Source organism: Paraburkholderia podalyriae (assembly GCF_014397785.1).
GTDB lineage: Bacteria > Pseudomonadota > Gammaproteobacteria > Burkholderiales > Burkholderiaceae > Paraburkholderia > Paraburkholderia podalyriae.
On sequence record NZ_VZQQ01000007.1, the window covers coordinates 1 to 55774 of the forward strand.

Genomic DNA, 55774 nt, shown 5'->3' on the forward strand with positions numbered 1-55774 from the left:
AACAGGCCTCAAACTGTCGAAAAATAAGCTGGATTCACGTTGAAATTTCGTAATGCAGAAAATTGCGCGGCGGTAGCCGCGCAGAGCGATGGACGTTGCTTTTGGAGGGGTGTATTTCCGCAGCCTGTTAGGCAAGGGCTGCTGAAATGAAACCTACCACTGCCGGGCATCAATCGAACCGGCCCGCTTTGAGTGCGGACAAATCCAACCTGCGGGAAGCAACCGACGCGGTCGCGCGCTTCGTCGAGGAACTCCAGGCCGGCTGGGACCACCATGACGCTGACCTGTCGAACCGCCACTTTGCCACGGACATCATATGGGGTAGCCCGTTCGGTGCGTCTGTTGATGGCTACGCGGAGCTGCATCCCATCCATGCCCGTTTGAAGCGATCCGCAAGGGGCGGCAATGCTTCCCGCTTTGAAATCGTCAGTGTCCGCGCGCCGGCTCCCGGCGTGGCCGTCGCACAGGTCCGGCGCGTAGCGCTCGGCTCGGACGGACAAACGATAGAGCCGTCCCACGACCTTACGGCGTCGTTCTCCGAGATGGCACTTTACGTACTGATACGCCGGGACGGCGTCTGGTGGGTCGTGGCAGGGCAGAACACACCCATTCGACCTGCCTGATAGCGCGAGCACGCATGCGGAATTCCCACAAGCCAGTAGCTGCCGGGCTGCGCGGCGCACTCGGAACGCCGACGATCAGCGGCTCGTTGCTCGGGCTCGTGTTCTGGTGGCAGTCGCTGACGCCAACGCTGATTCCACGGTCGTGGGGAACGCAAACCGTGATCGGTGCGATCTGTGCGGCCACCGGCTATGGGATCGGCGCATTGGCCGGCTGTGGGGTGCATCGGCTGCTGGAGCGGTCCGGGCGTTTGCCCGGCAGCGAGACGCGCCGGCGTAGCTGGATCGTTCTGGCGGCCGCCTGGCTCATTGCGCTATTCATCGGCTCGAAGCTATGGCTTGGCTGGCAGAACGAGCAACGCGGTTTCATGGGGATGGCGTCCATCGTCTGGTTGGACGGCGCGCTGATGAGCGTGCTGTCGCCGTTCGCCGCCGTGCTGCTCGTGGTCGTCGGGCGGGTCATGGCCCGCGGGGTCGCCGCGGTGAAGCGGGTCATTCAGGGCCGCGTGGCGTCGATCGTGTCGGTGCCGGCAACAGCACTGCTCGTCATCGTGATTGGCATCGCGCTCGGTCGCGGAGTCGCGCTTCCCGCCCTCGCCGCGGCCGCCAACTTCGTCCACGGGCGGGCGAACGAGGACACGACTGAGGGAATCGCGGCGCCGGAGTCGTCGGCGGTGTCCGGCAGCAGCGGATCGTTCGTCGCATGGGACAGCTTGGGACGCATGGGGCGCGACTTCGCGGCAACAGCCACAAGCAGCAAGCAGCTCGCGATGTTCCATGGAACCGATGCGAGGCTCGTCGATCCGGTGAGGGTTTACGTCGGGGTGCGTTCCGCGGACTCCATCGAGCAGCGCGCGCAGCTCGCGGTCCGCGAACTGGAGCGCGCGGGCGGATTCGACCGGAAACTGCTGGTCGTGTGGGTGCCCACCGGCACGGGCTGGATAGTCCCCAAAGCCGCGACGTCCGTCGAGCAACTGCACCGTGGCGACACGGCGATCGTGGCGATCCAATACTCTTTCCTGCCAAGCCGGCTCGCCATCTTCATGGACGCCGGACTCGCCAACGAGGCGGGTATCGCCCTCTTCAACGCCGTCCGCGCCCGGTGGTCAAAGCTGCCGCCGCAACGGCGGCCGAAGCTTGTCCTGTTCGGCAAGAGCCTCGGCGCCGCGGGGGTGGAGGCGTCTTTCGTGGGGGCCGACGCATCTGCGTCAGTGGCCAACATGGTGGCCCGCACGGATGGCGTGCTGATCGCCGGCGCCAAACAAAGCAACCCTATTCATGCGCAACTGACTCGCGAGCGCGATCCCGGCTCGCCGTTCTGGCAACCGATCTTCAATGGGGGGCGCTCCGTCCGGTTCTTGAACCGTGATCCCAATCAAGTGAAACTGGACGCCAACTGGCCTGCCCCCCGAGTCGTGTACCTTCAGCATCCGGCCGATCCGGCCGTCTTCTGGAGCGTGAAGGCGTTCTGGTGGCCGCCAGAATGGATGGCTCGGCCGCGCGGCTTCGATGTGCCTGACGCCATGCATTGGTTTCCCATCGTCTCGGGTGTGCAGGCGGTGGCCGATCTGATTTTCCAGCTCGACGTGCCGCCGGGTTTTGGTCACAACTACTCGTCGTTGGACTACGTCAGGGGGTGGGCCAGCGTGATGCCTGCCGACGGTTGGACGGACGCCGACACCAGTCGACTGGCCCGCTTCATCGACCAGACCGCTGGCGACGAATCAGAACCGTGAGCGAACCGAACGCGACCAGAGCAGCACAAGACACGCAGCATGCGTCATCGCAAACTTCGAAGCGATGGCTGTCGCCACGTGACTATCGAGCCTTGCCCAGCGGGCGACGAAAACGCTTGAACGTATGACACATTGGGCATTCCGACCGGGCTGACCGGTCGGAAAGCACCGGATGCAAAAAAAAGGCCCACGGAGGAAGTGGGCCTGGGGATACATCAGTTCTCAGGGGTAGTTCGTACATGGGGCCGTCGCGAGCGCGTGGCCTGCAGCCCGCGCAACGCGGGTCCGTGTCTGAACTGACACGGCTCACTCGATCTGCCTGTACCGAGTGTCCCCGCGGACGAGCTGCAACTGTTTCGAAACGATAAGAAACTGTTCGTCACTAATCGTACACTCAAGTTCGCCTATCTCGTACACAGCGACCACCTTGATCTTATTTCCGTTTCGCTCCTCAAAGGTAATCTGATAGACCCCGCGCCACATTGGTTTGCCGTCCTCATATTTGCCAATCTTCTCGGACGCGAGTCGCGCCGCCCTGGTTTTCGTGGCGTCGAAATCCAACGAGAGGATGTCAGTTTTTCTTAGCGCCATCTGGGCCACATAGGCCGGAAACTCGTCGCCGCATGGCGGATATGGTCCGGGTTCCGCCAAACATAGCGCGGGAAGGGATAGCAGCAGGACTGCAAAAGCGTGTTTCATGGATTCAAGGGACCTCACTCAATCTGCTTGAACATTCTGTCGTTCTCGACTCTTGACAGCAAATGCTTCGAAACGACAAAGACCTCTACGGCACTCATCGAGCATTCAAATTCGCCAGCGTCGTTCACAGCAATCACCTTGACCTTGTTTCCGTTTTTTTCGTGGAAGGTGATGTGATAGACCTCACGCCACAACTGTTCGCCATCCTCAGCTTTTCCAATTTTCTCGGACGCCAGTTGCACAGCCTGGGTTTTCGTATAGTCGATGCTGCCAAGCATGCCTGCGCTTTTTAGGCTGTTTTCGGCGATGTTGGTCGGCCACCTGTCGCAGGGCGGGTTAGGTCTGCTTTGCGCCAGGCATAGCGCGGGAAGGGATAGCAGCAGGACTGCAAGAGCGTGTTTCATGGATTCAAAGGACCTCACTCTATCTGCTTGAACACTCTGTCGGTGTCGCGTGATGGCAAATGACCCGAAACAATAAAGACGTCAACCCCACCTATCGAGCATTCAAATTCGCCTGCTCCTTCGTTCACAGCAATCACCTTGACCTTGTTTCCGTTTTTTTCGTGGAAGGTGATGTGATAGACCTCACGCCACATTTGTTCGCCATCCTCATATTTTCCTATTTTTTCGGACGCCAGTTGCACGGCTTCGGTTTTCGTATAGTCGATACTGCCAAGGATGCCAGCGCTTTTTAGTCTTCCTTCTGCGATGTTGGTCGGCCACCTGTCGCATGGCGGGTTCGGTCTGCCTTGCGCCAAGCATAACGCGGGAAGGGATAGCAGCAGGACTGCAAGAGCGTGTTTCATGGATGTTCCACCCTAAGCATTCTGTCGCCACTGTTCAAGATTTGCTCCCGGAATGGCAAGCGCAGAACGATACACACATTTGACGCGTTGCCGGGTTCTCTCATGCTGTCGCCGTGGATCATGAAGCCGTCGCGCCCGCCCAGGCTCGTTCCCGCAACGGGGTTGAGCCGCATCGAATACCGTCCAGTTTTGGGGTGCGGAAACGGTGCCGTAATTTCATACCGGCCAACGGGGATCGGTCCTTTGTCGCGAATGTACTGGCTACTGTGTCTGTCCTTGTGCTCGCCCTTACCGGAATATCCGGTATCTGTGATGTATTCGTCGTCGTGGTACAACTTGTGACTTTCATGCCTGTAAATCCACACCATTGTTTTTTCTCATTTGTTGTACGAACCAACGATTACACCAAATCATCTGGCTGCATGCAATTTTCAGGATAAGCGCCGGTACCGCAGACGACGAATCGGAGCCGTGATCGAGCCGAAGGCGAACAGAGCAGCACAAGACGCGCGGAATGGCGTCATCGCAAAGTTCGAAGCGATGGCTGTCGCCACGTGACTATCGAACCTTGCTAAAAGCCCCGACGTGCACTAAAAAACAGCTACTTACTTCGCATGTCCGATGGCGGCCCGGCCAATGCAATGGGCGTCTTCACCCCAGCGAGCGCGACAGTCCATGAGTCTCCTTGAACTCAGAGGCGTTTCCCGACATTTCGGCGCGATTCAAGCCCTGACCGACGTGACGCTCAGTCTGGAGCCGGGCCAGGTGGTCGGGCTCATGGGCGATAACGGTGCCGGGAAATCGACCCTGGTGAAAGTCGTCGCTGGCAACTTTCCGCCTTCGCACGGCGAGATGCTGATAGATGGAAAGCCCGTGCATTTCAATAAGCCGGTCGATGCCCGCGCGCGCGGTATCGAGGTCGTCTATCAGGATCTCGCACTTTGCGACAACCTGACGGCAGCCGCCAATGTGTTCCTCGGCCGCGAACCGCGGATCGGGTTCGGGCCGATCCGCGTGCTCGATCACGCGACCATGTATCGGCGCGCCGGTGAACTGTTCAAGGCCCTCAAGTCCGAAACGCGCCCGCGCGATCTCGTCCGGCAAATGTCCGGGGGACAGCGGCAGGCCGTGGCCATAGCTCGCACGCGTCTGTCGGAAGCGCGGCTCGTCCTGATGGACGAGCCGACCGCCTCGATCAGTGTGCGCCAGGTCGCCGAGGTGCTCGATCTGATCAAACGCCTGTCCGAACACGGTATTGCGGTCATCCTGATCAGCCACCGCATGCCTGACGTATTCGCCGTCGCTCACCGCGTGGTCGTCATGCGGCGCGGGCGCAAGGTCGCCGACAAGAGCACCGAACAGTCCTCCCCGGAAGAAGTGACCGGTCTCATCACGGGAGCCATCGCCGCCGCGTGAACTTGCCTCGCACGGGAGACCCACCATTGAACGACGCGCCGCGAAGGCCCCCCTCCAATGCCGCCATTGCTCGATGATCCACAGTCCGCGAGGACGCATACCCGCTGGTCGGGGCTGCTCGCGAGCCAGGTGTTCTGGGTCGTGCTGGCAACGATCATCGCCTGCGTCGCGCTGTCTTTTGCGACCTCGACCTTCGCGACCTCCGAGAATCTGTTCAACGTCACGCGAAACTTCGCCTTCGTCGCCATCGTCGCGCTCGGCATGATGGCGGTGATCGTCACGGGCGGCATCGACATTTCGGTCGGCTCGACGATCGGCATCAGCGGCATCGTGCTTTCGGTCGTCATGAACGCGGGCTACCCTATCTGGGCCGGTATCGGCATGGGGCTCCTGACTTCCGGGCTCGTCGGCCTCGTCAACGGCGTGCTGATCGCGTATCTCGGCATGCAGCCTTTCGTCGTGACGCTCGCCATGCTCAGCGTCGGCCGCAGCCTCGCGCTCGTGATTTCCCGCAGCCGGACCATTTTCGAGTTCGGCCCCGACGGGAGCAAGCTCCTTGCTCTCGGCGGCGGCGCGACGCTCGGCGTCGCCAATCCAGTCTGGTTCCTGATCCTGCTCGGGCTGCTGTTCTGGTTCGCGTTCGGCTGGACCCGCTGGGGCCGCTACGTCTTCGCGATCGGCGGCAACCGCCATGCGGCGAATCTGACCGGCGTGCCTGTGCGCCGCATCGTCTGCTCCGTCTATGTGCTCTGCGGGCTCATGGCGGGCGTCGCGGCGATCCTCGAAGTCGGCTGGCTAGGCGCGGTGACGACAGGCCTCGGCACCGGCGACGAACTGCGCGTGATCGCTGCCACCGTGGTCGGCGGGACCAATCTGGCCGGCGGGGTCGGCAGCGCCTTCGGAACGATCGTCGGCGCGGCGCTCATCGAAGTGATCCGCAACAGCCTGATCCTGCTCGGCGTCGACGCGTTCTGGCAGGGGACCGTCGTCGGCAGCTTCATCATCGTCGCGGTGCTTTTCAACCGGCTCGGCGGCGAGCGGCAAGGAGATTGAAACGTCTTCGGATGCGCCGGCCGCTTCGCGGCAGGGCAGATATGGGCGCCGGGAAGCCGGTGCCGAACAGGAGGGAACGATGAAGAAACTGTGGATGTGGATTGCCGTGGCCGGGGGCTTCGCGATGCTGGCGTCTCCGGGCTTCGCGGCCGACAAGACCCTCGCGCTGGTGGTGAAGGGTCTCGACAACCCGTACTTCGATCTCATGCATCAAGGATGCGAACGGGCCAACAAGGAACTCAGCAAGCAAGGCTATAACTGCTACTACACCGGCCCCGCGACCGCCGCGGATGAGAGCGCGCAAGTGCAGATCATCGACGACCTGCTGACCAAGGGCGTCGCGAGCATGGCGATCTCGCCCGCGAACGCGCCGGCCGTGGCGGAGGTATTGCGCCGCCGCGGCGGATCGGTCCCGGTCATCACCGCGGATGCCGACTTGCTGCCCAAGGATGCCTCGCTGCGCAAGAGCTACGTCGGCACCGACAACTACGAACTGGGCGCCAAGCTCGGCGAGCAGTTGAAGATGCTGATGCCGAAGGGCGGCAATGTCTGCCTCGTGATGGGCAATCCGGCGGCGGAGAACATCAACCAGCGAGCCCAGGGCGCGCGCGACGTGCTGTCCGGCAAGAAAGGCATCGCGAAGCTTGCTGGCGAGAACGGCTGGCATGAGATCAGTGGCTGTCCGCTCTACGTGAACGACGACGCCGCCAAGGCGAACCAGATGATGCAGGACACGCTGACCGCCAACCCTACCGGTCTCGACGCCTTTCTGTTCGCGGGTGGCTGGCCGCTCTTTGCGCCGCAGGCTTTTTCGCAGGTTGTCGCGCCGATCATGGACAAGATCAAGAACGGCAAGTTCGTGATCGTCTCGGCGGATACGCTCGGGCCCGAACTGCAAGCGCTCAAGGACCGCAAGGTGAATGTGCTCGTCGGCCAGCGGCCCGAGGAAATGGGCTACCGTGCCGCGATGGTCATGCGTGACCTCGCGCAAGGGAAGTCGGTGCCGCCGGTCATTCACACCGGGCTCGACGTCTGCACGTGGAAGAACGCCGACACCTGCCTGAAGCATTGAAGCCCAGACGACCCACGTTATGACGATGACGTGGGAACCGCATTTTAAAAATCCCTTTCGCGAATATCACGGTTTCTTTACAAAACCTGTGCAATTCGCGTGATCTTCAATATTCGCCGATTTTATTTTGTCTAATAAATACGTGGTTTAACAATAATTAATCCCGATAGAACAATTCAATGCTTCGCCAACGTTTGCGCATTGGACGCAGGGGTTAACCAAGGCTCCAGTTCGTCAGCTTCGCCGCCGTAAACGCATATGCAGCGTGCATCAGTTTGCAGGGGGCGCGGGCGCATACCGTTGTGTGACTCGGACATCACGCGCGATTGCCCGCATTTGCGTGTCTCGCCGTTGAAAATGGAAGCGAAAGATGATTCTGAATAAACTGTCTGTGAAGGCAAAGCTCACGGTGGCTTTCGGGGCATTGGCCTTTATCGTGCTGATCGTCTCGGGACTATCGCTGTGGGAGCTGAACGACGCGAACGACCGTTTTTCCGGCTATATCAGTGGTATCGACGCGCGAGCCAAAGCGGCTGAAGCTGTTCGCAATGCTGTTGATGATCGCGCCATGGCGGTGCGCAATCTGGTGCTGGTTACCACTGCTGCCGACGTTGAGCTTGAAAAGGCTGCTGTCGAGGAAAGCGAACGCAAGGTGGAGACCCGACTGGAAAAGTTTAACGCGATGGTGGCTGGCGCTTCCGACATGAGCGACAAGGCACGGAGTCTCGCGGCCGAACTTCCGCGAATCGAAGCGCTTTACCGTCCCGTGGCGCTGGAAATCGACAAGCTGGCCGTCAACAATCAACGCGACGCAGCGATTGCGGAGATCGACACCCGCTGCAGGCCATTGCTTTCGGCCTTCATCAAGGCGTCCAACGAATATCAGGGCTTTACCCGTGAACGTGCGGCACGGATGGTCCAACAATCAACGGATCAATTTGCGAGCCAACGGAACCTGCTGATTGCGATCTGTGTGGCCGCGGTCGCGATGGCGGTCGTGGCTGGCGTCGTCATCACGCGGGACCTGCTGCGCGCGCTGGGCGCCGAGCCGGCGGCACTGGGCGAAGTGACTCAGCGCGTGGCCGGCGGCGATTTGAGTCCGGTGCCGGGGGCGAAGAATGCGCGGGCCGGAAGTGTGCTTGCCTCGATGGGCGAGATGCAGGCCAGCCTCGTTCGCCTGATCGGTCAGGTCCGTACTTCCGCCGACAGCATCGCCACCGGTTCAAGCCAGATCGCGTCGGGCAATGTGGATCTTTCGTCGCGCACGGAACAGCAGGCCGCATCGCTGCAGGAAACCGCCGCAAGCATGGAAGAGCTGACCGCTACCGTGAAGCAGAACGCCGAGAACGCACAGCAGGCGAGCTCGCTGTCGGCCAACGCATCCGAAGTGGCGGGGCGAGGCAATCAGGTCGTTGGCAAAGTGGTCGACACGATGGGCGAGATCAGCACGAGTTCCAGCAGGATTGCGGATATCACCGGGATCATCGAAGGGATCGCGTTCCAGACCAACATCCTCGCACTGAATGCGGCGGTGGAGGCTGCCCGTGCAGGCGAGCAGGGGCGCGGGTTCGCGGTGGTCGCGAGTGAAGTGCGCAGCCTCGCCCAGCGGTCGTCCAGTGCCGCGAAGGAGATCAAGGATCTGATCAACGCGTCCGTTCAGAAGATCCGGGATGGGTCGTCGCTTGCCAATGAGGCGGGAAAGACGATGGCCGAGGTCACTCAGGCAGTGACACGGGTGACCGACATCATGGGGGAAATCGCGGCCGCGTCGACCGAGCAGAGTCGCGGGATCGAGCAGGTCAATCAGGCGATCACGCAAATGGACGAAGTGACGCAGCAGAATGCCGCGCTGGTGGAGGAAGCGGCGGCCGCGTCGAAATCGCTCGAGGATCAGGGCCGGCAGCTGAACCAGGCGGTTTCGTTCTTTCGTCTGGATTCCCAGCCCGCCGCCCATGCAACGGGCGGATCTACTGCCCCGGCAAACGTCCTGGTATCCCGGGTGCGGACCGCGCCGCCAGCACGCCGGAATATGCTGCTCGACCGGTGAACACACTGACGCGATCTTCTCCCTGGCCAGCACCTTTTTGAAAATCAAAAAAGCCCGAAGGCCAGGCGATATCGCACACGGCTCATATATTTGCGGTAGGTGTCGTCTTTCGCTAACAAGCGTTCTTCCTGCATGATCCGTCCGATTTGCAGCGTCCACTGTATGAAAATCACGAGGACGTTCCAATGGCCAAAGTTTGCAAGCAGAAAGCCTGCATCGGTGACGAAATAGCCAAGGTACATCGGATGGCGGACGACGCGGTAGGGGCCGATGACGATCACTCCGCGATTGGCCGGCAACAGGCCAAATGAACGCCGAAGGGAGCACTTTGCGTAGACCTGGATGACGACGCCCAATAGTTGTATCGCCACGGCATAAAATTCCGGTACCAGCCGGATGCCTGGCTCGGTCCGGATCGCCAGATAATAGAAGGTGCCGAAAAGGGTGATCGCCAGGCTGACCGGATTCCAGTCGCGCTCGCGCGGCACGCGCGAGACGATCGCTAAACCCACGGTCAGCACGCCCGACAACGCGAAGAATATCAGCGTGATACGAGACGGATCCATCAGATACTGGCGGGCCGTCGAGACCACGAATAGGGAAAGCACCACAGCGGTAAGGGTTCGCACGACGATTTCTGTCGCGAGTTGCATGCGCGTCAATCGAGTTCGTTCCGCTGGGCGTGAAGGCGCTTGTGCACCGGCTGTGAAGCTGCTGGAATCGGCCGGCCGAGTTGCCAGAGCTGAGCTATCCAATTTCATTAGTGAGTCCCCCGAATAATGACTGTGCAATGGGTACGCCGCGTTCGCCGCGCGTCCTGCTGTCGTTGGTTTCAAGGCCTGAAGGCCGAATCTCTTGTAGCGCCGCCATGAGTTCCAGGCGAATGCCACCGGACGATGCCGGATCTCAGCTGCCCGAGCCGGACAGCGCCGGCAACAACGCACGATAGATCTGGATACATGCGGGACCGATCAGCACCGTAAGTAGCGCAGGAAAAATGCAGAAAATCAGCGGGAACATCAGCTTCAGCGCGATCTTCGCGGCGCGTTCCTCGGCGAGCATCTTGCGACGCGTGCGCAGCGTGTCGGACATGACCCGCAGCGACGCGCCGATGCTGGTGCCGAAGCGTTCCGCCTGAATCAGCATCGATGCGAACATATTGATGTCCTCGACACCGGTGCGCAGTGCGAGGTTGCGAAGCGCTTTTTCTTTTGAGAAGCCGGAGCGCATTTCAAGCAACATCAATTGCAGTTCGCTTGCCACCGCCGGGCTGCCGATCCCGATCTCGTCGGCGACGCGCATCAGCGCGGCGTCAATGCTCAGGCCCGCTTCGACGCACACCGTCAGCAAGTCGAGCGCATCCGGAAAGCCCTCGAAGATCGCGCGCTGACGCAGTGCCCGGCAGTGCGTTAGCACGACATTCGGCGTGTAATAGCCGATTGCTCCAAGCAGTGTCAGGAGCATCCACAGCACCGGCTGGTTGTCCACGAGCGTTGAGCCCAACAGCCACAGTGTCCCGAGCCCGAGTAGCGGCAGCAGCAGCGCGAGAATCGTCTTCGCCGTGAAATAGAGCGAAGCGGATGTCGGCGTGCGCCAGCCGGCGTTCATCAGACGCAGCCGTAACGGGGAGTCTTCCCAGCCCTCTTTCGGGATGGAGAGCCGCGAAATCGGACGTGAGATGTCCGCAATTTTTTCGGCCCACGCGACGCCAGTCGGCGAGGACGGTTCCACCGGCACGGACACGCCGCCCGCCTGCTCGATGCGGCGTTGCATGTCGCGCGGCGCCAGCCAGAAGATGAGGCCGGCGACTGCGCCGGATACCGCCACAAACAGGCTGCCTAACAGCAGCACGTGGGTGGAATTGAGGGTTTCCATCAGAGTTCTCCAGGTCTTTTTATGCGCGGTGGCCTGCCGTCACACACGGATGTTCACGATGCGCCGCATCCACATCACGCCGAATACCATCGAGGCAAGGATCACCTGGGTGACCTTCAATCCGGCCGGGTCCTGCCACAGCATCGCAAGAAACTTGGGGTTCATCGCCTGCATTACGCCGCCGGCGACGAACGGCAACAGCCCGAGAATCCACGCGGACAGACGCCCCTCCGCAGACAGCACGCGCACCTTGTCTGCCAGGTGCAGGCGCGCGCGAACCAGCGACGCAATGCTGTCCAGTATCTCGGCCAGGTTGCCGCCGGTTTCCCGCTGAATCAGCACCGCGATCACGAAATAGCGCAGATCGGGCACAGGGACGCGTGTGGCAAGATTCATCAGGGCTTCATTCAGCGCGACGCCGTAGTTGATCTCATCGAACACGATGCGAAATTCGCTGGCCATCGGCTCTGCAAACTCGCTGCCTAGCATGCCGATCGAGGTCGGGAAAGAATGCCCCGCGCGCAATGCCCGACTGATCATGTCGGCGGCGTCGGGCAACTGCTTCTCGAGCACGCGCAGGCGCTCGCGGCGCTTGTGCAGGACCCGCAGCGTCGGGAAAGCGAACGCGGCGAGGCCGGCCAGCATGATCATCGGCATCGGCACTGGGATCGGCGCGAAACTCGCAGCCCCCGCCACGATCGCGACGGCGAGCACGCTGTGCCCGGCGAGGCGTCCCACAGTGAGGCTCAACCCGGACTGCAGAATGATCCGGTCGAGCATCTGCACGCGCGGCACGTGCATCATCAGTGCGTCGAGTTGCTTTGACTCGCTGAGCATGTGCTGCTTCAGGATCGTCAGACGCTCTCCCTGCACTTGCGCGCCCGCCGACAGTGCCTGAATGCGCTGCTCGAGGCGGCGCGCGGCAGGACCGTGGCGGCCGTTCCACCATTGGTACAGGCCAGCGGTACCCAATACCACGGCGACGAACAGCAACACGACGAAGGCGTAGAAGATCGGATTCATGGATGTCTCCCAAAACAGAAGGTCAGCGCCGCCACCGTCCGGCGCGCCCGTTACGCGGTCTCGAAGTGTCGCGCTGGATCGTAAATCTGGTCGCGTAGCGTGATGCCGAACGCCTGCAACCGGTCCGCAAACCTGGGCCGCACGCCGGTCGCGCAAAAGTAGCCGCGTACCGCACCGCTCTGATCGACACCGGTTCGCTTGAACGTGAAGATCTCCTGCATGTTGACGGTATCGCCTTCCATGCCCGTCAGTTCCTGGATGCTGATGATTTTTCGGCGCCCGTCGGCCAGCCGGGCCGTCTGGACGACTACCGAGATCGCCGACGATATCTGCTGGCGCAGGTTCTTCGGCGGCACTGCGAGTCCGGCGAGGCTGATCATGTTTTCGAGGCGGGTCAGCGCGTCGCGCGGCGTGTTCGCGTGAATCGTCGCGAGCGATCCTTCGTGGCCGGTGTTCATCGCATTGAGCATGTCGAGTGCTTCCGCGCCGCGCACTTCCCCGAGGATGATGCGATCGGGGCGCATCCGCAGCGCGTTGCGAACGAGCGTGCGTTGGGTGATCTCGCCTCGTCCTTCGACGTTCGGCGGCCGCGTTTCCAGGCGCAGGACATGTCGCTGACGCAACTGAAGCTCGGCCGCATCCTCGATCGTCACGATGCGCTCGTCCTCCGGGATGAAGCCCGACAGGATGTTCAGCAGCGTGGTCTTGCCGCTGCCGGTCCCGCCCGATACGAGGGTGTTTATTTTTGCGCGCGACAGAGCGTCGAGCAGCTCGGCCATCGGCGGCGAAAGGCTTTGCGATGCGACCAGATCCGATACCTGCAGCGGGCTGACGGCGAAGCGCCGGATCGACACCAGTGGCCCGTCGATGGCCGATGGCGGGATGATCGCGTTGACCCGCGAGCCGTCGGGCAGGCGCGCGTCGACCATCGGGCTCGACTCGTCGATGCGGCGTCCGACTCGCGAGACGATCTTCTCGATGACCTTCATCAGGTGCGCGTCGTCGTAGAAGGTCACGTCGGTCAGTTCGAGTCGGCCACGGCGTTCGACGTAGGTCGTGTGGTGTGTGTTGACGAGTATGTCGGAGACGGTGGGGTCGCGCAGCAGCGCCTCGAGCGGGCCGAAGCCGAACATTTCGTCATGGATGTCGATCGCGAGCTGCTTGCGCTCCAGATCGTTGACCGGCGTCTTCTCCTCCTCGAGGATGCGCGTGATCAGCGCGTTGACCTCCTGACGGACCTGTTCGGCGGGCAAGCGCGACAGCCGTTCCAGTTCCACGCGATCGAGCACGATTCCGTGGACCCGTTGCTTCAGTTTCTGATATGCGACGCGCGCCAGACCGGGCGATGCCCCGTCGCCGGAATGGCGCGCTGGCAGCGCATGGATCATGCTGAACGATAGTTGTTCGCGTAATGACATGAAGCTCTCCTCGTCGAAGCGTTACGAGATCTTGGGCTGCCGCGGTGCGACGGAGCGCCTGAACAAATTCCCAAAAAGCGGTTCATTGCGCTTGTCGGCGGGCGCGACGCCCGAGGACTCGGTGGCGATGTTTTGCGCGAGCGTTTGCAGGCTCCGTGCGAGCGGGCTTTTGGGAGCCATCTTCAACACCGGCTCTCCCTGATTGACCGCCTCATATGCCACCTGTGGATCATCGGGAATCATGTGCGATGGCCGCTTGCCCAGCACCTGTTCGAGTGCACTCCTGGCGCGCTCGTCGCCGCGGCGGTGCCGGTTGAGCAGCACCCGGAGCCGGTCAGGCGGGTAAGCAAGCGACACGAGGATTTCCTGCAGGCGCAGCGCGGCCCGCACGTACGGCATGCTTGCCTGAAGCACCATATGCACCTGGGCGCTGCGGTCGAGCGCGACGATCGATAACGCATTGATGCTCTGGCCCAGATCGAACAGCACGACGTCGTAGCGTGGCGCTGCGACGCCGAGAATCCACTCGAGTTTTTCCTCGCGAATCTCGTGCGCCTTGAGCGGATCACCCGCGCCCGCGAGGACGTGAAAGCCGGGGCTCACGTGCGTGAGGGATTGATCGAGAAACGCGGCATCCATCCGGTCGATCTGCGCGCACATCTGTGGCAGCGTCGATGGCGGCGACTGGTCGCTGACAAGGAACGCCGCATCGCCGAACGACTGGTTCAGGTCGACCAGTAGCACCCGCTTGTCGTGCAATGCGGAGATCGCATAGCCGGCGTTTGCTGCGATGAAGCTGGTACCTGCGCCGCCTTTGCAAGAAATGAACGACGCGATATGCGTTTGGTGCCGTTGGTGTGCGGCATGCTGCGCATTCGCGCGCTTGAGCGCGTCGTCGAGGGCGCGCGGCTCCAGCGGCCAGTTGAGGACGTCGCGAATGCCTGCCCGCATCGCCGCGATCAGTGCGTCCGGCGACGCTTCGGACAACAACAGTATGCAGATCAGGCGCGCATAGCGGTGAACCAGTGTGTCCACGGCCGCCAGTTCGGCCCGTTCGAGCGACGGCGCGTCGATGATCAGCACATCGAAAGCGTCGAGGCTGTCGCCGCGCTCCAGCAACGTCGACGGCGCACCGTGCGTTCGTGTGGTGGTGTAGCTGCCGAAGTCCGAGACAAGGCGAACGATCTCGGACATCCGGGCAGCGTGTTCCGAACTGATGAGGATATTGAGCATGATGTGGTCACCAGGTGGACGCTTTAGTTGCACGTGGTGCCGCCGCTCGAGCTGGTCAGGCTCTCGCGCGGCAAGGTAGTGGTGAATGGCGGCATCGTCAGACTCTGCGGCACGAACGGAATGATGGTTTGCACAGTGACGCCAGTAATGCTGACCGTGACCGTGTTGCATGAGTTACGTGCCGTGGAGACGTCCGCGTCGCACCCGGCCGGCAAATAAGACACGTCCACGTTCGCGTTATTCAGCAACGGCAGCAGTGCTTGCATTCGCGTTTTGATCACGGCCGCGTTGGCATCGCATACCACGGCAGTGCGTGCTCCCAGCCGGACTGCCTCGCTCGCGGTGTTCCAGTCGAAGAGCACGCGGGAGAACTCGCAGATACCGATGAGCAGCATGCACAACATGCCTGAGACCAGTGCGAATTCGACTGCGGTTGCGCCGCGCTGGCCGCGCAGCGAAGTACCTCGCAATGTCGGTGTTTTCATGACACTTGCCTCATCACCGTCAGGATGTCGTTGAACGTCGTCGCGGTAGGGTTGAAAACCGGCAGGAGCGGCGCATAGGGAAAGCCCGTGATTTTCACTTCGACGAGGTTGATCGTGCCGACAGGCGTACCGGAGTTCACGCCGTTGTTCGAGTCGTACGTCGCGACGTTTGCGAACTGAGATGGATCCGACGGGCCTGTGCAAGGAGAAGCGCTGTCGCAGACCACCACGAGACTCGTCGTCAGACCCGGCACCAGGGACGACCCGGTGCAGCCCGTGTTTCCGTAAACCGCGAGACACAGCGCTTCGCTCTTATACGTTGGATAAGAGGTGTCGGACGGCAAGTATTCCGACAGGTAGCGGGCGGCGTTGCGCGTCGACTTCGTGAGTGCCTCATATTGGTAAATGGCGCGTCCGAATTCGGACACACCGGCGACGAGCAGCACGAGCGGGATCAGCACGAGCGCGAATTCGACGGCGGCGACGCCGCGCATGCGTTTCGGAGAAACAGGACGCCTTTTCATGACTGCTCCTATTGCACTAGCACCGGCACTTGCGGGCCGACCGCATTGACGTCGCCGGGCACGCCCTGGGTTGCGCAGGGGCTGCCGGGGTCAGTCGACCGGCCCCGGTATTCGAGGTGCACCGGGCCTGCACCGCCACCTTTTTCCATCGGGTCGAGCATCAGCACGCAGACCCAATCGAGGACGCTTGCCTGTTTCGCAGTGAGATACTGTGTGCAGTCCACCTCGGGAGCGAGCGCGAGCCTGCGGTCAGCCCCGCTGTAGTAATTGCTCTGCGTGGCGGTGCCGCCGGTGTTGAGCCCGGACTTCGGTGGTGACGGAGTGCCGTCACCCTGGTACGACGTGAATGTCGCTCGTTTGGCGACGAAATCCGGATAGGCGTTCTTTTGCGCTGTGAAAGTGGTCAACGTATAAGCGTAACCGGTGAAATCAGGCACACCATCGGATGGGCCCTTGTACTTGCCGCCATAGATCCCGAAGCGCGTGTTCCATGCGAATGTATCGCTGACCTTGTTGCCCGGTGAGCCGAGCAGCGCACCGGCGGCCGGCAGCGTGCATTGGTTGCCCGTTAATTGTGAGGCGATCGAGCTGGCCGATTTATCTGAGTTGAGGCTGGCCCAGCCGAAGCTGCCAGCGCCATAGGTGGGCGGCGAGCCCGCTTTCGAAGTGATCCAGTCACCGATGTTGTAAGCCGCCCCCGCTACCGGCGGTGATGTTTCGGTACCCGGCTTGCAGATGAAGACAGGAAGCGCACAAGTCGTTTGCGCCGCGCCGACGGTGGCGACCGCGCGCGCGGAAACGTCCTGCGCCAGGGCCACGTTCACACCTGGCAGTACATTGAGCACCTGGATGAACCAATTGGCGATACCAGTGCTCGCCGCCGTGCACTGCACATACTTGATGTTGGCCGACGTCGCCGCGTTAATCGCAGATCTGGGCTGGAAGGCGTTGCTGAGCGAAGTGCTGAACGTCACGTTGGTGTCGGTCAGGCTCTGCACCGCGCTTCCCTGAAAGTACGCATAGTTCAGATGCGCCGCCGTGATGCCGTCAGCCTCCGGAATTCTCAAGTCGATTGCCCCGGTCAAGTCCCGCGCAGCTGACAGCGCGCACGCGTCCGCACTATTCTGCAATTCGCTCTTGGTCACATACAGCTTGCCGAGGTCGAGCGCCAGGCCGACGAAGCCGATCAGCACCACCAGCGACAGCGCGACGATGATCGACACCATGCCGCGCTCGCGATGACCCGCGCCGCGGCTCCCCGCACGTTGTATTTGGCGATCCATGATGCCCTCGGCTCGAAGTGTCTACTGGCCGCTTGACGGGGCGGTGAGCATGCCCCCGCCACTGTTTCCGTTGCTGCCCACGCCAATCACGAACGCGTTGCTGTTCTGCGGGGCTTGCTGGATCGACTTGTTGTAGTTCGACATCGCCGCAACTGCGGCCTTGCCGTCGAGCCCGTCGACGGACGGATTATGGGTCGCCGCGTCGGGATCGATGATCTGCGCCTGCGTTACGGTCCGCACGGCCTGGCCGAAGTGGCTGTCCCAGACGGGCGTCGACGACAGGCAACCGCTCAGTGCGGCACAGGCCGGTGCGATCAGTGCTGCCCAGCGCAAGAAGAGAATGTGGCGGGTGGTCATGATGTTCTCCTGGGGAGACTTCAGTTCTGTGCGGAAGCGGACGACGCTCCCGGCTTGTTGTTCTGCTGCCGTTCGTGTACCGCAATCTGCGCGGCGGCCGCCTCGATGCGTGCGGCACGCGCGGCAGGTTCGTCTGCCAGCGAGGCCGGCGCACTGGCCTGCGGTTCCTGCAGCGGTGCCGTCACTGTCGGCTGGATCGGCACTGGCTGGGCGATGACTTGCGGGTCGGAAAGGGCAGCTGATTTCCTCGGCGCCGGTGCAGGTTCGCGCGATGGCGCAAGCGCCGGAGCCGGTGCCGCGGCCGGAGCCTGCGGAGCGGGTGCAGGCGCAGCGGGCGTTTGCGTAGCTGGGACAGGCGCTGCATTGTGCGATGGGCCGCGACCTTCCATGTTCCCCGTCGCATAGACGTCCGCTTCGTTGGGTGTGGTGAAGCTGTCGGTCGGAAGCGGGATATTCGAGGCGGTTTGCAACGGCCTGACGAGGTGCGGCGTAATGATGAACACGAGCTCGGTCCGGTCCTGCTGGAACGACGTGCTTCTGAACAACGCCCCGAGCACGGGCACTTCGCCGACGCCGGGTATCGCCTTCAGTGCGCCGGTGGCGTTGTTCTTGATCAGGCCGCCGATCGCGAAGCTCTCGCCGTCGTTCATCTGGACCGTGGTCGATGCCCGGCGAGTCGTGATCAGCGGCAGAATCGCGACGCCGCTGACATTGGTCGCGCTGACTGTGACGCCGGTAGGGGACAACTCGGAGACCTCAGGCGCGACCCGCAGATTGATGCGCCCGCCTGCGAGCACGGTCGGTGTGAATTTCAGGCCGACACCGAATTCTTCTTCCTGCAGGGTGATTGTCGACCCGCCGGTACCGTTGTTGCTCTGCGGCACCGGAATGAAGACCTTGCCGCCCGCGAGAAACGTCGCTTCCTGGCCACTCAGCGTGACAAGATTCGGTTCGGCGAGGATCTTCACCAGGTTGTCGCCGTTTTGCGCATCGAGCGCGATGTTGAACGGCCGGTTGTTCGCCTTGTTGACGGCGACGAGGCTTGAAACCCCGGCGAGCAGGCTACTCACCAGCGCGCCGCTCCACGAGCCGAAGCCACCCTGGATGTTCAGGGCCGAGCCCATCTGGTTGAGCAAGGTCTTCGAGACTTCGGCGACCTTGACCTCCAGCATCACCTGTTGTGGCGAGTCGACGCTCATCATGTTCAACACGCCAGGGGGTTTGCCGTTGCCGTTGACAGCGGCGTTGCCGTTGCCGTTGCCGTTGCCGTTGGCTTGCGCTGCGCTGCGCGCGTAAGCCCTGGCGATCTCCATTGCCTGTTCCGCCGCCTGTGCACTGGAAACACGACCGGCCAGGACCAGGTTGTCGGCGGCAGTGCCGACACGGATGTTCGGCTCTGCCGGCAACAGTTCGGACAATGATGTCCGCAGGCCGCCTGAATCGGCACTCACGACGACATTGATCACTTCGCACGCACCGCTCTTGCCTTGCACGATCATGTTGGTGGTGCCGACAGTGAGTCCGACCAGATAGAGCGTTTGCGGCGACACCATGGTCGCCTGTGCAATCTGCGGATTACCGAGCGTGCGATTGCGCACCGCTTCGGCGGTGTGAATCAGCGTCGACTTGCCGACCGGCACCACCGTGGTGTTTTCTTCCGATTGCGTGCGTGTACACGCCGGGCCGCGCGCGGAGGCGCTCTGCATCCCGCCGGATTGCTGGGCCGGATTGGAATTCATGGTGATGGTCATTTGCATCGGGCCACGGCCCTGCGGCAGCGGCATTGTGCCGAGTTTGCCGAGCATGCCGTTCTCGACGGCTTCCTGTGCGAGCACGCCTTGAGTGCCCAACAGCGACGCGCATACAGACGTGGTCAGCAGGACGGTACGCAGTGCGCCGCTCCTCGTCGCATTTGACTGATTCGTTTTCATTTTGTGATTCCCCCGTAGCTTGATGCGAGTGAGCCGACTTGTGTACTGGACGCCGTCGCGGTGAATGACCTACGGCGCGGCCGTCTCTCGCATCACATGGTCGCGTTGCGTGGCTAAAAGCATTCCTGGCTGCCTTGCGTACCTGACAGCACGCCGATGCAGTCGCGTCTGGCAGTGGAACGGGCGATGTATTTCACGCGTGTCGGGGCTGCCGGGGCCGCGGGCGCCGGAGGCGGAACGGCGGCAGGCTTGCCCAGCAGCGTCACCTTGGTTGCACCGCCAGTCGGCAGCGCGCGATTGTCGATCTGGTTGCGCAGCACTAGCGACAGGCTGCCGACGCTGCGCGCCAGGTCGAGCTTCTCAGCCTGCTCGGGCGTAACTTCGAGCGTCACTGCATTGACGACCTTTGGCTGCGTGTCGTCGCGGTTCACCTGCTGGGCGACCGCGAGCACCAGGATCTTTTCGAGGACGATCTTCGAGATGCTTTGTTGTTGGTCGCCGCTCCTGGCCTCAGGCTCCTGCGTGTTGACGATCACGTCGACATAGTTGCCCGGCAGCGCGAAGCCCGCGACTCCGACCACGTCGTTCACGCGCACTGTGATCGCCCGCTTGCCTTCTCCGATCACCGCCGACAGCCCGCCCTTCGTGCCCTGCGGTGCGAGCTTCGACTCGATGACTGGCTCGCCGGGTTCGAGGCTCGTGCGTACCACACGGCCTTCCAGCGCCTTCGCGTCCTTGAATGTGCCCGGCGGGATGCTTCCGGTTGGCCAGTTCACCATGCGAACCAGGGTCGGGGTCAGCGGCTGGCCGAGGCTCACTTCGGCGGCGGCCACGGCCACCGGCGTGACAGCCGAAGAGGACGTTTGCAACAGCCATCGTGACGCGAATCCCACGGAGGCGATGCCGGCCAGCAGGGCGATCCCCAACATCGTAAAAACCCGGCTATTTCTCATGGCGATGCTCCTTCGATTGCTCTAGTGGCGGTTGGGAAAATCCAGGCCGCGATGGTTGGCATACCTGATCGGGATGCCGTGTAATAACGGAACCGCTGCCGAAGTAGCTGCGCCATGCGCGCGCCAGTCCATGCTGGGTGACAATGCGGGCGTCACTGTGATAGAGCGCGAACGACCGAAGCACGGCAAGCAGGTCATTGGGATAGCAGGCGAGAAACGGTGTCCCGGTCGGCAAGTGAAGCTCGTGCAGCAGGTAATCGAACGCACCCGCATCGGCTTCGAGTTGCAGCGACGCGCATTTTGCGTCGAACACGCGGCGATAGTCGTCGACGCAAAGCGCTCCTACGTGGAGCTTGGAGCCGAGCCTGCGCATGAATGCGTCGTCATTGAACTCGGCGGGCGTCAGGTTGCTCGAGAACACCGGCCACACGTCGAATGGCGCGAGAAAAAGGGCGCCGGACCGCAGCGTGAACTGATCTACGCCACGATCGAGCGGCATCAGCCAGCGGTTCAGGAGGTCGGCCGGCGCGACGCGCTGACGGCCCAGGTCGTCGATGACGTACAGACCCATCGTGGCCTTCATATGCGGCGGCGCCTGGTAGGTGCCGCCGTTCGGGTTGTATTGAAGGTCGAGCATCTCGAGTGTCAGCTCGCCGCCGGACGTCACCACCGGGCGCTTGCAGGCGCGCCAGCGCCGGTCCGTCAAGTCGGGGGAGGGCTCGCCATGCGCGTCGTGATGGACGAGCGGGTCATGCAACAGAATGATCTCCCCGCCGACATGAATGGCGTAAGGGACCGGCACTGCGCCAGTCAATAGCCTGCCCAGACATTCGGCGAGGAAGGTCTTGCCACTGCCGGCCGGACCGTAGAGCATCAGCGGGCGGCCTGCGTTCAGTGCGGCCGCCGCTGAGTCGAGCAAGGACGCATCGACGACGATGCCGGCGAATGCAGCACGCACATCAGGCTGCGTGATGCGGATCCGTCGCACCGAATACGCGCGAACCACTTCCATGTAGCTGTCGAGCGAGACCGGCGCGGGACCGCAATAGGCGCAGCGGGCCGCTTCGGCCGCGGCGAGCGTGCGCCCGGCATCAGTCAGGCGCAGATGAACGTCGAAGTCGGTCGCACCGCGCGACGCGATCTCGACCAGGTGTTCGCGCACCAGGAAGCCAATCGTCTCGTCGAGTACTGTGGCCGTCAGGCAGTGCCGCCTGATCAGATCGCCGACCGACGATTTGCCGTTGAGCAAGGTCGACTTGAGCACCAACTGCGAGACCAGCATCGGGGGCAGCCCAGTGTCCGCCACGCAGCGCGGTGCGCGCAGCGCGACGGCAGGCTGTTGTGCGTGGGGAGCGCCCTCTGTGTGGGCTTCATGCAGATGCCTGATGCTCGCGGCGCAGCCCGCCTCTGTATTGTGCTCGTACATGCGTTGCTCCCCGGCGAGTGGCACCGCCTACGGCGTCGCCACTCGGAATGTGATCGGTGTAGTCGGATCGTCGTCCGGTTATTCTCAGATTTCCAGCTGTGCCGCCGTACCCACCAGCACGGCGATGGTTCCCGCCGCTATCGCGACGCCGTACGGCATCGTTCCCATCGACTCGGCCGGAGCGGGATTGACACTGCGCGACGTTGGATGGATGAGGACGAACATCGTGGCGCTGAACAGTTTGCTCACCTGGCCACGTCGCGCCGCCAGCGCCAGCGCCCACACGCCACCGATCACGCATGTCGCCAGCGCGACGTAAAACACCAGTGGCGGACCGATCCACGCGCCGACCATCGCGAGCAGCTTCACGTCGCCCGCGGCCATCCCGCGCAGCAAATAGAGCGGCAGAAAGAGGCCAAGTCCGACGAGTGCACCGGTGAGCCACGCGAGGGCGCCTGCCGGGAATTCGTGCAGCCAGCACTGCGTGAAGAGTGCGCCGACCAGACCAACCGCGACCAGGATGTTCGGAATGCGCCGGCACTGGAGATCAGTGCTTGCAGCAGCCACCACCAGCGCGATCACGCACGGCGCGATCGGTGGCGGCGCATAGAGCGTAGTGAACATGACAAGGCCTCGTCGGTGTGGACAGCGCGTGGTGGAAGCGGTGGTGCGACGGACGATTCGACAGATTCGATTCGTCCGTCGGCACCTCTTTCAGGCGGCGGGGAGGGCGTTGCTGATCTTGGTGAACGCCGCTTCGACCTGTGTGCCGAGGGTGGTCACAGTCACAACGATTACCGCTGCAATCAGGGCAACCATCATTCCGTATTCGACGGCCGTAGCGCCTTCTTCGTCACGGATGAATTGCTTGGTGATGTTGACGATCGATTTCATGATTGAATCTCCGTTTGGCCTACTAACGTAAAAAACATCGGATAACTACGGTTGATACAACGTACTACGGGTACTGCAAGAAATATGACCCGTCCGGCGCATTGAAAGACAGGCGCACACGAGCCTGAAGCGGCTCGGCGGACAAGTGTCAGGGCTGGCTTTGGAGAGTCCGGCGACTACGTGCCGGGTCCGTCAGCGACGTATCGCGTCTGGCTGCGATATGGGGCGCCGGAAAGGGGATTCGATGTGCGTGGCACATCGCGATTCTGGTCGAACAAACTTTGAGGGCAACATGCTTGTGTTCCTCGTCTTTTCTTTTCCAGCCGACTTGCTTTTCTCGCCGTTCGCCGTGCGCCTGAGCGCCGGTTACGTGTCAAGGAAAGCCCCCGTAAGCATTGGCGTTGTCTGGGCGCGACTGAAACTACCGTTGCTGCTTCGCGCTCGCCGCCATGCTGTCGACTTGCATGCGTAGTGTTCGCAAGATGTGGACCAAGCGGGTCAAATGTGACGAAACACCGGGTTTTGGCCGATTGGGCCGCTGTTGGACGGAGAAATTTGCCAGCGGGATGGAGAAATCGGTCGAGAATGTTGCATCTCTGGAACGTCAGGTTTCGTCTCGTCTCACAGATTCGCAGAAGAGCGAAGAGTGAGATGAGGCATGGGTATTACCTCCTCGGGAAACGCTTCAACCGTGGTAATTGCCTTGAAGGGTGTTCATGCGCTAGCACCGCGGGTAGATGAAGCATGTCTTCGCATCCGCGGAAAAATCAGGGATTACCCAAATGGAATCATGCGAGTATTCGGCTGACTGTCGGCTTTTTTTCGGAAATCGACATGTCGGGAAAACGTTGCAGCGCTGTTACATCGGGTTGTTAGTCGCGTCGTCCGCGGAGCTGGCAAGCGGACGTTTCAAAATGGCTTTGACATGGGAGCGTTGCTTCGACTCGCGCGAACGGTGAGCCTTTGCGGGGGCCACTGGGGAGGCTTGGCGCCCAGGAAGGTCACGACACCAGACTTGACCTGCCGGCATATCATCGATCCGCACCCCGCCGACGGACGCGCCGATGGAGACGTTATGAACGGTGTCCGCACTGTCACTCACCATCGCCCGCAAGGCGTCCCGGAATCACTGATTTCGACTGTCAAGCAAGGAGTATGGAATGAACAGCATCGCACTGGCCTGCACCGGTGTCCTCGGTTTGCTTCTGTTCGTACTTGGACTCACCATCACGGTCGAGCGCTTTCGCGTCGGGCTGCTGAGCGGCTACGCGCCTGAACCGGACCGGCTGCTAACCAAACTGGTTCGCGCTCACGGCAATACCGCCGAGTACGCGCCGTTCTTTGCGGTGCTATTTCTGTATCTCGGCTCTCAGAATCCGCCTCACTGGCAGCTCTGGTGCATGGCAGGTGCAACGGCCTGCCGCTTGCTCCTGGTGGTTTCGCTACTTGCCTGGCCCACCATGTCGAAGCCCAATCCGGCCCGTGCTATCGGGGCGTCGGGAACCTACGCGTTCGGGGTGGCCCTCTGTATCGCATTGCTCGTTGGCCGTTAGCCCTCCGGCCGTGTCGTGTCGTTTGTTCGAAGAGGAGAGGACACCATGAAACTGGAGCGACGCCCCCCCCGCCGACACGTGAGCGTCGGCAAAGGCAGACAGGACTGGCCGGGTGCCATCCGACGGCGAAGGCCCGCTGTTTGAGGGTAGCCGCCGCTCGAATGACCGCGTGACGGAGATAGCGAACGGCAGATCATGGCCGCGTCCGGTCCCACAGTGACCCACTCAGGTCGACCCGAATCGGACTCGTCGTCGCAGTCTCATCAACGTCTGCATCGTGACCAATCGCATCTGTTTCGGGCAAATTCCATGCATGAGAAATTGTCCTATCCGGGGATGCGATTTGGGCTTGGATCTGGGATTCCATGCCCGCCCAGCTTCGACCCATCGTTTGCCCTCTGCCTCTCGATCCGGTTCGAAAAAAATAATTCAGCGAAACTCTATGATTTCGGTGGCCGGTGCCGATAACACCAGTTACAAGTCCCCCGCCAGACGAGGTTACCCAATGCCCCTCGATTTTATCGCCAGCCGCCCGATCCGATTAAAGCGGGCTCTCGTTATTCTGGTTGGCTGTGCAGGCGTACTCGCCAGTCTGTCGATTTGGGGCCGGGTGCCCGCCGATGTACTCGCTGACGCGGATAGAGAGGTCGCCCACTCTGGCCCCGCGTTAGCGAGCACCGCGTGTCCGCTCGAAGGAGCGGTCTCAAGAGACGCTCGCGGTACCTTTCTCATGTGTTGGAAACAGGTCTGGAGCAAGCCGTAAGCGCTACTCCCGTATCCCTATCGGCGTCTCTGACGTAACGTACGTGACCGAAACTTCGATAAGGGAGCGTTTCGGCCGGGTTTGTCAAGGCGCGCCTCGCTCGATCGAAGTGATTGTGGCAAAAACACAAACCGGATTTTTTTTGCCATGAGTAGTCCGCAAACGACTACTTATACTTTCCGGACCTCGTTCTCCGAAGTGCGTCGCATGCGACAGGAATGGCTCGAATATCTTCAGCTTGTTAGCTGGAACAACCCGATAGCGTTGGCGTTGGCGTCAAGCGCGGTCGGCTCCGTCGTGACGCTCGCATGGATCTCCGCGAGAAATGTCAAAGAGCGCAAGTCTCAGCGACGCGATACAGCGCTGGAACTGGCGTTATCGTTGGAGAGCTACGCCCGAACATGCCGGACGATTATGCATAAGGCCGCGTGGGCGGCGACAGAGGCGGCCGACTCGAAGGGCCCTGAAGCGGTCAAGACGGTGTCCGTTGCTGCTTTTGGCTACCCAGACAAACTCCAATGGAACGTCTTGAGCCGCAAGGTCGTTTCCGAACTACGCGAGTACCCGGCGACAGTGCACGCAGCCCGGGAGTATGTGGAAGCGTTCCGGGAATTCGGCGAGCCGATCGAACTTTGCGGTCTCGTTGAATACGAATGTGCGAAGGCTGCAATGGCCGCGTTAGTCCTTGCCCGGGTCACACGCCGACGCCACGGAGCCGCGTCGTGGAAGCCGGGCGCCAAAGATTCCGCCATGGAGCGCGAACTGTCCAAATTTATCGCGAGCGCTGAAGAAAATCGCACGACGTCGCGTCGAATGGAATCTGCGGTTGCTCGGCGAGTTGACGCACAAGCGTTCAAACAGGCCTAAACGCCTGAAGACATCGAAATAAAAAGGAAAGCGAGTGCGTCAGACTTCTCGCGACCCACTAGCGACGCTCACCTTCCTCCAGAGCGGACACTCATGAGGTGCACTCACATTGCACCTCAGCCGGCAGTCGCATCCGCATTCGCATTCGCCTTAAAAGGCGTGTGGCTCAAAACGCGTGCCGTCAGGGCAAGTTTCAGGATATAAATGGTCACGAGCGCCAGGGTCAAACCACCGAATACATCTACAAGATAGTGTCCGCCTTGCGTTGGCGTTGAGATTACCATCGTCGCGTTAAGCAAAACAGCAAAGGGAAATAGAAATATAGTCCGGCGAAGTGAGTATGCGAAGAAGACGGCCAGTGCGGTATGAAATGAGGGAAACGATACGAGGCCTTGTATCCGGAGGAGGTCGAACTTAACAATCTTTCCGTTTCGAAGAAGATCGAAGTCGGACACCGTCGCCGACGTATTCGGATCGGTGATGTTGAAATGCAAAAAGGCGCTTGCAGCTGGAAAGGGTGTTGAGATAAGAAGGAGCAGCGCGCTGGAAAGCATCAGAAGAAGCACGAAGCCCGATAATTCCTCACGGCGACCGAGTACGCCCAATACGACTGGGACTCCTATCAATTGCCATCTACCACTATCGTAAGCGAATGCAAGAATCTGCTGAATGACGGCATGCGAATGTACCCAATAGTAGACGCTTGGCCAATCAAAGCCGAGCGCACGATCGAAGCGGACGAGGCTTTCGTCCACTAACGATGCGTTGACCGTTACGGACAGATAGGAGAGAACGCCCGCGACCGGTACGAAGCAAAGCAGCAGGGCCATCCAGGCGAGCGTGCGTGCAATTTCCTCATAACGGAGCCTTTTTGTGACCTGCCTATAGCGCGGAACCGCCGCGATGGCTGCTAAACCGACCGCCGAACTCAACAAAAACGAGAGAGTTTTAGCGATCAGCAGAATGCCATCCTCCCGCACCGAGCAACCACTCATATAAAGCCACGCAATATCAATCATCGAGAAAAGTAGTACGACGGCTAATCCGAAAAGGTATTGCCTCCCGGGCACACAATAGGTTTGAGCTGCCACGCGGTTAATCATTTTTTTTGTGAAATCGACGCTGGCTTTATTTTCATTTCTCAACGGGGAGGCCGACGGGAGAGTTTTCGTATAAAACGCGTGGGCGCGCATTAAGGATCGCAGTGGCTGTAATCTGCCGACCTCAGGAGTGAACGAAATTCCGCTCAGAACGCGAGACGCGGCGCGACATACCCGCCATAGTTCTTCGTCGAGACGCCTGTTCCCTGGGTCGGCATCGTGTAGCCGGCTACGAAGTGCCCCTGGATGTACTTGCTGCCCTGGTCCGCACCGTCGATGTGAAAAGCGGCGAATGCGATGATCGGGACGAATGTCTTGTTCTCGATTTGCGTGCTGACTGGCATGAGGACGGTCGTTGCCGTGGGAATGTTCTTGTAGACAGCCGCCTTGACGCCCGGGTCGATGTAGATGCTGTCCCCGATCGACAGTGAGGTCGGATTCCCGTTATCGATCAAATTGACGACCGTCGGCGTGTCGTTGGCGACCACGAGAAACGATGTCCACTGCCCCGCCTCGCAAGAAGCGCCATATTCCTGGCCGTTGCCCACCTCGAACTCGTAAGGCTGGCCTGCCGCGTCGACCTTGGGCGCATTCTTCGTCGAGTCCCAATATTGGTTGTACACGCATTGATCCATGACCATGGGAAATAGCGCTCCGGCAGGCACCGCGGAAGGCGGCGCGATAACCGCCACGGCCGTTGCGCTGTCGGCCGTCGTCGGCATGCCGAGCAGCGTGCCGAGCAGCAGGTGCACGAGGCCGCCGTTGCTCGTGGCATTGCGGGAGATCGTCACCTGTACCGCGGGTTCCAGCAATTGGCCCGCCGGCGCCGGCAGCGTGACCTTGCCCGGCGCGAGCAGCGTGGGCGACGACGCGGCGACGTCCCAATATCCCGCCGTGACCGATCCGCTCGTAAGCTTGACGCCGTCCGACGCATTCAACGCAACGGCCGCCGTTGCGGACGAGGCCGCCCCCGCCCAGTTCGGTCCGCTCGTGCTGCCTTGTGACAGCGCTCCGGCGCCGGCGAGCGCCGCCGCATCCGCGCCGTTTTGCAATTCGCCGCTGACTGTGAAGACCCGCGGCAGATCGATCGCAAAAGCCCCGATGATCAGCAACGCCGTGAACGTCAACAAGAACCATAGCGTTACCGAACCGCACTCTTGCGATCTCGCACGCACGCACGGGCGCAGGCGCTCGTCGGGGCGCACGGATGCCCGGCAAAGCATCGCGGCCGCGGCTTGGCGGGAACGCACTCGCTTATTCACAGTTTTTCACCGCGACGGCCTTCACCGTAATAGGCCCCGTTATCACACTGAATGCCGAGCCGAGCACAACACCGTTGTAGGTATAGCTGATGTTCACCTGCAGCGGATTGCTGCTGCCGGCCGTTGCGCAGCCGCCCGTCGGGGTCACGCTCACGGTGGGGGACGTGGCCGTGCCGCTTGTCACCAGACTGTTCTTCGTATAGGCAAGCGCAACATTCTGGATCTGGGTCTGCGTATAGGACGGCACGCGCAGCACGACGCCCTGGCGCGCCGCTTCCCCCGCGGCATTCGTGATCACGGCCTTGTCGCACAACACCATGCTCACGTCGACGATGCCGAAGAGCACCATCAGCAGGAACGGCGTTACCAGCACGAACTCGAGCGAAACGCTGCCGCGCGCGTGAACGCGGGCACCGGAGCAGGGGCGCCCGCGCCGCTTCATTGGAGCACTCCGCGAGCAGCGGCACTTGCTGCCGACACCGGCCGTGTTTCACCCACGCCCGCAACACCCGCAACGCCCGCGTCGCCTGCATCACGCCTGGCGGTGACCAGACGCTCGCGCAGTTGCCGGTAAAAGCGCAGATTGTCGTCCGCCGATTCAGCCGGCATGTCACTCACCAGGATGCGCCTCGCCGCCTCGCTGTTGCCGAGCATCCCATACGCCAGCGCGAGGTTTTCGCGAGCCTGCGGCGGCGCGTCAGGCAAGCCGGCGATATCGAGCAGCACATTGGCGCCTGCGCGCACATCGCCGGCCAGAATGAGCGACAAGCCAAGATCGGCCTTGAGGCCCGCAACCTCGGGGTGACGCTGCAAGGCTGCGCGATAGACCGCCTGCGCTTGCGCATGCTTACCCTCTAGATCCAGCGCGGTGCCAAGCCCCTCGGCCGCTACCGCCTGGTCCGGGTGGGTTGCGGCGAGTTCGCGGTAGCGCTTCTCGGCCTCGTCGAGCCGTCGCTGGCGCAGAGCGACGCGTGCGAGCCCGAGCACGGCGCGCGCATCGTCCGGCGCTACGGCCGCAACCTGCCCATAGAGGACGCCCGCGCGCGCGAGATCGCCACTCTGGTACATCGCATCGCCGAGGCCGAGCTGCGCAGCTTTCGATTGCGGGTCGATCTTCAGCACTTTTTCGAAAAGCGACATGGCAAGCGGCGTGTCGCCGGCCTCGAGGGCGCTTTCGGCGACATGCATGTCGGCCTGCGCATCTGGCAGATAGGTGGCGGCGGCAGGCTGTGGCGTCACGAAGTGATGGCTTGCGCATCCGGTGGCGAGCAGCGCAGCGGCCAGCTGTGCCAGGAGCGCGGCGAAGGCCTTGCGCGCGAGCAACGGATGAGATGAGTTCAATTTAAGCTCCAGAAACCTTGCAGTGCTCAATGGCCGCGAAATACCGCGATGAGTCGAATGACGGCCGGCCCCGCTGCAATGAGCGAGACGGTCGGCATGATGAAGATCATCATCGGCAGCGTCATCTTCGGGGCGAGCTTCGCGGCCTTTTCCTCGAGCGCGACCATCTGCATGGCCCGTTCGGTACGCGACAGGGTGCGCAGCGATTGAGTGACCGGTGTGCCGTACTTTTGCGACTGCACCAGTGTGGTCACCAGTGCGCGCATCGTGGACAGACCCACCCGAGCCGACATCGCGCTGAGTGCCTGCGCCGTGTCGCTGCCGATACTGAGTTCGTCCGCGGTCACGGTGAACTCATCGGCAAGCGGCGGGCAGATAACGCGCAGCTCGCGCGCCACGCGCTTGATGGCAACGACGAGACTATTGCCTGCGTTGGTGCAGACCACGAGCAGGTCGAGTGCGTCGGGCAGTGCGGCGGCGATCGCCTTGCGACGATGCCGGATGAAGAATGCGAGCGCATATTCCGGCAACATCATGCCGATGACGAATGCGCCCGCCATCAGCAGCGCGCGAATCGTAAAGTTCTGGCCGACTTGGGGCAGATGCCCGCCGAGGGCGATGGCGCCGAGCGCGAGACAGGCTCCCACGACAATCTTGAGCCCCGACATGACGGCGATCGCGCGCCGGTCGCGAAATCCCGCGCTGGCAAGACGCATGGCCACTTTGGCGCGGTCTTCGGCCTGCACGACAGGCAGCCGTTCGCCGAGCGCGGCGATCCGTTTGGCGAAGCGCTGCGGCATGCGCTTCGCGGCGTCGGCCATCGCGCTGTTGTCGACGCCCACGCGGGCCACGCTTTGCCGTGTGCGCTGGGCAATGCGCGCGCGGTGGCTCTTGTCGCGCAGGACGAGCCACAGCGTGAAGCCCGCGAGCAGGGCGAGCAAGGCGGCATTGCGCCAGAAGTCGGCGTTCATCATCGCGAGGTGTCCAGGTTCGAAATCTTGTTGATCGACCACAGCCCGATCGTGAGGAGCACGGCGGCGAGGGCGAGAATCTTGTGTCCGGCCCGGGTATGCGTGAGCGTGTCGAGATACGGCCGATTGGCGATAGAGATAAAGCCCATGAGCGCGAACGGAACGGCTGCGATCATCTTGCTGGCGAGCCGCCCTTCCGCCGTGAGCGCCTTGCTCTTTGCGCGGATATCGCGCCGCATGCGCACGATGCCCGCGAGGTTCTCGAGCGTATCGCCGAGATTGCCGCCCGTCTCGCGCTGCAGGACCAGGCAGACCGAAAAGAACGAGAAGTCAGCGAGTCGCAGGCGCACCGCTGACTGTTCGAGCACCTCCTTCAGGTCGGCGCCCACGAGCAGCGCATCGCCCATGGTGCGAAATGTCGTGCGCACCGGCTCCTCGCTTTCGACCCCGGCCACGCAGATCGCCTGCACAACGGGAATACCTGCGCGCACCGCGCGAATGATGAGGTCGATCGTATCGGGAAAAACGGCGAGAAAGCGGTTCCTGAAACGCGCGATCTGCCAGTGATAGGCCCAACGCACGGCGAGAAAGGGGATTGCGATGCAGGCGAGCACGCGCAGCACGGGCCCCACAGGAACGAACGCAGTGGCGATCACCGATGCAATGAGTGCAGCGAAAGCGATGAGATAAATCGCGCGAACACCGCCCGGGCCGCTGACGGTGCTTACGCGTTCATGCCAGGCCGAGACGACGGCGAAGAGCGCGTCCTGGTCGGCGAGGCTGCGCTTGGGGTGCAGCAGCTGCTCCTGAAGACTCGCGTCGCGCTCGGCGAGGGCGGCCTTGCTTTCGTCGCGCACCCCGGCCACACGTGCGCGGATGCGCGTACCCGCCTGCTGGCGCGCGATGCCGCGCAACGCGTGCACGATGAGCCCCCCGACCAAGAAGGCGAAGAAGGTGCCCAGGCCGATGACGTCCGCAGGTCTCATGATTGCATCGCCGTGAGCAGCGCCTCTTCGAGGCCATAGTAGGCAGCGCGCTGGGCGAACACTGGACGCAGTGACGAGCATTCGAACGTGCCGCGTACCTGCTCTTCGTAGGCGGTTCCGTTGTAGCGGAACGTGAACAGATCCTGGGTGATGACGACGTCGCCTTCCATGCCCGCGATCTCGGTCACATGAGTCACGCGCCGCACGCCGTCGCGCATGCGTTCGATTTGCACGATCAGATGAACGGCGCTCGCAATCTGCCGCCGGATCGACATCAGCGGCAAATTGCCGTTGGCCATCATCACCATGCTCTCGAGGCGCGTGATCGCATCGCGCGGCGCGTTCGCGTGGACCGTCGTCATCGATCCGTCGTGGCCCGTATTCATCGCCTGCAGTACGTCGAATGCTTCCGTGCCGCGCGTCTCGCCGAGGATGAGCCGGTCCGGGCGCATCCGCAGCGCGTTGCGAACGAGGTCCCGTTGAGAGATTCCGCCAAGGCCTTCGCTGTTTTCGGAGCGCGTCTCGAGGCTGACGACATGCGGCTGTTGCAGTTGCAGCTCAGCGGCATCCTCGATCGTGACGACGCGCTCGGTTTCGTCGATAAAGCGGGAGAGCGCATTGAGCAGTGTTGTCTTGCCGGAGCCCGTGCCGCCCGAGATGACGACGTTCAGGCGGGACGCGGTTGCGATGCGTAGTACGTCCACCATCTGCGTGGAGATATTGCCTTGCTGCGCCATCCGGCCGAGTGTGATGTTCCGTTTGGCGAACTTTCGGATCGAGATCGATGCGCCGCGCAGCGCGATCGGCGGCAGCACGACGTTCACGCGGCTGCCGTCGGCAAGACGTGCATCGACCATCGGGCTGCTTTCGTCGACGCGCCGCCCGATTGCCGCTGCGATGCGCTGCGCCACGTTGATGACGTGCGCGTTGTCGCGGAACTTGAGCGCCGTCAGTTCAAGGCGGCCGCCGCGCTCGACGTAGACCTGGTCCGGTCCGTTCACGAGAATATCGGTGACGCGTTCGTCAGCGAGCAAGGGCTCGATTGGCCCGATGCCGAACATGTCGTTGAGAATCTCGTCGACAACGAGCGTCTGCTCGGCCAGCGTCAGCGACAAACGCTCGCGGGTGGTCGTCTCGGCTGCGATCTGCTCGATGCCCGTGCGTACCTCGCTGCGCGACATCATGAGCGCCGCCGACATGTTCATCGACGCAAAGACGGCCGAACGAATCGCCCTGAACGTCTCGGAGCGGATCAGCGCTTCATTGCGGTCCGCGGCCGAGTGGCTCATTGCTGCGGGTGTAGCGCTCACCGAGGCCAGCGGCGTCTCGCGCTTGCTCGCTTCCGGCTCGGCGGCCGCGGAGCCGGCGACCGCCACGGATTCTCGAGGCTCATCGTGATCGGCGAGCGACGGGCTCGTCGAGAGGGGGGTGCGCCGGCCGAACATCAGCTCACCTTCCTCGTGGGCAACAGGCGCTTGTACCACGGCTCGCGGGCCACTGCCGTGTCGCTGCCCGTGATCGCATTGGCCAGCGACACGATGGCCGCGGCGAACGGCGAGCGATGCGCGTGGGCAAGCGTTCCAGCCTCACCGAGGTTCTCAGCGAGGGCAAGACTCTGCGGCTCGTAGGGCAGCGAATGCACGGACCCGCGTGCGAGCGCGTTGACGAAATCGTCCTCGCGAACGCGCCCGGACACAGGCTGCTGTGCTTCGTTGAGCAGCACCGTGATGGCGGGTGCGTTGTCGAGGTTCTGTGCGAAACGGCAAAGCCGCGCAGCTTCGCGCGCCGAATGCACCGAGAAGTCGGCGACGACGTGGATCGTCGAACTGCTATCGAGGGCTTCCTCGACGATTTTGCCCGCGCGTCCAGGCAGATCGAGCATGATGTAGTGGAAGTGATGCTTGAGCATCGTGACAAGCTCGCTCAGCGCGCCCGTGCGCAAAGCGAATTCCTGGTTGTACGGGAGCTCCGCTGCAAGCACGAGAAGACGATCGCTCTGGGCAACGAAAGCCTGATTGACTAATTGCTGGTCGAGCCGCTGCGGGTTCTGCAGCAATTCAATAAGCCCGTTGTTGGCGGCGACGCCGAGCATCGAGGCGGCCGCGCCGCCGTACGGATCGAGATCGACATAAGCGATCCGGCGCCGCGTCGTGTCGGCAAGATGAGAAGCAAGTGCGGTGGCAATTGTCGTGACGCCGACGCCGCCTCGCGCGCCAACGAACGAGAGCACCTTGCCCATGCGTGCCGACGCGCCGTCGTCGATGGCCGTCAGCGCGCGCCGGACGAGTTCGGCGGTGAGCGGCTTGACGAGATAGTCCTGCACGCCGATATGCAGCAGGCTGCGAAAGAGCCCTACGTCGTTGCGCTCGCCAATGGCGATGACTGCAACCGAAGGGTCGACGACCTCGGCGAGCCGCGTGAGGTCGGAAATCGGCATCGTCGATCCCGTCACATCGACGATCAGGTGGCGCGGCGACTCCTTCAGTGAAGTCATGATCCCTATCGCATCGTCGAGCGAACCGAGCGTGACGTGCGAGGTCGCGATGCCCTGATCGACGACAACGCTGTTGACGACCTCGATGCTTTGCGCGTCGGAGACGACGGCGATGAGTTTCTCGGCGCCGGACGGTTGTGCCCGGCGTTTGAGGATGTTCGATTCGAAAACGCCCATGTGTGCAATCTCCGTTAGCGAGATCCCGACGACGAGCCCGTCGTCGAGTTCGACGAAGATGACGAAGAACTCGAATAATCCGAGTTCAACGGTTTCGCCCGGTCTTCCTGGTAGCGCCGTACCGCGCTCGCGGCGAGTGGCGCGTCCGCGCCCGCGTAGGGCACGGGCGCCACGAGGTCGGCTGGCCGCGCGAGCATCGCGGCCAGGTTCGAGTAGGTCGCGCAGCCGAACGCCACGCCGGGCCGCGCCTGGCCCGCATCGAGCATGCCGGAGCGCTGCGTGAGCGTTTCGCACGCCGGCGGCGTCGCGCGTCCGCCGTCCCCGGGCGTAAAGCCGATCACGGATGGATCGGGCATGCCGAGCGGCGGCCGCGCCGACATGCACGACGTGAGGCAGGCGCTCGCCACACCGGCGAGAACGGTGGCAATGAGGGAGAGCCGAGGATTCATTGTGGTCTCCATATCAATAGACGAAGCCCGCAGCGCCAATGAGGCGGGGCGAATTGCCCATAAGCGGGTCGATCGAAAGCGACTGGCGCACGGCATATTCGATGTCGCTGCTGGGGGTGGTGACATCGTCCAGCGCGCCGCGCAGCCGGCCCGGCCCCGTCGGACCGACGATATACGGTGTCACGATTACGACGAGCTCCGACTTGTTGTTCTGGTATTTCGTCGACGAGAACAGCTTGCCGAGAATGGGCAGCCCGCCGAGGCCGGGAAGCTCGGAGACCAGGTCGCTCGTCGAACTCTGCAGGAGTCCGCCGATTGCGAAGCTCTGCCCGCCTGACAGCTCGACGGTGGTTTCCATGCGGCGCACGGTCAGCGCCGGTACCACGATCGAGTTCAGCGTGATGCTATTGCTCGGATCGATCTGGCTGACTTCAGGCCGAACGGTGAGGCTGATGCGGTTGTCGGCGAGCACGGTCGGGGTGAAGTTCAGCGCGACGCCGTAGGGTTTGTACTCGATCGTGATCGTGCTCGTCGTGCCGCTCTGGGGCACGGGGATCGGCAACTCACCCCCTGCGAGGAAGCTCGCCGTCTGACCCGACATCGCGGTCAGGTTCGGTTCGGCCAGCATCGTCAGCAAGCCTTCCTGGTCGAGCGCGTCGAGTACGCCTTCGATCGTCGTGCGGCCGGCCTTGAAGCCGCCCACCACCGAGAACGCACCACCGGACGGCAGGTTGAAGAGATTCGTCGTCGCGTCGAAAATGGCACGCCCGTTGAACAGCCCACCGAAGAAGTTGCCGCTCGCGCCAATGGCATTCCAGTTGATGCCGAGCTGCTGCGTAATGTTGCGATCCACTTCGGTGATGCGCACGCGCAGCAGGACCTGGATCGGGTGTGCGATCGAGAGGCGGTTCACGAGTTGCTCGTTGGCGTGAAGATATGGTTGCAGCGTTTGCACAATGGCATCGGCATCCGCCGCGCTCGGTACCGCGCCAGTTACCATCAATGAGCCAGGCGCACCCGACACGGTGACCGCGAATTTGGGGAAGCGCGCGTCGATAAGACGTTGAATCGAAGCCGTATCCGTCGACACACTGATCGTCTTGCGGAGAATTTCCCGATTGTTCGGCCCGAGTGCAAAGAGTGTCGTCGTGCCGGACTTCTTGCCGAGCACGAACACCGAGCGCGGCGTCGGCACATGGACATCGGCAACGCTTGGGTCGGCGACGAACACGGCGACGGCGGGCTGCGGCAGCTGGAGCAACGTGCCACTGCCTGCCGCAACTGGCAGCACATCGGCGGGCTCGCTCGCCCATGCCGCCCCCGCACCGGGGCCGCAGAGCGTGGCAATGACAAGCAGCACGGCGCAAATGCCGGTGACGGCAGGACGGCCGCTTGCACAAAGCGGCGCGCAGCGCGAAAACAGCTTGCCGTGTGTGAGGCTGAACATGTGTCGTCCTATGATCCTGCGGAGATGGCGGGGGCCGCGTCGGCGCGTGCGGGAGCGGCGGGCGGCGTGCCGGTGGGCAGCGGCGGCACGCCCGGCGCGCCCATCGACGTGCTGCCGGGCAATTCGCCGTCTACCTGGTCGACCTTCGAGCCACGGTAGATGACGACATGCGGCGTCGGTGCCGGTGTTTTCGCCGAGTGCGACTCTGCCGGTGCGCTCACTGCGCGCAATGCGCGTGAGACATCTCCGGCCCACACGGGACGTGTGTGCGTCATGGCGACATCCTCGACGTCCGGTGTGTGCCGGTCACGCGTGGCAAAACTGCGCAGCGCAAGCGAGAGCGTGCCGAGGTGAGCCGCGACCGTGATCGTCTGGGCGCTCGCCGGCGTGACTTCGATGGTCACGGTACGAGCGGTCGTGCTCGGGGCATTCGTGCTCGACGCGCTGTCGTCATCCTTCGGACGACGAAACGCTGTGCCGACCGCCAGCACGCGCACACGCTCGGCGACCGTTTCCGATTCAACCGCACGCGCGGGGTCGACCCGGGCGCCTGTTTCGGCCCGCATCTGCTGGGTCAACAGGATGTCGACATAATCGCCAGGCTGAATGAGCCCTGCATTGCCCGACACGTCGTCAACGGCAACCGAGATCGCGCGCATACCAGGCTTGAGCGCAGCCGCAAGAAATCCGGGGGCGCTCGGCAAAATCACGTCGGCAACGCCAAGCGGCGTCCCCGCGCGTACCGCGTGCCGCAGTAGATCGCCCTTGAGGTCTTTTCCGTCGCTGCCGGAGGCTTCTTCGATGAGCGCGCCTGCCGGGACCTGGTCGCTCGGCATCGTTTTCCATACGAGGTCCACGTCGCGCAACAGCAGTCCGTCCGGCAAATCGTCGGCTGCGGCGCGCAAGTGCACCATCGACGATTGGTGGGCCACGCGCGGGCTCGATGCCGAAATGTACAGCGCGCGGATGATGAATGCGCCAATTGCGGCGATGACAACGAGCGCGGCTAGCTTGATGAAGTTTTGCATATGGGCGGCGTTGTATTCAGGCAAGCGGCGCACGGCTCGTGCAGCAATAACCTTAGGTGAACTCTCCGAATAGTCGAAACACGGCGAGCGTCGTGCGATGACCGGCTGTGGGCTGCAGCAAGACTGCGACGATGCCGCCCAACGCGAGCGCGACGCCATACGGGACGCCCCGCGCCGGTGCAATCCAGCCAAGCCGCACGCTCACGCCCGCGAGGGAGGGAATTCGCTGCATGCCGGCCACTGCGAGCACTGCGAGGGCAACAAGCAATCCGCACAACGAAACGACCACAAGCACCGGCCAGGATTCCGGCCCCGCCCAGAGAAAGACCGCGGCTGCGAGCTTCGCATCGCCGCCGCCGAGCCAACCCAGTCGAAACATTAATGCAGCCACGGCAAGCGATGCCGCGCCCGCGGCCACATGGATGTCCCATGAAGCAGGGCCGAAACCGGCCATGGCGGCGTTGACGAAATACAGGGCGGCAAACGCGGCCACGGCGGCATTGGGCAGACGCCGCATGCGCAGATCGGAACTTGCCAGCATGATGAGGGTCACGCAGGCACCTGCTTTCACTACACCGGGGGCTATCATCGTTTTCCGAATGTGCCGAGGAAGGTGATCTCCGGCTCACACCTGCTCGTGCTGAGCCGGAGCATCACGACCACTAGATTGCGTTGGTTGCGTTCGTGAGCAGCTTCTGGAAGACGGCCTGGAAGCCCGTAGTGCCAGACAGGAACGTGCCGAGTGCGACCAGCACAGCGACGATGATGCCGCCAAGAACAGCGTATTCCAGCGAGCTGACACCGCGCTCGTCGCGCGAAAGGGAACGGATAAAACGCAGCATGAGAAAGACTCCTTGTTAAGTAACGCCTGCATAACAGGCTTGCTACGCCGATTGGCCACGAAGGAGGACCGACTCATCCCCCAAACCCGTCTAACGGCAATTGGCCGGCAAGCTTTAGCCCATCGCGCGCAAACTGGGATCCGGTGTGACGCCCTACCTCGATGCTTATCGTATTTCCGGTCGCAGCAATGCGATTCATTGAATAGAGGCGTAAAACAGTTCCAGTTTTTGCCTTATAAAAGCCTTTCAGGCCGGACGATTAGGGCATGCGCGGTAACGCCGATCAGCGTCACGCGGCCTTTGCTCCAGCGGCCGAGGGGGGCGATGGACCAGGCCCCAGCGCTGACTGATCGGCACAACTGTGATCATGTACACGACGGCCGGATGCCAGTTCTTGAATAGGCGCAGTTGCTGGCCCTCGCTGGCGGGCATGACCCAGTCGCGCGACGGCCACGGCGATGGATGACGGCGCGGCGTACGGCGTCAGGTGCGACTGACGGTGCCGCACTTCATGAGCGTAGGCTACATCCTGCAACGCACCGATCTGGCCGCCACGGTCCCGGAGCGACTTGCCTTCAACTGGCAACCCCTTTCTCGCTCAGCCTGCGCGCGTTGCGCATACACGAGTCCAGCAGGACGAAGGCAATCGCTGGCTGCGCGGGGTAGCGATCGATCTGTTTGCGGACACGGCAACGCATGTCCGCAAGGCAGGGGCAGCAAAAGAAATGACACTCAGGGGCGAAAGGCCCGGGTGCCTCTGTCGCAGCCGATCGAGGCAACCGGGCGCACATCCAAGGCTTCGGTCGATGCTGTTGAAATCATGGGTCGCTTTACCCTTACCCAAGGGCTGCGAGCGGCTTGTAGGCCGATCTGAGAGGTCGATTTTTTGCTGTTGCTCGACAAACCGTATGTCGCGACTTTTTCAACAGCATCGGCCAACTACGGCCGTTCGGCCACGCTCGCAGTCGGACATTCGAACGCCGGCTCCGCCCCAAACAGCGGACCTTCACCGCCTACGCTGGCTCGTAGCGTTGTCGGCCATCAAGGACATTCGGATCTCGGCGAGTACGACCTACCGCGAATGGCCGGTCTAGAACACATGCAAAGCGACGCACGAAGGCATCACTGACCTACCGACGTAGAAAGAGTCTGCGAGCCGTTCAATTGCTGCTTGGCCAAACCCGCGTCGAACGCACCGTTGGACATCCGGGTAAATCGACCATGCACTGGAAACGTTCGAACAGGCCAATGTATGACGTACAAAGTAGCGATCGGCTGGGGAGATCCCTGGCTTAGGGCCAGCTTCGGACGCGGGCCTGCACGTCAAGACGGGCATTCGAACCTCGGCTTCGCGCCGATTGTGTGGGGAGCCCCGCATCGATACTCGCAAGGTCGCCACGCGGCGTATGTTCGATGCTCTTACTTAAGCGATGCCGCCGCACGCGCCTAACGTTCCCGTCGCCTAATCAGGCAATCGTTGGAATGCGCGCGAAGTGCATGGACAAGTAGCGTTACCTCGCCGATCATAGTCTTGGACGGTATGCCAGATATCCAGCGATGACCGACGACATGACAACGTGGCTGGTGCAGATTGGCCTCGGTGGACACGCTGCGAAGTTCGCCTCGGAAGGGATCGATTGGGATGTGCTCGGCGATCTTTCCGATGACGAGTTGAAGGAGCTTGGCCTGACGCTCGGTGACCGCAAGCGGCTGGCGAAAGGGCTCGCTGCACTGACCGACGCCCACGCACGATCGCTCGGATACGCGAAGGAACGAGGAGAGCGGCCTTCGGTGTCTACATCCGCAACCGTCGAGGCCGAGAGACGGCAGCTCACCGTGATGTTCGTCGACCTGATCGATTCGACGGGGCTCGCGGAGCGATTCGATCCCGAGGACATGCGGCGCCTGCTCGGTTTCTATCATCAAGCCTGCGCAAGCGCGATCGAAGCTCATGAAGGTCACATCGCGCTTTACCTCGGTGACGGGCTGCTCGTTTATTTCGGCTATCCAAACGCGCACGAAGACGATGCCGTGCGCGCAGTACTTTCCGCTCTCGCCGTCGTCGCGGCGCTTCGCGAGGCCAACGATCGCATCGAAATTGAGCACGGCGTACGCCTGCAGTTGCGTATCGGTATCGAGACGGGACTTGTCGTCGTCGGGGCAATTGGCGCTGGAGCCACGCTCGATCACCAGGCGATCGTCGGAGAGGCCCCAATCGTCGCCGCAAGGCTGCAGTCGCTCGCCCCGCCCGACGCAATCGTCGTGGGCCCGGCCACGCAACGCTTGATCGAAGGATCGTTCCTGCTCGAAAACCTCGGTTGGCAAGAACTGAAAGGGATTTCGGGTCCGGTTCAGGTCCAGCGCGTGCTGGCGCAAACAGATGCGATCGACCGCTTTGGAGTCAGGGCGGGCCACCGCATGACACCGCTGATCGGACGGGCCGCGGAACTCGAAATGATCCGGCAGCGCTGGAAGCAGAGCGTTGACGGCGAGATGCGCTGCGTGCTGTTGATCGGCGAGCCGGGAATCGGAAAATCCCGCGTGTTGCGAGCATTCGACGATAGCATCAGTGGAGACACCCATGCGGTCATTTCGCTCCAATGTTCCGCGTACCATCGCAACAGCCCTTTTTGGCCGGTATTACGCTGGCTACGGCGCGTCTTTGGCCTGGCATCCGACGCGCACGGCGCTTCGGATGTCGAACGGCTTGAGGCTGGAATCGCAAGCCTCGGAGTCGGTGTCGACGAAGCGGTTCTCGTACTCACAACGTTGCTGGAAATTCCGGCTACCGCGCGCCATCCTGCGATCGACGCCTCATCGCCTTCCTTTAAACGACGGACGCTGGACGTGCTCGTCGCCATCATCGAAAGGTCGACGTGCATGCAGCCGGTGCTCGTCGTTGTAGAGGACGCGCACTGGATCGATCCGTCTTCGCAGGAGTTCGTTCGGCTGCTGCTCGAGCGACTGGTGGCCGCCCCGCTGTTTGTACTGCTCACGGCGCGGCCCGAGTTCGAACCAGGATGGACTTACCCTCATCAGGTAAAGGTCAATCTCGATCGGCTTTCGCGCCGTGATTGCATCGCGATGATCGAACGGCTGACCGATGGAAAGCGGCTTCCGGATCTCGTACTCGATCAGATCGTCTCCAAAACGGACGGCGTGCCGCTTTTCGTCGAAGAACTTACGAAGACCGTCCTGCAGGGCGATTTGTTGCAGGATGCTGGCATCAGCTACGAGTTGAAAGGAACGCTGCAGACAATTGCGATTCCGGACACGCTGCAGGGCTCGTTGCTATCGCAGCTCGACCGGCTGGAACCAACCGTCAAGGAAACCGCCCAGATCGCAGCCACAGTGGGGCGGGAGTTCGGCAGAAAGCTGCTTGGCCTGATTACCTCGAAGCGAGAGAACGAACTGCAGGAAACGCTTGACTGCCTGGTCGCAGCCGAAATTATCGTTCCCGCTTCGGGTACGCCAGCGGAGAGAGACGTGTATCTGTTCCGGCACGCGCTGATCCAGGAGATCGCGTACCAATCCCTGTTGCTTGCGAGGCGCCGCCAATATCATGCGCTGATCGCCGCCGCTCTGGAAGACCATTATCCGGAAGTCGCGGAGCGGCAACCCGAACTGATTGCTCAGAATTTGACTGCGGCCGACCTGCCGGATCGTGCAATCGGCTACTGGCAGCGTGCGGGAGAACGGGCGCTTTCGGGCGCGGCCTACGAGGAGGCTATCGCTCACGCGCAGCGTGGGCTTGAACTGATAAACCGATGTTCCTACAGTGATCAGGATCGGGCAGCCCACCAGGTGCCTCTGCTGCTGACAAGGGGCGGAGCGGAGCTCAGGTTGGCCCGCCGCGAGGCGATAGCGACCTTCCGGCAGGCGGCGCAAATTGCCCGCGAGCAGAACCTGCCGTCGTTTCTTGTGCAGGCGGCGTTGGGGTTCGACACCGCCGAGACGTTCCTCGAAGGCTCCGGCAAAGCCTCGCTTTCTTTGCTCGAAGAGGCGCTCGCCTTGATCGGCACCGAAGAGTCGGTCGAACGCTGTCGGCTGTTGAGTCGACTGGTCCGCACCGTTCACATGACCGGTGCACGTGAACAAGCTGACGAACTGGTTTTGGAGGCTGTTGCTCTAGCCAGGCGCCTGAACGACCTGCCGAGCTTGTTCGACGCATTGGTGTGCGACATGATGCATATCGGGGCCCGCCCTTTGCCTGCGAACAAGTTCGCGGAGCGTGAAGGCGTGTTGCAGGAGTTGAGACAGATTGCAGAAGCTCTCGGTGACGCACACACCATAGGTCACGCATGCGCTCGATGTCTCGCCGGCTACCTGGAGATCGGCGAGGTGGAGCGCTTCGAGAGCGCACTCGAAAGGTATCGGCAGATTGCCACCAGTGGGCAGCACTTCGTCGACAAGTGGTGTGTGACGGGTGCGCAGGCGATGCGGGCCATACTCGTCGGGGACTTCGCCGTGGCGGAGCAGAAGGCGCGAGAGTCGTTGCAGATGGCGCAGACCGTCGACGCGACACTGGCAACGGGCGTCTACGGCATGCAGATGTTCACGATACGCCGCGAACAAGGCCGGCTTGCCGAGGTAGCGCCGCTCTTCAAGCGGTTCGTCGACGAGCATTCCGAAAACGCTGCGTGGCGGCCGGGGCTCATGTTGATCTGCAGCGATCTCGGCTTCGAATCACAGGCCCGCGACAATCTCGATCGGCTCGCGGAATCGGAATCCAGCATCCCCGTCGACAGTAAGCGGCTCGTTACGTTGACGTATCTGGCGGAAGTTGCTGCGCGACTCCGGGACATTGAGCATGCCGAACAGGTTTATGGACTTCTCCTGCCGTTCAGGGATCAGGTCGTCACCGTTCCTGTTTTTACGCTGTGCTGCGGATCTGCGGCACGGTATCTCGGCATGCTCGCACATGCTCTGGGCGATTGGTCCGCCGCCGAAGATCATTTCGAATATGGCCTGCGCATGGACGAGCGCTTGCGGGCGTGGCCTTGGCTCGCGCACGGCCGGCACGAATTCGCGCTGATGCTGGCAGCACGCAATCGCATCGAAGATAGAGCACGAGCGCAAGACCTGCTCGCCACGGCGGCCACCGCAGCCAACGAACTGAAGATGTTCGCTCTCGTAGAGCGCATCGGTGGCGCTCAGACAAGCACAGGGCACAGAAACTAGCACACGGCTGCATGTTTCGAAGCGCAGCGATGCAGCCACTACTCAAGGAGGGCCCCATGCCACGTTTTATGATTGAACGAAACTTTGCGGAACAGCTGGAGGTCACTGGCGAAAGTGCGGGTGCCGTGAAACGGATCAACGACGAGGAGGGCGTCGAGTGGCTCTTTTCGTTTCTCAGCGCGGACAAGAAGAAGACTTATTGCCTATATGAGGCGCCCAACGCCGAAGCCATCCGCGCTGCGGCACGTCGGGCGAACCTGCCGGCCGATGTGATCATTGAGGTGAGCGACTTGCGGCCAGAAATGTTCAGTTAGAGGGCTAGGCGCGAATAGCACCGTTGTGTCGCGAGGACGATGCAACGACAGGAGCGCCGCCCGCGTCATCGGGCAACAGCAACAACGCTGGACCGAGTGACCCGATTCATAACAAGACAGCCCTGACAATTTGCCTTAATGCCCGAAACCGCCGGGTTGAGCCGTCGCGGACCAGGCACCGAAGGGCGGAAAAGGCCTGGGACATGCCCGCAGTTGAGGAGGCGCGGATGGCCGTTGTACGTTTGGAAGCCGCCACTGATGAGGAGCTTCGTCCGCTGGCCGAGATGTGTCGAAACGGTGAGTTGGTGGATGCCAGAAGCGGCCGTCCCGCTGCGCGGCGCCGTCACCGTCGGCAACCCGCCATATTGCTGACGTCCAAGGGAGTCTCGTCCAACGTCGGCCTTATGCAAAGCTTTCCATAAGGCCGAATTGTGCGCATAGCTTGTTCGGCAGATTCCGGAGTCTTCCTGCCGATGCGGTTGCAAGGGCGCGCCTTGCGCACGTGCCCTCGGCCTTGCGTCCATCGGGCGCGAGCGCTTTTCGCCTGGCAATCGATTGCATCAGGTCATAGACATGTGCCACCTTGATGTCACGAACCGGCATCGCGCCGAGTCGCGAACCCTTCACGTAGCGCGTAAGGAAGCGCGTAGCCTGACCGTGATAGTACGCGGTCCAGTTCGCACTGTTGTCATTCAGCCATTCCTCGCAAACAGGCCAAAGCGTGTAAATCGCGGTCGGTGAGCTTATACGGCCTGGCTCGCGGCTTCGCGTTCAGCAGGAGCGGATCGGTGAGCATCATGGCGAGCTCCGTGAGGGACAACTACCATGAATTTTGCCCGCAATTTACCTGCAAAACCGGCGGAAGCTGGCGGATTTTCCTGGAAGTCTGTGCACCAGGTGCCACCGACCGGATGCGCGATCGGAGCCAATGAGAACAGCTTGACCCATTCGCTGTAGCCGCTAACCAGAAAGCCTCCCGAGCGATCGACGTACTGCTGGCGGGAGGCTTCATAGATCTCCCGCAGCGCAAACCACGGCACCTGCGGCAAGTCATGATGAACCAGATGGTAGTTGTTGTTCAGAAACAGCAACCGCCACAACCATCCCGCTTCATTGATGACCGTGCGATGCGCGGGTTCCTGCGCGACCCGATGCTCATGAAACGAACGCACGGATGCAAGTGCGAGCGAGCCATACCCCGCACCGACGATGAACACCCACGCCGGTATCCCGCACACCTGCTGCAACCACGCAGTGAGCACGACCAGCGCGGCGAGATGCGCAAGCCATGCGGGCACGTCGCGCCAATCGCCGTCGCGAATCTTGCCAAGCGCTTGCGCACCGCTTGCGGCAATCGAAAACGCTGGCCCGACCAGCAATCTACCGATCAACGTATTGCGGAAAACCAGCAATGCACGCATCGCGGTTCCCGCGCATCGCCACTCCGATGCGCTCAAGAAATAGCTTTCGGGATCGCTGCCAGGCTCGGTCAGGTGCGCATCGTCGTGATGACGCAGATGCGACTCGCGATACACGTGATAAGGAAACCACACCGCGAGCGGCGCGAAACCGAGCAGTGCGTTGACGAATCGCGCGCGCGTCGGATGGCCGTGCAGCAGCTCGTGCTGCAACGACATGTACCATGCGCCGAATACGGCCAGCAACGCGGCCGTCAGCGGCAGACCCAGCACACGCGCGTGCGTGGCGACGCAGATCCAGCCGCCGTAGATCGCGACGATCAGCACCCATGTCGGCCATTGCGTGCGCCAGGTCCGGCTCGCCGCCAGACGGTCGATGTCGTTGCGCTGGGTGTCGTCGAGATAGATCGCCATCGTTGATCGGTCCGGATGCGGGTTCGTACCTGCGATGTGGATTCGCAGGTTCAGACCGATCGTACGAGGCAATGCGGCGCGCTCGAATCATTTTATTGAGCAATGCATCTGCGCCAGCGTGGAAAAGCGGCCCCGGAAAGCGCGTTTCCGGCAAACCGCTCAATGATCGCCCGCTACCCCGCACGCGTGATCGAGCAGACCTTCGGCCGTGCCACTGCCGCCATCGATGTGGATACCGCTGTTGACGATCAGCCAGCCATCCTGAGTCGCGGACGGTCCCGCGCCGGTGACGAGAATCGTTTGCGTGGCCATCGTCGCCGGATCAGGATTGTCGCGCGCGACGATTTTGAACGGGTTGTCGGCGCCGCTCAGCGAGCTCACGCGCATGATCCTGTAGCGCTCGCCATCGAGCGTGTCCCAGCGCCATTGCCCGGGCGTGTCGTGTGCGTGATTCGCGAGTGCGGCGCTGACTTCACGCCGCAAGCAGTCGATGTGGATATGCAACTGGTTTTGCGAGCGACGATATTCGGAGTTGATTTCAAGGCCGAGCTGATCGTCGGGCAACTCGCGTTTGACCGCTTGCTGCACGTAATGGCGCGAATCCCACGCGTCGCTCCAATAGTTCCTGGCATCGGGCGCGAGGATCAACGGACTTTCGATGCCGGTGATGCGATCGGTCGGCATCAACAGAAACTGCGAGCGGCCGAGAATATCCTTCAGGACGACATAGCGTTTGTCGAGATCGACGACTGTGCATTGATCCGGCGTGCCGGTGGCCTGCTGCGACGGCACGCAGCGGACGTCGACGATCTTCCACAGCGCGTTGGAATCGACCGTCGCGAGGCGCGCGCAGGCGCTCGCGGCGAGAGCGACCGCGACAACGGCGCTGAAGTGAACGACGCGGCGTGCGAGGCCGCGAATTGACAGGGCGGTGGCGGGTTTCGTCATCGTCGCTTAGGGTGAAGTTCGGTCAGCGGAGGCGTCGGCATGCGAGCTGCGACGCGCAGGCATTAAAGCACAAACCTGCTGGCGCGCACGTGAAACCCGGGCGTCAAAGCACCGGCGGCGGCAACGCTCCGAGCACCTGTTCGAACGCGACACCGATGGCCAGCAGCCGTCTGTCCGAGCCGAGCGGTCCATCCAGTTCGAGGCCGACGGGCAGACCGCTCGCGCTGATACCCGCCGGCACCGACAGCCCCGGAATGCCGGCCGTGCTGGCCGGATCGGTATTGCGCAGGAACGCTTCCATCGTATCGATCGTTGGACCGCCGTCGATCGTGACCGTCGACGAACCGTTCAGATCGTCGATCGGTACGGCGACGAGCCGCGTAGTCGGAAACAGCAACGCGTCAAGACCGGCATCCGCGAACGTCGCGGCGACGTAGCTTTGCAGCCGCGGTCGCCAGTAATTGAGCGCCGCCGGGTAGTGCGAGCCGAGCACGTCGGCGAGCACGTCGTCGTAGATCGCGCGCACGTCCGGGCTTGCGATGCGCGCGGCCAGTTCGGCCACTGTCCGCACCGGCGCTTGATTCGCGACCAGCCACGCGAGCACGTCGTCGCGCGCTTCGTGAATGGCGAGCGGGCCACCGACCATCCCGTTCAGGTGCTCCAACTCATTCATCGCGACCTGCACGAACGTGACCCCCGCCGCTTCGAGCTTCTGCAACGCGGCGCGCGCGACGTCCTCGACCTGTCGCTCGAGAGCGTCCCACAGTGGCGTGGGCAAGCCGATGCGCAAGCCATCGAGCGCAATCGCCGGCAACGCGCCGTCGCCGGTGATCACGGCGTCGAGCAGCGCCAGATCGGCGACGCTGCGCGCCATCGGCCCGACGGTGTCGCGCGTATGGCTGATCGGCACGACCGCATCGGGGTCGTGATAGCGCCGCTCGGCGCCGCCGTTGCCGACCGATGGACGCAAGCCCGCGGTGCCGGTCAGCGCGGCCGGGATGCGGGTCGAGCCGCCCGTGTCGGTGCCGAGCCCGGCGGGTGCGATGCGCGCGGCGATCGCCACGGCGGTGCCGCCGGACGAGCCGCCCGGTATCAGCGACGGATCGTAGGGGTTGCGCACTGGCCCCGCGTGCGCGGCGAGGTTTGTGCTCGTGATGCCGAACGCGAGTTCATGCATGTTGGACTTGCCGAGCACGATCGCGCCCGCATCGACGAGGCGTTGCACCGATCGCGCATTGGTCTTCGGTACGAAGCCCGCGAGCGCCGGCGTGCCGGCCGACGTCGGCAGGCCCGCGGTATTGATGTTGTCCTTGACGACGATCGGCAAACCGGCGAGCGGCAGGCGCGCGCGATCGGCCGCCGGCAATGCGTCGATGCGCTGCGCGGCGGCGAGCGCGCCGTCGAAGTCGAGCGTGGTGAGCGCGTTCAGAGGCGTGAGCGCGGCGGCGCGCGCGAGCAGGGTGGCGACGTAGTCGGCGGTTTTGAGGCGGCCGGAGTGCAGCGCCTCGACCGCTTGTGTCGCGTTGAGCGCGAGTTGTGCGTCGACGGTCCATGTCATGACCGGCGTCTCCGTATCGATGGATGCGTAGCGGGTGGCGCGAGTTTCGGCGGCATGCGTCGAAGTCGTGCACAGGTCACGCGGGCAGACAGCGAACGCAAGGGTTCACCTATTCTGGCACATCCGCCTGAAAGCCGATGCCGGTGCGCACTACGATCCGCTTACTGGTGGTTATCGATCCACATACGCCCCCAGTCGGACGCGTAGGCGAGCGCATGCTCTTCGTCGAAGAAGTAGTCGAGCGCGTCGAACGAATAGGCCTTGCGCCTATTCTCGTCGCGCTGCTCGATCGTCAGATTGGCGGCGAATAATCCATTAGGGAGCAGTTGCGTTGCCGCCTCGACCTCGTAGCCCTTGTAGCGGATGTGTGAGTTCATGATCTTGACTTGTCAGTGTGTCCGCGAGTGTCATGCGGAAAACCAATGCGTGCGGCGCGGCCCCGTCGTTGCCGAAGGTGAGTGAAGCGGTGGGCTGGGTCAAGCGTAGGGCGCGCTGCGCAGCGGGTGAACCAATCTTTCGTCGAAAACAAATCAGCGCGGATCGGGAGTGGTCATCAAAAGCCCGGATTGGATCAAAACCGCTGGGTTCGATGACTCTATCCACGCGGGGGCGCGGTGTCTGTTATGTGGCGCACGGTCGGGTGGGGCAAAGCGTGCCGCCGCGCGCGATTGCGGCGGCTTCATGGTGTCCGGAGGACGCGTCAGACCGCGTGCAGAACGCGCGCGGAACGGGTTTCCGCGGCGGGGGAGGTGGTTGTGCTTGGTGCGCAGGCCAGGCTCGCCGTCGAGCGGTTCGACGCGGTGGGCGTGCCGTGCGGACGCTGTGCATTGAACGCGAGCGCGAACTGCGCGGCCTGCTGGCCGACGGTCGCGAGTTGCTCGACCACCTTCGGATCGGAGCAGCTGTCCGCGCTGTCGAAGCGCGTCTCCAGCGTGTTGATGCCGGCACCGAACGGGGTCGGCCAGCCACGCAGCGCATGCACGATCGAGCGCAGCGATGTCAGTACGGAGCCCGCTGCCTGCCAGCCGTAGGCGGTGACGATGCAGCCCACCGCGCGGCCATCCAGATACGGGCGCTCGTCGGCGCGCAATTCATCGAGCGTATCGAGCGCGTTTTTCACGAGCCCGGACACACCGCCGTGATAACCGGGCGTCGCGATGATTACCGCGTCCGCGCGACGCACGGCCTCGATCAGCTCGAGTTGTTCATCGGTACGCGCCGGCTGTTCCGGCGCATAGTGCGGCAGGCTATGCAGAAAAGTGCCGCCGAACAGGCGGGTATGCGCGCCCGCGGCTTCGGCGCCGTGCAACGCGAAGGCGAGCGCGCGCTCGGTCGACGAGGCCGCGCGCGTCGTGCCACCAATACCGACGACGAGCGGCGCGGGGGAATGATCGGATCTGCTCAACGAAATGCTCCTTCGATTGCGGTTCACGGTGCGGTTGACGGCGCAGTTCAAGCGGAGCTCATGCAGCGGTAGCACCGCACGTTCACGGCCATCAACGGACCGGCCGGAGCGAACCGGACCTTGAAGCGTCATCTTAATGAGCGGCCGCCGCGCGGCTAAGCGACTTTTTGTTCTAACGATATAACCGCGTGGTCGGTCGCAACTCGCCGGAGGCTTCTTCAATGCACGTGAGCGCCGTTGCGCCATCGCGGCATTGGCGGAATGCGCATGCTGGCGTCGAGGCCGCTTCGCGATGACGCCGCTTTGGGCATGCTAGGATGCCCGCATCGTTTTTCGCGAGGTCGAGCCCAGCATGGCCACCCTGTATGACACGCTCGGCGTGCCCACGCACGCCACCGATGAGGAAATCAAGCGGGCCTACCGGAAAGCCGCGATGAAGTGGCATCCGGACCGCAACCACGGTGCCGAGGACGTGGCGCGCGCGGCGTTCCAGGAAATCAGGGACGCGTACGCGATCCTGTCCGATGCCGAGCAGCGCAAGGTCTACGACACGGTCTATGCCGAACAGATGCGCGAATGGGAGGCCCAGCACACGCGCCGGCAGCGCGCGCAGGCGAAGCGCGAGGCGGCGGCGCGCGCGGCCGAAGAAGCCGCGTATGCGGAGATGGTGTCGATCGCGATCCGCTTCGCCGACCAGGGTCACAATCGCGACGTGCTGTTCGGCGTGCTGCTCGGGCGGCAATGCGAACCGCAGCGCGCCGCGCAGATCGCCGACAGCGTCGCGGCGTTGCAGGCGGCGCGCCGCGACGAGGCAGACGTCGCGCAACATGCCGAGCGCATGAGGAAGACCGCAAACAGCGCGCAAGCGGCGGAAGCCGGCGCGGGCGAGCCTGAACCGACGGAAACCGCGCATGAAACCAGCGCGGCCTCTCAAACCGCCCGTCACGACACGCCGCACGCCAAACGCGCGGACCATGCGAAGCGCGACGGATCCGCCAGCGACATGCATCCGGCCGGCGCGCTCGGCAACCTGTGGTTCCAGTTCCTCAACAGCCTGAAGTTCTGATGTGTCGTGTCGGAGCCGCGGCATGGCGCCAGCGTCGTTTGCACTGACAAATATTGACACGGTGCTAAAGAGCGGGCCGGACACTGGTACACTGCCGATCGTTCGCAAAGCTGTACTCTGTGCCCGTGATCGAGATCCTTGGTGCGAATCCCGTGGCGCAAATAATAAACACGCCGTAGTGTCACGGGGGCGCAAGACTGGAGCGGCACAATACCGCCCAGAGGCCAATAAAAAAACAATCGGTACGGGGTAAGCGTGTCCAGAAAATATAAGGTGTTGTTTCTCTGCCGCGATAATTCGATCCGCAGCATCATTGCAGAAGCTTTACTACGCGAACTGGCGGGGCATCGGTTCGAAGCGTTCAGCGCGGGCCCTGAACCGGCCGCACGTCTTCATCCACTCGCGGTCGCGCAATTGCGGCCCGGCATTTCGGGGCGCGCGGTGCTGAGTCCTAAAAGCTGGCTCGAATTCACCGGCGAATGGGCGCCGCGCATGGATATCGTGATCGCACTCGACGAATTCGTCGGCGGATTGCCTACGCCGGTATTTCCCGGCGGCCCGGCCTTCGTCTACTGGACCATTGCCGATCCGCTCGCGGCCGGCCACGGGTCCGCTGACGAGCAGGCCCGTCTTTTCGATAAAACGTTCTGGCAGATCGTGCGTCAGGTCAGCGCGTTTATCGAATTGCCGCAATATGCGCAGCCTGCATCGAGTCACGCGAATATCGCCGATACGGGGAATGCCATCAGTGCGGGGAATACGGTGAATGCCGCGAATGCGATGAATGTGGCAAGCGGTGGCACAAAACCGGTGCGTGGCACGGCGGTTCATTTCGAAGCCGCAGCCATTGTGTCCGCGCCTTCGAGCGCGGCGGCCTGCACCTAGCGATTATTGGGGCGCCCGAGCCGCGAGCCGGCGAACGGGTCATTCGACCAGTCGACCTGCTTTTTCGGTTGGGGTGCGGGCGGCGGTTTTGCGGCCAATTCGAAATGCTCGATGCTCTGGCCGGCACTAATGGCCTGCTTCAACCATTGCGGCATTTCGCCGTTGCCGTCCCAACTGTCTCCGGTCGCATTGCGATAGCGCTCAGCTTTTTTGGCCAGTGACTCGGTCGCCAGCGCCGCGGCAAGGTCTTCTGGTCTGATACCAAACTCTTCCATACGATGGCGGAGATACGCAATCATGCTATCTCGCTTCCTTTCGTCCATAGGATATTTGTCCTTCTAAAACGTGCAGCGTGCTGTCGAAGACAGATTGCGGGGAAAAAGCTGCGAAGCGTTCGAGCCCGACTGAATGGGGCCGCCCCGCGGTGGGGTTGTCGATTGACGGAAATGCCATGTGCCGGGTTAAAAAACGTTGCTCCGTGAACTGCAATACGGCCAGGGACTAAGACGGCCGCTGGAACAACCGACCCTCAAACCGAGAGTCTCAATCAGCAAATATTTCAGCATGTCGCAGCGCGGCGAACGAGGCCGGTAAGCCTGACGTTCGCGATGAAAAACTCTGTGTCTAGATGCAAGGATTGCGAATGGATGGAGTCACTCCACGCTGTCCGTCTTTCACCGGACTTTCGTCGATGTGCGGGTGCCGCTTTTTGTGCGTTGTAGCAACATCATAACGCAATGCGCGAGCAAAGCACGCTTAGTTCACGTTGAATTTGTCGGTGAATGCGGTTTGTCGAACGGTGTGGGCGATTGACGACACTGCTGGAAGCTCCTGGATTGAATTCCGGGGCGCGCGAACTATAAAAGAAGCATAAAGGCTGCGCAATGTGGACTGACAGCCGCGTTGTGCGCGCCGATTCCGCCGACGCACGGGAACGCGTCGAATATCGGTTGCAAGCGTCTAATTCTTCATCTGCTTAGTTCGATGACCCGTCGCAGCAGTAGCGCATTCGCATCGACCCGTTCCTCGGCCCCTTTGGGCAGGTTGGCTGTTCGCGGATCAATTTCTTGTGGAGGACGAACACTGCTGCGCCGGATTCGAGGAGTCCGGAAATGAGAGTGCGTATATTGATGATTGCCGCAACCGCCGTTCTGTTTCTCGTGCCAAAAACGGCCGCCGCGGACGAGATGAGCGGCCAGGCGGACCCCGCCGCGTCGGGTCGCGCGATGATGCAATACGATGCGGATGAATCGGCGCAGGCGACGACCGACATGTCGTTCGGTCAGAGCTGGAATCCGCGCGAGCAGGGCGTGCGCAACGCGTCGTATGGTGGTGTTCCGGCGGGCGGGTCGCAGGCGGGAGGCCGGCGCAGTCAGTCCTGCTCGTTCGGCACGGAGTGCAAGACCTATTTCGGTCAATGACCCGCTCGCGAGCGGCAGCGGCGCGCCTCGAATGACGCGCGCCGCGAACGACGCGGGGTCCCACATAACGAACCGGTGTCGCGCTGCGCCGCCGCTTTGCGAGAGCGTGACTGCAAGCGCACGCAATGTCACGCGAATGCCGATTCCCGCTGCGCATGACCACTACGCTCGCCGAGGCGCGCGACGATATCGTCGACGCCGCGCGCCGTGTCATGGTTTTCTTCCGCTTCATGGTAGCCACGGAATTCATCGAGCAGAGCGCGCCATGACCCGTGCCAGCGCGTTTCCAATAGGCAGAGGCCCGACGAATCGGCAATACGCAACACGCCGTTATCCGGATGGAAAGTCAGCGTGACGAGGCGGCCTTCGATAACGCAAGCGGCGGTGCAGGGGCGAGTGGTGAGCATGTATGGGTGTCCTTTTCCTTTCGATGAGCCAAAGAGTGTGGGTTAAACGCTGACGCGAGGTTCAGCAAGCGCTGTGCCTGCGATGCCGCACCCGTGGTGCGCCATCGGCCCTGGCGTCCTTTCACATCGCATTGACGGCTAAGCTCGCTTGATCAATGCAGCGGTGTTCTCAGTATCCCAATGATTGACGACAATTTTTTGTATTCGTCGCTGAGCGATGCGCAATAACTTCAGTATCATCCATTAAGGGTTTCTGCTGAGTCGATTCGCGATAGTGCCTACCCACCCGCTGACGCTCGCTGGAGCGCGTGCGCAAAGCCGCGCGGCTCTGTGTGCGGGCTGATCCGCCACAACGCGCATAGTGATTGCATCGCATGAAGAAGCAGCGCTTGTCGCGATCCGTTCTTCACGACAACTCGACGCATTCGAAAGGAACCGCCTCTGGTTTCAAAAAGCATATGCCCATCCGCTAAAAGCGATTAATAGTCCGTTTTCCTTTTTATTCGAAGTGATCGCACTGGCTGCTGCTGCGCGTAGTATGCATTCCTCGACAAAGACGTTTGCCGTAACAACGACGCAATCAAAAGGAGCATTTCATGGCTTGCAATACAACAGGCTCGGGGCTCATGCGAGTGAAGGCGATCACGGTTGCGTTGGCGGTTTCCGTCACGGCGGCGGGTCCGGCGCTCGCGCAGGACAACGCGGCGGCGTCCGCGCCCGAACAGCGGGCAATCGGCGCCGCGGCGCTGCTGCACGTTCAGGCGCGCGTCGTCGCGATCGATGCCGCGACGAATAGCGTGACACTGCGCGGCCCGCATGGCGGCGACGAAACTTTCGACGTGAATCCGCAAGCCGCGGACGTCAGCAAGCTGCATATCGGCGACGTCGTGACGATTGCGTACAAGAAAGCTGTGCTGGTCGGCGTCGACAAACTCGCGCCGAACGGAATCCGCCAGCGCATCGATACCGAAGTCACGCAGCCCGCGGCCAACGGTGTCGTTGCGTCGGCGCGGCGCGTCGAGGTGGTGGCGACGGTGCGCAACATCGATCGCAAGAAGCGCACGATCGCGCTGCGCGGTCCGTCTCGCACGGAAACGCTCGACGTCGCGCCTGACATTGCGCTCGAGAAACTGAAGGTCGGCGATTCGGTGCGCGCGGTGTTCGTGTCGGCCATCGCGGCGTCGGTGTCGCGCAACGGCGCGGACGTCAAATAACGGCGATCACGATGGCTTAAATAAACTACGCTGAAGCGTATCGAGGCGCGCGGCGTCGATCGGCAAGCGAGGTTCGACGTCGCGCCTGCCATTGCGGCTCAGGTTTCACGATGGTCATCGCGTCGCGCGCGAAGGAGCAGGGAATGGAACAGAGCGAAACGGAAACCGCGGCCGAATCGGAGCGCAAAAGGCTGGTCCGCAGCAAGATACACGTGGGCCTCGCGGCGATCGGCACGTTGGCATCGGTCTTCGGGATCGGCATAGCGATCATCGGCGGTATCAACTATGACCAGACCAAAGTGCTGGTCGGCGCCGGCATCATCGTCGTGTCGACCATTCTTTATGTTTCCATGCTTTTCGTCGCCGCCGGTGATTAGCAAGTTCGCTTGCCCTTAGCGCTCGATCCCGCTGCCGATCCACTTTTGCTATCGACCCCTCCAATAGTCGAATTGTTCGTGCATCGCACCGCCCGTATATTGACTGCAGCGATATACAACAACTCGATGGCACGCCACGGCGGCCCACAGGAGCACAGCAATGAATCGGATCGATCTGGAGGGGCGCGCGGTCGTCATTACCGGCGGCGCGCGCGGCATCGGCTACGCGGTCGCGCAGCGGGCGTTGCGCTCGGGCGCGTCGGTCGCGTTGTGGGACGTCGATAACGAACGCCTCGCGCGCAGCCAGCGCGAGTTGGGTGAACTCGGCAAGGTCAGCGCCGTCACGGTCGAGCTGACCGACGACGCCGCGGTCCAGCAGGCCACCGCGCAAACGGTCGCGGAGCACGGCTCGATCGACGTGCTGATCAACTGCGCGGGCATCACCGGCGGCAACGGCGCGACGTGGGAGCTCGCGCCCGACATGTGGCGCCGCGTGATCGACGTGAACCTGATCGGCCCGTACCTGACCTGTCGCAACGTCGTGCCGCAGATGCTGAAGCAGGGCTATGGACGCATCGTCAATATCGCGTCGGTGGCCGGCAAGGAGGGCAATCCGAATGCTTCGCACTACAGCGCGTCGAAAGCGGGGTTGATCGGGCTCACCAAGTCGCTCGGCAAGGAGCTCGCGACCAGAAACATCCTCGTCAATGCGGTCACGCCGGCCGCGGCCAAGACCGAGATCTTCGATTCGATGTCGCAGCAGCACATCGACTACATGCTCGCGAAGATTCCGATGAACCGTTTCCTGCTGCCGGAAGAAGCGGCGTCGCTGATCCTGTGGCTGTCTTCCGAAGACTGCGCGTTCAGCACCGGTTCGGTGTTCGACCTGTCCGGCGGCCGCGCCACCTACTGAGCGCGCTGCCCGCGCATTGCTCACATTTCGCAGCGTATTGCACACGCGTCGAACGCGCGTTGTCGAACCGCTTCGACGCTTCTCTGACGGAGCCCTTTCATGGCCATGCCTACCATCCGG

At 62.4% G+C, this 55774-nt stretch carries 56 protein-coding genes and 3 pseudogenes (1 of these 59 cut by a window edge); 19 read left to right on the top strand and 40 right to left on the bottom strand.

All coding sequences use genetic code 11. The annotated features are described in order from the left end of the window. Window positions 1–146 precede the first annotated feature (146 nt). Window positions 147–623, top strand: coding sequence for an SgcJ/EcaC family oxidoreductase (locus F6X42_RS09840; protein ID WP_187634029.1), 477 nt, complete (start codon window positions 147–149; stop codon window positions 621–623). A 14-nt stretch (window positions 624–637) separates the two neighbouring features. Continuing rightward, window positions 638–2356 (top strand): alpha/beta-hydrolase family protein, encoded by a 1719-nt coding sequence (locus F6X42_RS09845; protein ID WP_187634030.1) that lies wholly within the window; start codon window positions 638–640, stop codon window positions 2354–2356. 306 nt (window positions 2357–2662) lie between these two features. Here F6X42_RS09845 and F6X42_RS09850 read toward each other — a convergent pair whose 3' ends face one another. The 4 genes from F6X42_RS09850 to F6X42_RS09865 are packed head-to-tail and all read right to left on the bottom strand — an operon-like array spanning window position 2663 to window position 4198. Further along, complete coding sequence (locus F6X42_RS09850; RefSeq protein WP_187634031.1) at window positions 2663–3055, bottom strand: hypothetical protein; 393 nt, start codon at window positions 3053–3055, stop codon at window positions 2663–2665. A 14-nt stretch (window positions 3056–3069) separates the two neighbouring features. Then, a complete protein-coding gene (locus F6X42_RS09855; protein WP_187634032.1) occupies window positions 3070–3459 on the bottom strand; it encodes a hypothetical protein in 390 nt (129 codons plus the stop codon). A 14-nt stretch (window positions 3460–3473) separates the two neighbouring features. Next, window positions 3474–3863, bottom strand: a complete 390-nt coding sequence (locus tag F6X42_RS09860) for a hypothetical protein (protein WP_187634033.1) — start codon at window positions 3861–3863, stop codon at window positions 3474–3476. Then, window positions 3860–4198, bottom strand: a complete 339-nt coding sequence (locus tag F6X42_RS09865) for a tlde1 domain-containing protein (protein ID WP_246530033.1) — start codon at window positions 4196–4198, stop codon at window positions 3860–3862. Before F6X42_RS09865 ends, F6X42_RS09860 begins: the two co-directional genes overlap by 4 nt. 340 nt (window positions 4199–4538) lie before the next feature. On the opposite strand from F6X42_RS09865, the gene F6X42_RS09870 reads away from it, so the two are divergent. From F6X42_RS09870 to F6X42_RS09885, 4 genes are all read left to right on the top strand, one after another. After that, window positions 4539–5279: an ATP-binding cassette domain-containing protein gene (locus F6X42_RS09870; RefSeq protein WP_187634035.1), complete on the top strand. Its 741-nt coding sequence runs from the start codon at window positions 4539–4541 to the stop codon at window positions 5277–5279. Window positions 5280–5336: 57 nt separating this feature from the next. Next, complete coding sequence (locus F6X42_RS09875) at window positions 5337–6332, top strand: ABC transporter permease (protein WP_187634036.1); 996 nt, start codon at window positions 5337–5339, stop codon at window positions 6330–6332. A 79-nt stretch (window positions 6333–6411) separates the two neighbouring features. Further along, on the top strand, window positions 6412–7404 hold the full coding sequence (locus F6X42_RS09880; RefSeq protein WP_187634037.1) for a sugar-binding protein: 993 nt from the start codon (window positions 6412–6414) through the stop codon (window positions 7402–7404). Window positions 7405–7774: 370 nt separating this feature from the next. Continuing rightward, window positions 7775–9451, top strand: a complete 1677-nt coding sequence (locus tag F6X42_RS09885; RefSeq protein WP_187634038.1) for a methyl-accepting chemotaxis protein — start codon at window positions 7775–7777, stop codon at window positions 9449–9451. Window positions 9452–9495: 44 nt separating this feature from the next. Here F6X42_RS09885 and F6X42_RS09890 read toward each other — a convergent pair whose 3' ends face one another. From F6X42_RS09890 to F6X42_RS09955, 14 genes are all read right to left on the bottom strand, one after another. Next, the gene (locus F6X42_RS09890) at window positions 9496–10104 is read right to left on the bottom strand and encodes a methyltransferase family protein (protein WP_187634039.1); all 609 of its coding nucleotides are present in this window, start codon (window positions 10102–10104) and stop codon (window positions 9496–9498) included. Between the two features lie 253 nt (window positions 10105–10357). Then, window positions 10358–11326 (bottom strand): type II secretion system F family protein, encoded by a 969-nt coding sequence (locus F6X42_RS09895; RefSeq protein WP_187634040.1) that lies wholly within the window; start codon window positions 11324–11326, stop codon window positions 10358–10360. A 39-nt stretch (window positions 11327–11365) separates the two neighbouring features. Continuing rightward, window positions 11366–12349, bottom strand: a complete 984-nt coding sequence (locus tag F6X42_RS09900; RefSeq protein ID WP_187634041.1) for a type II secretion system F family protein — start codon at window positions 12347–12349, stop codon at window positions 11366–11368. Window positions 12350–12399: 50 nt separating this feature from the next. Then, window positions 12400–13767 carry a TadA family conjugal transfer-associated ATPase gene (locus F6X42_RS09905; protein ID WP_187634042.1) on the bottom strand — a complete coding sequence of 456 codons (1368 nt, stop codon included), beginning with the start codon at window positions 13765–13767 and terminating at the stop codon, window positions 12400–12402. A 21-nt stretch (window positions 13768–13788) separates the two neighbouring features. Further along, window positions 13789–15000 (bottom strand): CpaE/TadZ family protein, encoded by a 1212-nt coding sequence (locus tag F6X42_RS09910; RefSeq protein WP_187634043.1) that lies wholly within the window; start codon window positions 14998–15000, stop codon window positions 13789–13791. Window positions 15001–15023: 23 nt separating this feature from the next. Continuing rightward, the gene (locus F6X42_RS09915; protein WP_187634044.1) at window positions 15024–15485 is read right to left on the bottom strand and encodes a TadE/TadG family type IV pilus assembly protein; all 462 of its coding nucleotides are present in this window, start codon (window positions 15483–15485) and stop codon (window positions 15024–15026) included. Beyond that, entirely contained in the window at window positions 15482–16009 is a 528-nt protein-coding gene (locus F6X42_RS09920) for a TadE/TadG family type IV pilus assembly protein (protein WP_187634045.1), read from the bottom strand. Before F6X42_RS09920 ends, F6X42_RS09915 begins: the two co-directional genes overlap by 4 nt. Window positions 16010–16017: 8 nt before the next feature. After that, entirely contained in the window at window positions 16018–17292 is a 1275-nt protein-coding gene (locus tag F6X42_RS09925) for a TadE/TadG family type IV pilus assembly protein (RefSeq protein WP_187634046.1), read from the bottom strand. A 21-nt stretch (window positions 17293–17313) separates the two neighbouring features. Further along, window positions 17314–17649, bottom strand: a complete 336-nt coding sequence (locus tag F6X42_RS09930) for a hypothetical protein (protein ID WP_187634047.1) — start codon at window positions 17647–17649, stop codon at window positions 17314–17316. Window positions 17650–17669: 20 nt separating this feature from the next. Next, entirely contained in the window at window positions 17670–19580 is a 1911-nt protein-coding gene (locus tag F6X42_RS09935; RefSeq protein ID WP_187634048.1) for a type II and III secretion system protein family protein, read from the bottom strand. A gap of 113 nt (window positions 19581–19693) precedes the next feature. Continuing rightward, a complete protein-coding gene (gene cpaB, locus F6X42_RS09940; RefSeq protein ID WP_187634049.1) occupies window positions 19694–20533 on the bottom strand; it encodes a Flp pilus assembly protein CpaB in 840 nt (279 codons plus the stop codon). Next, window positions 20523–21959: a DUF8689 domain-containing protein gene (locus F6X42_RS09945; protein ID WP_246530034.1), complete on the bottom strand. Its 1437-nt coding sequence runs from the start codon at window positions 21957–21959 to the stop codon at window positions 20523–20525. The genes cpaB (F6X42_RS09940) and F6X42_RS09945 overlap by 11 nt, the downstream gene beginning before the upstream one ends. An 84-nt stretch (window positions 21960–22043) precedes the next feature. After that, the gene (locus tag F6X42_RS09950) at window positions 22044–22583 is read right to left on the bottom strand and encodes an A24 family peptidase (protein ID WP_187634050.1); all 540 of its coding nucleotides are present in this window, start codon (window positions 22581–22583) and stop codon (window positions 22044–22046) included. A 90-nt stretch (window positions 22584–22673) separates the two neighbouring features. Then, window positions 22674–22853: a Flp family type IVb pilin gene (locus F6X42_RS09955; protein WP_187634051.1), complete on the bottom strand. Its 180-nt coding sequence runs from the start codon at window positions 22851–22853 to the stop codon at window positions 22674–22676. 1160 nt (window positions 22854–24013) lie between these two features. Between F6X42_RS09955 and F6X42_RS09960 the strand changes: the two genes are divergently transcribed. Together F6X42_RS09960 and F6X42_RS09965 are read left to right on the top strand one after the other, a co-directional pair. Next, window positions 24014–24406, top strand: a complete 393-nt coding sequence (locus F6X42_RS09960) for an MAPEG family protein (protein WP_187634052.1) — start codon at window positions 24014–24016, stop codon at window positions 24404–24406. A gap of 970 nt (window positions 24407–25376) precedes the next feature. Continuing rightward, on the top strand, window positions 25377–26036 hold the full coding sequence (locus F6X42_RS09965) for a hypothetical protein (RefSeq protein WP_187634053.1): 660 nt from the start codon (window positions 25377–25379) through the stop codon (window positions 26034–26036). A gap of 116 nt (window positions 26037–26152) precedes the next feature. Here F6X42_RS09965 and F6X42_RS09970 read toward each other — a convergent pair whose 3' ends face one another. The 14 genes and pseudogenes from F6X42_RS09970 to F6X42_RS43920 form a co-directional block, all read right to left on the bottom strand. Then, a complete protein-coding gene (locus F6X42_RS09970) occupies window positions 26153–27181 on the bottom strand; it encodes a phosphatase PAP2 family protein (protein WP_187634054.1) in 1029 nt (342 codons plus the stop codon). Window positions 27182–27282: 101 nt separating this feature from the next. Then, window positions 27283–28359: a TadG family pilus assembly protein gene (locus tag F6X42_RS09975; protein ID WP_187634263.1), complete on the bottom strand. Its 1077-nt coding sequence runs from the start codon at window positions 28357–28359 to the stop codon at window positions 27283–27285. 31 nt (window positions 28360–28390) lie between these two features. Continuing rightward, complete coding sequence (locus F6X42_RS09980; RefSeq protein WP_187634055.1) at window positions 28391–28840, bottom strand: TadE/TadG family type IV pilus assembly protein; 450 nt, start codon at window positions 28838–28840, stop codon at window positions 28391–28393. Beyond that, complete coding sequence (locus F6X42_RS09985; protein WP_187634056.1) at window positions 28837–29721, bottom strand: tetratricopeptide repeat protein; 885 nt, start codon at window positions 29719–29721, stop codon at window positions 28837–28839. The genes F6X42_RS09980 and F6X42_RS09985 overlap by 4 nt, the downstream gene beginning before the upstream one ends. A 44-nt stretch (window positions 29722–29765) precedes the next feature. After that, the gene (locus tag F6X42_RS09990) at window positions 29766–30713 is read right to left on the bottom strand and encodes a type II secretion system F family protein (RefSeq protein ID WP_187634057.1); all 948 of its coding nucleotides are present in this window, start codon (window positions 30711–30713) and stop codon (window positions 29766–29768) included. Beyond that, window positions 30710–31696, bottom strand: coding sequence for a type II secretion system F family protein (locus F6X42_RS09995; protein WP_187634264.1), 987 nt, complete (start codon window positions 31694–31696; stop codon window positions 30710–30712). The genes F6X42_RS09990 and F6X42_RS09995 overlap by 4 nt, the downstream gene beginning before the upstream one ends. Next, window positions 31693–33141: a TadA family conjugal transfer-associated ATPase gene (locus tag F6X42_RS10000; RefSeq protein WP_187634058.1), complete on the bottom strand. Its 1449-nt coding sequence runs from the start codon at window positions 33139–33141 to the stop codon at window positions 31693–31695. Before F6X42_RS10000 ends, F6X42_RS09995 begins: the two co-directional genes overlap by 4 nt. Next, window positions 33141–34367 (bottom strand): CpaE/TadZ family protein, encoded by a 1227-nt coding sequence (locus tag F6X42_RS10005; protein WP_187634059.1) that lies wholly within the window; start codon window positions 34365–34367, stop codon window positions 33141–33143. The genes F6X42_RS10000 and F6X42_RS10005 overlap by 1 nt, the downstream gene beginning before the upstream one ends. Window positions 34368–34381: 14 nt before the next feature. After that, window positions 34382–34816, bottom strand: coding sequence for a CpaD family pilus assembly lipoprotein (locus F6X42_RS10010; RefSeq protein WP_376776343.1), 435 nt, complete (start codon window positions 34814–34816; stop codon window positions 34382–34384). A gap of 13 nt (window positions 34817–34829) precedes the next feature. Then, complete coding sequence (locus tag F6X42_RS10015) at window positions 34830–36263, bottom strand: type II and III secretion system protein family protein (protein WP_187634061.1); 1434 nt, start codon at window positions 36261–36263, stop codon at window positions 34830–34832. A gap of 8 nt (window positions 36264–36271) precedes the next feature. Then, window positions 36272–37291, bottom strand: a complete 1020-nt coding sequence (cpaB, locus tag F6X42_RS10020) for a Flp pilus assembly protein CpaB (protein ID WP_187634265.1) — start codon at window positions 37289–37291, stop codon at window positions 36272–36274. A 52-nt stretch (window positions 37292–37343) separates the two neighbouring features. Further along, window positions 37344–37880: an A24 family peptidase gene (locus F6X42_RS10025; protein ID WP_187634062.1), complete on the bottom strand. Its 537-nt coding sequence runs from the start codon at window positions 37878–37880 to the stop codon at window positions 37344–37346. 73 nt (window positions 37881–37953) lie between these two features. After that, the gene (locus F6X42_RS10030; RefSeq protein WP_187634063.1) at window positions 37954–38133 is read right to left on the bottom strand and encodes a Flp family type IVb pilin; all 180 of its coding nucleotides are present in this window, start codon (window positions 38131–38133) and stop codon (window positions 37954–37956) included. 257 nt (window positions 38134–38390) lie between these two features. Further along, window positions 38391–38601, bottom strand: a pseudogene (locus F6X42_RS43920) (FAD-dependent monooxygenase); the annotation flags it as partial. Here F6X42_RS43920 and F6X42_RS43925 point away from each other — a divergent pair. From F6X42_RS43925 to F6X42_RS10040, 4 genes and pseudogenes are all read left to right on the top strand, one after another. Beyond that, window positions 38600–38858, top strand: a pseudogene (locus F6X42_RS43925) (type 2 periplasmic-binding domain-containing protein); the annotation flags it as partial. The pseudogenes F6X42_RS43920 and F6X42_RS43925 overlap by 2 nt on opposite strands. 370 nt (window positions 38859–39228) lie before the next feature. After that, window positions 39229–39429, top strand: a pseudogene (locus F6X42_RS45860) (hypothetical protein); the annotation flags it as partial. A 261-nt stretch (window positions 39430–39690) separates the two neighbouring features. Then, entirely contained in the window at window positions 39691–43314 is a 3624-nt protein-coding gene (locus tag F6X42_RS10035) for an AAA family ATPase (protein ID WP_187634064.1), read from the top strand. Between the two features lie 56 nt (window positions 43315–43370). Continuing rightward, on the top strand, window positions 43371–43628 hold the full coding sequence (locus F6X42_RS10040; protein ID WP_026226125.1) for a DUF4242 domain-containing protein: 258 nt from the start codon (window positions 43371–43373) through the stop codon (window positions 43626–43628). 402 nt (window positions 43629–44030) lie between these two features. On the opposite strand, the gene F6X42_RS45865 is transcribed toward F6X42_RS10040, so the two are convergent. The 6 genes from F6X42_RS45865 to F6X42_RS10065 all read right to left on the bottom strand — a co-directional run bounded on the left by F6X42_RS45865 (window position 44031) and on the right by F6X42_RS10065 (window position 49371). Then, window positions 44031–44375, bottom strand: coding sequence for a phage integrase central domain-containing protein (locus tag F6X42_RS45865; RefSeq protein WP_376776350.1), 345 nt, complete (start codon window positions 44373–44375; stop codon window positions 44031–44033). Next, window positions 44372–45460 carry a fatty acid desaturase gene (locus F6X42_RS10045; RefSeq protein WP_187634266.1) on the bottom strand — a complete coding sequence of 363 codons (1089 nt, stop codon included), beginning with the start codon at window positions 45458–45460 and terminating at the stop codon, window positions 44372–44374. Before F6X42_RS10045 ends, F6X42_RS45865 begins: the two co-directional genes overlap by 4 nt. Before the next feature lie 159 nt (window positions 45461–45619). Then, window positions 45620–46408: a CDP-diacylglycerol diphosphatase gene (locus F6X42_RS10050; RefSeq protein ID WP_187634065.1), complete on the bottom strand. Its 789-nt coding sequence runs from the start codon at window positions 46406–46408 to the stop codon at window positions 45620–45622. 103 nt (window positions 46409–46511) lie between these two features. Beyond that, a complete protein-coding gene (iaaH, locus tag F6X42_RS10055) occupies window positions 46512–47966 on the bottom strand; it encodes an indoleacetamide hydrolase (protein WP_187634066.1) in 1455 nt (484 codons plus the stop codon). Window positions 47967–48127: 161 nt separating this feature from the next. After that, window positions 48128–48343 (bottom strand): DUF6566 family protein, encoded by a 216-nt coding sequence (locus F6X42_RS10060; protein ID WP_187634067.1) that lies wholly within the window; start codon window positions 48341–48343, stop codon window positions 48128–48130. A 323-nt stretch (window positions 48344–48666) separates the two neighbouring features. Next, complete coding sequence (locus F6X42_RS10065; protein ID WP_187634068.1) at window positions 48667–49371, bottom strand: NADPH-dependent FMN reductase; 705 nt, start codon at window positions 49369–49371, stop codon at window positions 48667–48669. A gap of 352 nt (window positions 49372–49723) precedes the next feature. Here F6X42_RS10065 and F6X42_RS10070 point away from each other — a divergent pair, with 352 nt between their 5' ends. Further along, window positions 49724–50437 (top strand): J domain-containing protein, encoded by a 714-nt coding sequence (locus tag F6X42_RS10070; protein ID WP_187634069.1) that lies wholly within the window; start codon window positions 49724–49726, stop codon window positions 50435–50437. Between the two features lie 255 nt (window positions 50438–50692). After that, on the top strand, window positions 50693–51322 hold the full coding sequence (locus F6X42_RS10075; RefSeq protein WP_187634070.1) for an arsenate reductase/protein-tyrosine-phosphatase family protein: 630 nt from the start codon (window positions 50693–50695) through the stop codon (window positions 51320–51322). Here F6X42_RS10075 and F6X42_RS10080 read toward each other — a convergent pair. Further along, window positions 51319–51645 carry an H-NS histone family protein gene (locus tag F6X42_RS10080; RefSeq protein ID WP_187634071.1) on the bottom strand — a complete coding sequence of 109 codons (327 nt, stop codon included), beginning with the start codon at window positions 51643–51645 and terminating at the stop codon, window positions 51319–51321. The genes F6X42_RS10075 and F6X42_RS10080 overlap by 4 nt on opposite strands. A 789-nt stretch (window positions 51646–52434) precedes the next feature. On the opposite strand from F6X42_RS10080, the gene F6X42_RS10085 reads away from it, so the two are divergent. Further along, entirely contained in the window at window positions 52435–52743 is a 309-nt protein-coding gene (locus tag F6X42_RS10085) for a hypothetical protein (protein WP_187634072.1), read from the top strand. Between the two features lie 128 nt (window positions 52744–52871). Here F6X42_RS10085 and F6X42_RS10090 read toward each other — a convergent pair whose 3' ends face one another. Then, entirely contained in the window at window positions 52872–53150 is a 279-nt protein-coding gene (locus F6X42_RS10090; protein ID WP_187634073.1) for a hypothetical protein, read from the bottom strand. A gap of 596 nt (window positions 53151–53746) precedes the next feature. Between F6X42_RS10090 and F6X42_RS10095 the strand changes: the two genes are divergently transcribed. From F6X42_RS10095 to rhmD, 4 genes are all read left to right on the top strand, one after another. After that, on the top strand, window positions 53747–54364 hold the full coding sequence (locus tag F6X42_RS10095) for a hypothetical protein (protein WP_187634074.1): 618 nt from the start codon (window positions 53747–53749) through the stop codon (window positions 54362–54364). 143 nt (window positions 54365–54507) lie between these two features. After that, window positions 54508–54741 carry a hypothetical protein gene (locus F6X42_RS10100; protein ID WP_187634075.1) on the top strand — a complete coding sequence of 78 codons (234 nt, stop codon included), beginning with the start codon at window positions 54508–54510 and terminating at the stop codon, window positions 54739–54741. Between the two features lie 160 nt (window positions 54742–54901). After that, window positions 54902–55654: an SDR family NAD(P)-dependent oxidoreductase gene (locus F6X42_RS10105; protein WP_187634076.1), complete on the top strand. Its 753-nt coding sequence runs from the start codon at window positions 54902–54904 to the stop codon at window positions 55652–55654. A 99-nt stretch (window positions 55655–55753) separates the two neighbouring features. Continuing rightward, window positions 55754–55774: the 5' end (the start) of an L-rhamnonate dehydratase gene (gene rhmD / locus F6X42_RS10110; protein ID WP_187634077.1), read on the top strand. Its footprint extends 1158 nt past the window's final position; only the first 21 of its 1179 coding nucleotides appear in the window; it begins with the start codon at window positions 55754–55756; the stop codon falls past the right edge of the window.

What these genes read in the sequence shown, in the direction of transcription:
- F6X42_RS09840 (WP_187634029.1), top strand. Translation starts at nt 147, where the DNA reads ATGAAACCTACCACTGCCGGGCATCAATCGAACCGGCCCGCTTTGAGT.
- F6X42_RS09845 (WP_187634030.1), top strand. Translation starts at nt 638, where the DNA reads ATGCGGAATTCCCACAAGCCAGTAGCTGCCGGGCTGCGCGGCGCACTC.
- F6X42_RS09850 (WP_187634031.1), bottom strand. Translation starts at nt 3,055, where the DNA reads ATGAAACACGCTTTTGCAGTCCTGCTGCTATCCCTTCCCGCGCTATGT.
- F6X42_RS09855 (WP_187634032.1), bottom strand. Translation starts at nt 3,459, where the DNA reads ATGAAACACGCTCTTGCAGTCCTGCTGCTATCCCTTCCCGCGCTATGC.
- F6X42_RS09860 (WP_187634033.1), bottom strand. Translation starts at nt 3,863, where the DNA reads ATGAAACACGCTCTTGCAGTCCTGCTGCTATCCCTTCCCGCGTTATGC.
- F6X42_RS09870 (WP_187634035.1), top strand. Translation starts at nt 4,539, where the DNA reads ATGAGTCTCCTTGAACTCAGAGGCGTTTCCCGACATTTCGGCGCGATT.
- F6X42_RS09875 (WP_187634036.1), top strand. Translation starts at nt 5,337, where the DNA reads ATGCCGCCATTGCTCGATGATCCACAGTCCGCGAGGACGCATACCCGC.
- F6X42_RS09880 (WP_187634037.1), top strand. Translation starts at nt 6,412, where the DNA reads ATGAAGAAACTGTGGATGTGGATTGCCGTGGCCGGGGGCTTCGCGATG.
- F6X42_RS09885 (WP_187634038.1), top strand. Translation starts at nt 7,775, where the DNA reads ATGATTCTGAATAAACTGTCTGTGAAGGCAAAGCTCACGGTGGCTTTC.
- F6X42_RS09890 (WP_187634039.1), bottom strand. Translation starts at nt 10,104, where the DNA reads ATGCAACTCGCGACAGAAATCGTCGTGCGAACCCTTACCGCTGTGGTG.
- F6X42_RS09895 (WP_187634040.1), bottom strand. Translation starts at nt 11,326, where the DNA reads ATGGAAACCCTCAATTCCACCCACGTGCTGCTGTTAGGCAGCCTGTTT.
- F6X42_RS09900 (WP_187634041.1), bottom strand. Translation starts at nt 12,349, where the DNA reads ATGAATCCGATCTTCTACGCCTTCGTCGTGTTGCTGTTCGTCGCCGTG.
- F6X42_RS09905 (WP_187634042.1), bottom strand. Translation starts at nt 13,767, where the DNA reads ATGTCATTACGCGAACAACTATCGTTCAGCATGATCCATGCGCTGCCA.
- F6X42_RS09910 (WP_187634043.1), bottom strand. Translation starts at nt 15,000, where the DNA reads ATGCTCAATATCCTCATCAGTTCGGAACACGCTGCCCGGATGTCCGAG.
- F6X42_RS09915 (WP_187634044.1), bottom strand. Translation starts at nt 15,485, where the DNA reads ATGAAAACACCGACATTGCGAGGTACTTCGCTGCGCGGCCAGCGCGGC.
- F6X42_RS09920 (WP_187634045.1), bottom strand. Translation starts at nt 16,009, where the DNA reads ATGAAAAGGCGTCCTGTTTCTCCGAAACGCATGCGCGGCGTCGCCGCC.
- F6X42_RS09925 (WP_187634046.1), bottom strand. Translation starts at nt 17,292, where the DNA reads ATGGATCGCCAAATACAACGTGCGGGGAGCCGCGGCGCGGGTCATCGC.
- F6X42_RS09930 (WP_187634047.1), bottom strand. Translation starts at nt 17,649, where the DNA reads ATGACCACCCGCCACATTCTCTTCTTGCGCTGGGCAGCACTGATCGCA.
- F6X42_RS09935 (WP_187634048.1), bottom strand. Translation starts at nt 19,580, where the DNA reads ATGAAAACGAATCAGTCAAATGCGACGAGGAGCGGCGCACTGCGTACC.
- cpaB (WP_187634049.1), bottom strand. Translation starts at nt 20,533, where the DNA reads ATGAGAAATAGCCGGGTTTTTACGATGTTGGGGATCGCCCTGCTGGCC.
- F6X42_RS09945 (WP_246530034.1), bottom strand. Translation starts at nt 21,959, where the DNA reads ATGTACGAGCACAATACAGAGGCGGGCTGCGCCGCGAGCATCAGGCAT.
- F6X42_RS09950 (WP_187634050.1), bottom strand. Translation starts at nt 22,583, where the DNA reads ATGTTCACTACGCTCTATGCGCCGCCACCGATCGCGCCGTGCGTGATC.
- F6X42_RS09955 (WP_187634051.1), bottom strand. Translation starts at nt 22,853, where the DNA reads ATGAAATCGATCGTCAACATCACCAAGCAATTCATCCGTGACGAAGAA.
- F6X42_RS09960 (WP_187634052.1), top strand. Translation starts at nt 24,014, where the DNA reads ATGAACAGCATCGCACTGGCCTGCACCGGTGTCCTCGGTTTGCTTCTG.
- F6X42_RS09965 (WP_187634053.1), top strand. Translation starts at nt 25,377, where the DNA reads ATGCGACAGGAATGGCTCGAATATCTTCAGCTTGTTAGCTGGAACAAC.
- F6X42_RS09975 (WP_187634263.1), bottom strand. Translation starts at nt 28,359, where the DNA reads ATGCTTTGCCGGGCATCCGTGCGCCCCGACGAGCGCCTGCGCCCGTGC.
- F6X42_RS09980 (WP_187634055.1), bottom strand. Translation starts at nt 28,840, where the DNA reads ATGAAGCGGCGCGGGCGCCCCTGCTCCGGTGCCCGCGTTCACGCGCGC.
- F6X42_RS09990 (WP_187634057.1), bottom strand. Translation starts at nt 30,713, where the DNA reads ATGATGAACGCCGACTTCTGGCGCAATGCCGCCTTGCTCGCCCTGCTC.
- F6X42_RS09995 (WP_187634264.1), bottom strand. Translation starts at nt 31,696, where the DNA reads ATGAGACCTGCGGACGTCATCGGCCTGGGCACCTTCTTCGCCTTCTTG.
- F6X42_RS10000 (WP_187634058.1), bottom strand. Translation starts at nt 33,141, where the DNA reads ATGTTCGGCCGGCGCACCCCCCTCTCGACGAGCCCGTCGCTCGCCGAT.
- F6X42_RS10005 (WP_187634059.1), bottom strand. Translation starts at nt 34,367, where the DNA reads ATGGGCGTTTTCGAATCGAACATCCTCAAACGCCGGGCACAACCGTCC.
- F6X42_RS10010 (WP_376776343.1), bottom strand. Translation starts at nt 34,816, where the DNA reads ATGAATCCTCGGCTCTCCCTCATTGCCACCGTTCTCGCCGGTGTGGCG.
- F6X42_RS10015 (WP_187634061.1), bottom strand. Translation starts at nt 36,263, where the DNA reads ATGTTCAGCCTCACACACGGCAAGCTGTTTTCGCGCTGCGCGCCGCTT.
- cpaB (WP_187634265.1), bottom strand. Translation starts at nt 37,291, where the DNA reads ATGCAAAACTTCATCAAGCTAGCCGCGCTCGTTGTCATCGCCGCAATT.
- F6X42_RS10025 (WP_187634062.1), bottom strand. Translation starts at nt 37,880, where the DNA reads ATGATAGCCCCCGGTGTAGTGAAAGCAGGTGCCTGCGTGACCCTCATC.
- F6X42_RS10030 (WP_187634063.1), bottom strand. Translation starts at nt 38,133, where the DNA reads ATGCTGCGTTTTATCCGTTCCCTTTCGCGCGACGAGCGCGGTGTCAGC.
- F6X42_RS10035 (WP_187634064.1), top strand. Translation starts at nt 39,691, where the DNA reads ATGACCGACGACATGACAACGTGGCTGGTGCAGATTGGCCTCGGTGGA.
- F6X42_RS10040 (WP_026226125.1), top strand. Translation starts at nt 43,371, where the DNA reads ATGCCACGTTTTATGATTGAACGAAACTTTGCGGAACAGCTGGAGGTC.
- F6X42_RS10045 (WP_187634266.1), bottom strand. Translation starts at nt 45,460, where the DNA reads ATGGCGATCTATCTCGACGACACCCAGCGCAACGACATCGACCGTCTG.
- F6X42_RS10050 (WP_187634065.1), bottom strand. Translation starts at nt 46,408, where the DNA reads ATGACGAAACCCGCCACCGCCCTGTCAATTCGCGGCCTCGCACGCCGC.
- iaaH (WP_187634066.1), bottom strand. Translation starts at nt 47,966, where the DNA reads ATGACATGGACCGTCGACGCACAACTCGCGCTCAACGCGACACAAGCG.
- F6X42_RS10060 (WP_187634067.1), bottom strand. Translation starts at nt 48,343, where the DNA reads ATGAACTCACACATCCGCTACAAGGGCTACGAGGTCGAGGCGGCAACG.
- F6X42_RS10070 (WP_187634069.1), top strand. Translation starts at nt 49,724, where the DNA reads ATGGCCACCCTGTATGACACGCTCGGCGTGCCCACGCACGCCACCGAT.
- F6X42_RS10080 (WP_187634071.1), bottom strand. Translation starts at nt 51,645, where the DNA reads ATGGACGAAAGGAAGCGAGATAGCATGATTGCGTATCTCCGCCATCGT.
- F6X42_RS10085 (WP_187634072.1), top strand. Translation starts at nt 52,435, where the DNA reads ATGAGAGTGCGTATATTGATGATTGCCGCAACCGCCGTTCTGTTTCTC.
- F6X42_RS10090 (WP_187634073.1), bottom strand. Translation starts at nt 53,150, where the DNA reads ATGCTCACCACTCGCCCCTGCACCGCCGCTTGCGTTATCGAAGGCCGC.
- F6X42_RS10095 (WP_187634074.1), top strand. Translation starts at nt 53,747, where the DNA reads ATGGCTTGCAATACAACAGGCTCGGGGCTCATGCGAGTGAAGGCGATC.
- F6X42_RS10100 (WP_187634075.1), top strand. Translation starts at nt 54,508, where the DNA reads ATGGAACAGAGCGAAACGGAAACCGCGGCCGAATCGGAGCGCAAAAGG.
- F6X42_RS10105 (WP_187634076.1), top strand. Translation starts at nt 54,902, where the DNA reads ATGAATCGGATCGATCTGGAGGGGCGCGCGGTCGTCATTACCGGCGGC.